Below are 57,671 nucleotides of genomic sequence, written 5' to 3'. Positions count from 1 at the left end.
TTTTTTTCTTGCACTAAAGCCTCTTTTATAACTTCTTTTACATTTTTTACTGCTATTATCTTTGCTTCTGTTATATCGGAAAAATTTTCCTGCCAATTATCATAAGGTATTAGTACTTTTTTAGCACCAGCTTTTATAGCTGCTTGTATCTTGCTATTTATTCCTCCTACTGGCTTTACTTCTCCATATAAAGATATTTCGCCAGTCATAGCTACTTCATTATCTACAAAAACTTCTTTTACTGCACTATATATAGCAGTAGCTATACTAATTCCAGCTGATGGTCCATCTACTGGAACTCCACCTGGAAAATTTACATGTATATGATATTCGTCTAAATTTAGATTAAATACATTTTGAAGAGCAGTTGTTACATTTTCTACAGAACATTTAGCAGTACTCTTTCTCCTTACTTTCCTATCATAAGAGCTTATTTGCTCTTCCTCTACAATTCCTGTTACATTTATGCTTCCTTTTCTTGAGCTACTTTTTATTGCTGTAACTTCTATTTCCATAACTGTTCCCATATTAGCTCCATAAACTGCTAAACCATTAACATATCCAATTCTAGGCGTATTATAAATTTTTATCTCTGGTCTTGGTGAATAATGACCATTTTCAATTATCCATTCCACATCACACACATTTATTTCGTCTCTTTTATCATTTAGTGCAATTCCTGATGCTAACTGGACAAGATTAACAGCATCTCTACCATTGTTAGAATATTTACCTATAGTTTTACATGCTTTTTCTTCTAATTTAAATCCAATTTTATTAGCAGCATTTTTAGCTATACTTTCTATTTCCTCTGGTAAAAGAGACCTAAAAAATACTTCTACACACCTAGAACGTAATGCTGGAGCAATTTCTTCTGGATTCCTTGTAGTTGCTCCTACTAATCTAAAATCTGCTGGTAATCCATTTTCAAATATGTCTCTTATATAAGTTGGCATATTAGGATCTGATGAATTATAGTACGCACTATCTAAAAATACTTTTCTATCTTCTAAAACCTTTAATAGCTTATTCATTTCAATGGGATGTAATTCTCCTATTTCATCAATAAACAAAACACCTCCATGAGCTTTAGTTACAGCTCCAGGTTTAGGTTGTGGAATGCCAGCTATTCCTAAAGGTCCTGCTCCTTGATAAATAGGATCATGTACTGATCCTATTAGTGGATCTGCTATGCCCCTATCATCAAATCTTATAGTAGTTGCATCTATTTCTACAAATTTAGCAGCTTTTTTAAAAGGAGAGTATTCTTTAATTTTAGCATCCTGTAATACTAATCTAGCTGCAGCTGTTTTCCCAACCCCTGGTGGCCCATAGATTATTACATGCTGTGGATTAGGACCACACAAGGCTGCCTGTAATGCCTTAATTCCTTTTTCTTGCCCTATTACCTCATCAAAAGAAGTTGGTCTACTTCTTTCAGTTAATGGTTCAGAAAGCTTTATATTTCTTAACTTTTTTAAATTATCCATTTCTTTTCTACTTTCTTTATCAATTACTATTTTATTTGTCTGTTGCCCTTTTAATGCATTGAAAAAATATAATCCCATAATTATGGTAAAAATAAACTGGACTAAAACAAGCATATTGGTCATATAACCTATCCTCCCATTTTTATAATTAAACTCATTTTCTATTATGTACAATTTTCCTTTTCTATATTCTTTAATAAAAAAAAGAATAGAAACTATTAGTTTCTATTCCATTAAATAATTATATTTTACTTTTTATGCTGTTTCAGGTCCTTTTTTTGCTCTTGATTTTTTTACTTTCAAAGGTGATCTTACACCTTCTTCTAATTTAATCATTTCAGGTTCTTTATTTACCAAAGTATCCTTATTTATTATAACTTTAGTTATACTTTCTTCTGATGGTATGTCAAACATTATGTCTTTCATTATATCTTCAATTATAGCTCTTAATCCCCTTGCTCCAGTATTTCTCTTAATAGCTTCCTCGGCAATAGCTTCTAAAGCCTCATACTTAAATTCAAGCTCTACATTATCCATTTCAAACAGTTTTTTATACTGTTTTACAAGAGCATTTTTAGGCTGACTTAAAATATTAACTAATGCACTTCTATCTAATGCTGATAAAGTAACTATTATAGGAAGTCTTCCAATAAACTCTGGAATTAATCCAAATTTTAAAAGATCTCCTGGCATTATGTCCTTTAATAATTTTCCTAAGTCCTGTTCTTTTTTAGATTTAACATCTGCTCCAAAGCCTAGGGAACTATTAGTTGTTCTTCTTTCTATAATTTTATCAATTCCATCAAAAGCTCCACCACAAATAAACAATATGTTACTAGTATTTATCTGTATAAATTCTTGATGAGGATGCTTTCTTCCACCCTGTGGCGGTACTGATGCTATAGTACCTTCTAATATTTTAAGAAGTGCTTGCTGAACTCCTTCACCAGATACATCTCTTGTTATAGAAGGATTCTCTGATTTTCTAGCTATTTTATCTATTTCATCTATATAAATAATGCCTTTTTCTGCTTTCTCTATATCATAATCTGCATTTTGTATAAGCTTTAAAAGAATATTTTCAACATCTTCTCCTACATATCCTGCCTCTGTTAAAGTAGTTGCATCTGCAATAGCAAAAGGAACATTTAAGAACTTTGCTAAGGTCTGAGCAAGTAAAGTTTTTCCTGAACCTGTAGGACCTAATAAAAGTATATTACTTTTTTGAAGTTCTACATCATCATTCAAATTATTAGAATTTATTCTTTTATAATGGTTATAAACTGCTACTGATAAAGACTTTTTAGCATCATCTTGACCTATTACATATTGATCTAAATAACTTTTAATTTCAACTGGCTTAGGTAGTGAGCCCATTTCTACATGAACATCTTCTTCAAACTCGTCACTTATTATTTCAGAACAAAGTTCGATACATTCATCACAAATATATACTCCTGGACCTGCTATAAGTCTTCTTACCTGATCTTGAGTTTTACCACAAAACGAACATTTTAACTGTTTTTTATCATCAATTTTGGCCATATCTTCACCTCACAACAATAAGGGTTATTTTTTCCTAATCATCACTTCATCAATTAATCCATACTCTTTAGCTTCTTCAGCATCCATAAAATTATCTCTTTCAGTATCTCTTTCAATTACTTCTAGCGGTTGACCTGTTCTTTCACTTAAAATACTATTTAATTTTTTCTTAATTTTAAGTATTCTATTGGCGTGGATACCAATATCTGTAGCCTGACCCTGGAATCCTCCTAAAGGTTGATGTATCATAATCTCACTATTAGGAAGTGAATACCTTTTACCCTTTGCACCTGCAGCTAATAAAAAAGCTCCCATTGAAGCTGCCATTCCGATACATATGGTTGATACATCTGGCTTTATATGTTGCATAGTATCATATATTGCCATGCCTGCTGTTATAGAACCACCTGGACTATTTATATATAAATTTATGTCTTTATCTGGATCCTCAGCTTCAAGAAACAATAACTGTGCTACTACTAAGCTTGCTGTTACATCATTTACTTCTTCACTTAATAATATTATTCTATCTTTTAAAAGTCTAGAATAAATATCATAAGACCTCTCTCCTCTATTTGTCTGCTCAACAACAACTGGAACTAAACTCATAAAAACTCTCCTCCTTTTACAACAATAACTCAAGTATAGGTTATATAATTATATTTAACCCAATACTATGACTTATAATTCATATCTTAAAAATATTAAATTAATTGAATATAATTAAAATTAATTGCCAGAAATATTCCTGGCAATTAATCTTTAAATTATATTATGCTATATCTTTAGAACTGTCAACTAATAATTTAATTACTTTTTCATTTACAACATCTGCTTTTAAGAATGATTTCTGAGAATCCATTATTAACTTAGCTGTTTTTTCTATTTCTTTATCACCATATTGTTTTGCCATTTCTTTAGCTCTTTCCATAAGTTCTTCTTCTGTTGCATCTATATTTTCAGCTTTAGCTATTTCTGCAAGAACTAATTCTGTTTTTACTCTCTTAGCTCCTGTATCCTTCATATATTCTCTAACCTTTTCTTCACTACTATTTGTATATTGGTAATAAGTGTTAAGATCTAATCCTTGATATTTTAATCTCATTTCTAAATCTCTTAACATATTGTTAACTTCTTTATCTATCATTACTTCTGGAATATCAACCTTGGCATTTTCACAAGCTGCATCTATAACCGCTTCTTCATACTCTCTTTTAATTCTTAATTCATTTTCTTCTTCCATCTTTTTGTTCATATCAGCCTTTAATTCATCAATAGTATCAAATTCTGACACTTCTTTTGCAAATTCATCATCTATTGCAGGTAACTCTTTAACCTTAATCTCTTTAACTTTTACTTTAAAAGTTGCAGCTTTTCCATTTAAATCTTCTCTACCGTATTCTTCTGGGAATTTTACATTTACATCCTTTTCTTCATCTTTCTTAAGACCTATTAATTGATCTTCAAAGTTATCAATGAAAGTACCAGAACCTATTTCTAAAGAATAATCATAGCCTTCTCCACCTTCAAAAGCTTTATCATCTACAAAACCTTTAAAATCAACAACAGCTATATCTCCTTTTTCTACTACTCCGTTTTCATCTTTAGTTTCTACTCTAGCATTTCTTTCCTGCATTGATTTTAATTTATTTTCTATTTCTTCTTCTTTTATTTCATATGTATTTTTCTTAACTTCTAATCCCTTATATTCTCCTAGTTCTACTTCTGGAACTACTGTTACATTTGCTGTATATATAAATTCTTTTCCTTCTCCAATTTGTACTATATCAATTGAAGGATAATCTACAGGTTTTATGTCATATTCTTTTAATGCTTCTGGATATGTATCATCACAACAGAAGTTTATAGCATCTTCATAAAATACTCCTTCACCATAATGTCTCTTTATTATGTTCATTGGCGCTTTACCTTTTCTAAATCCTGGTACATTAAATCTCTTAGCATTTTTTGCATATGCTTTTTTCATAGCTTCATTAAATTTTTCAGCTTCAACAGTTATCTCTAACTTTACAACATTCTTTTCTATTTTCTCCATACTAGCCTTCATTATATTATTCCTCCTAATCACCTGATATGCTTGTATTAACCACAATATTATAACATATATTTTTTATTATTAATACATGCTTAAAAACATATTTTCATATTTTATACTTAAAATATAAAGTTACCCTTAATAATTATATACAAATACCATAGAATTTACAAATAAATTTTCTTTAAACAAATATTTTTTTTAGAAATTCCTTACTATTTACTATTTCTATGACATTATTGTAATTTTCACTATATATTTCTATTATACCTGGTCCCTTATACTGGATTTCACATAGGTTTTTATATATTTGTTTGTAATCAACTTTTCCCCTGCCTGGAATCAAACACTGATTATTTTCATCTTTATCATTAATATGAAAATTAATCATTCTTTCTCTCATTATATTTAGATACTCTTTCGGTTTTTTATTAGCTCTATATCCTTGTTTAATATCAAAAGTAAAATATATATGACTACTGCATTTTTCTAGAAGAAACTCTAAAAAGTTTAAATTAGACGACATACACCAAGACACATTTTCCTGAGCTAATTTTATTCCTTCTTCTAATGCTGTATAACACAGTTTATTATATATGTCAACAACTAAATTTTTATCTATATCTTTAAAACTAGTAAGTCTCATACCATGAAAAGTATAACAATTTGCCCCAACTATTCTAGCTAACTTACATACCTTCTTAAAATAAGAAAACATATCATCTCTTCTTCGTTTATAATTATCAAAAAGATAAGGTTCAAAAGAAGATGAAAAACTATGCACAGAATTTATATGAAAATCATACTTATTTGTTTCTTCCTTCAAAATGTATGCAAAATCTTCACTATATTCACTAGGGCTATTTAAAAAAATTTCTCCTATATCAAATCCTAATTTATTCATAAGTGAAATACTTTCTTCAGTTTTGATATTAGGATAAAAGCTTGCAGAAGAAAGTCCTATTCTCATACACTTTCTATTACTAACATCTCTCATCTATTGAACTACATCTCCATTACTCTTTAAAAATAGTTCATTACCATCAACTAATATCTTTAATCCCTTATCACTAATCTTATCCATGATTAATTCTTCTCCTGAAATATTTTGAACATATGTATGAGTTTTATTGGTGACATTTACCATCCATATATATTTTGTACTTTTATTTAACCATGGCAATTGACTAACATAAGCTATATTATCTTCATCTATAAATTTAGGATCATTACACCAAATATAGTCTGGTGTAGCCTGTATTTTTTCATCATGGCTTATAGCCACACTTCCATTTGTAGATATATATTTTAAATTAGTTAAATCAGATACGTTACCATTTATATCTACAAGAATAATTTTCTGAGCTTTTTCATCATAGATAATAGCTCTTTTATTGGTAGAAGGACTTATATCATATTTTACCTTACTTTCTACAGGATATATGTATTTAAATTTTTTATCTCCATTTTCCTCTTCATACATTAATTTTATTTTTTTCCCATCACTTAGTTTTATTTCATATCCATTGCTATTCTTAGTTTCTTTTTCTTTATTTTCTTCTTTATTTTCATCTTTATCTTCGTCTTTTTTATTTTCTATAACACTTTTCTTATTATCCATATCATTATGACTTTTTTCCTGTTTTTTATTATCAAAAAAACTACTTATTTTGTCAAATTGAATAGATTTTCCTTTCCCAAATAACCAAGCAACTGAGAATAAAAGAATAACTACACCTATTGCTAAAAATATCATTCTTCTTCTTTTTTTCATTTTTCTCTCATAATCTCTGCTAAAAATACTTGGCTTACCCACAATAATTCCTCCTATTTTGAATTTTTGTACATTACTAATATTGGGTATAATTATGGTGCCAATCCAATATCAATAATTGGTCATTATCTATTATAACTCAAATGCGAAATAATTAATAATAAATTTTTGTAAATAATGCATTATATAATTCACAACGGAGAATTTGTAGTTAAACTTTTGCTATTTATTTCATAAAACTTTATAATTCTTCCTTATGAAACAAAACACCTCAAAGCTTTCATTCTTTGAGGTATGAAGTTCTTATATTATTTTATATTTCTACTGCCTGGTTTTATATATTCTATACCTTTTTTACATAATGGGCATTCTTCCTTATCGAAAGATTTAATTTCTAATTTTATTGCACTATATATAGGATAAGGTATATCTACGCCTTCCCCTCTTCTATCTACAATACAGCATAATCCAACAACTTCTGCTCCCATTTCTTCTAGTAGTTTTGCAACTTCTAGAGAAGATTTCCCTGTAGTTATTACATCTTCTGAGATTATTACTTTTTCACCTTTTTTTACTTCAAATCCTCTTCTTAAAGTCATAACTCCATCTTGTCTCTCAGCAAATATTCCTGGTTTTCCAAGCTGCCTAGCTAGTTCATATGAAACTACTATTCCTCCCATAGCAGGTCCAACTACTGTATCAAACTCTATACCTTTTAATTTTTCTACTACAAACTTTAAAACTTTTTCAGCTTTATCTGGATATTGTAAAAGCTTTGCACATTGACAATATCTATCACTATGTCTACCTGATGATAATAAGAAATGTCCTTCTAAAAGAGCATTACATTCCTTTAATGTATCTATAATAATTTTATTTGTATTTTCCATATTTTCTCCTCCAAACTAATATTTAATTTAAATTTTGTCACTTTATATAATACCTGTAATTTCGCTTAAATTTTTTATTCCTTCCTTTTTCATATATTCTTCAATTCCATTTGTAATTTCTACCGCTGCATATGGATTTATAAAATTAGCTGTACCAACCTGTATAGCCTTTGCTCCTGCCATAATAAACTCTATAGCATCTTCCCAGGTAAATATTCCTCCAAGCCCTATTACTGGAACATTTACTACTCTACATACTTCATACACCATTCTTAAAGCTATTGGCTTTATTGCAGGTCCAGATAGTCCTGCTGTTACATTATTAAATATTATTTTTTTACTTTTTATATCCACTGCCATAGCCTTAAAAGTATTTACTAGAGATAATCCATCTGCTCCTGCATCACAACATTTATAAGCCATGTCTACAATATCTTCTGCATTTGGTGATAGTTTTACAATTAAAGGTTTTTTACATATACTTTTAACTTCTTTTACAACTTCATAAGCTACTTTCGATTTTATACCAAAAGCCATTCCGCCATGTTTTACATTAGGGCAAGATATATTAAGCTCTATCATTTCAACATCTGTATCATTTATTTTCTCAACTGCTGCAAGATAGCTATCTATATCTCCACCCCCAACATTAGCTAAAATAACAGTATTAAATTTTTTCATTTGTGGTAGCTCATTTTCTATAAAATAATCTATTCCTGGATTTTGAAGTCCTACACTATTTAACATTCCTGCTCTTGTTTCAAAAACCCTTATTCCATCATTTCCCTCTTTAGGATTTATAGTTAACCCTTTAGTACAAATTCCTCCTAATTTTGACACATCATAAAACTCATTGTATTCTTGTCCAAATCCAAAAGTTCCTGAGGCAGTTATAACTGGATTTTTGAATTCTATACCGCAAATATTTACTTTCATATTTATTCCTCCAATTCTTCTCCTAGAAATACTGGCCCATCTTTACAAGTTCTTTTATTTCCACTTTTTGTTTTACATGTGCATACAAGGCAGGCACCTACTCCACAAGCCATATGTTTCTCCATAGATACATAACTTGGTACATTTTTTTCTTTACACATATTTATAACCTTCTTCATCATAACTTCTGGTCCACAACATAAAACAATATCATAATTTTCCGGTTTTAATATATCTGTTACATATCCCTTATAACCTTTTGCTCCACTTTCCGTACTTGTGTTAATTTTATTTACAAAAGGCTCAAATTCATTTACACTATAAACCTCATCTCTAAATCCACAATAAAAATCTATCTGACAGTTTTTTAGATTTTTTGCTACTTCATACATTGGTGCTATACCTATACCTCCTGATATTAGAGCAACTTTTCCTTTTATATTATTTACCGGGAAATAATTTCCTAATGGTCCTGTTAATTTTATACTATCCCCTTTTTTAAGACTGCTTAATATTTTTGTTCCTTCTCCAACTACCGCATATAAAAACTCTATGGTATTTCCTTCAATAGAGTGTATACTTATAGGTCTACTTAAAAGTGGTTCTTTATCCCAAGCTCTTAACATATAAAATTGACCAGGCTTTCCTTCAAACTTACCTTCTATAGATAATTTATATATACCTTGGCATACTTTTTTGTTATCCTTAACATATTCAATTCTATATTCCATACCAACTCTCCATTCTATATACTTTTTACAACCGCTAATATATCTTGTCGCATTCGTATAGCTTCTTTCCTTGCATGTTCTGCAAAATTTATTTCATCTTCTGCCTTTTTGTATGCTAATAAAATTCCTCTAGAAGAATTTACAACTCCACCATTTCCATTTTTTAAATACAATGCTACATCTTCTGCTTTTCCACCTTGTGCTCCATATCCAGGTATTAAGAAAAACATTGTATTTAACTTGTTTCTTAATTCTATAGCTTCATTTACATGAGTACAGCCTACTACTCCACCTATGGAACTATATCCGCAATTTCCTATAAAATCTTTTCCTAAATCATGTATTTTTTCTCCAACTACTTCATATACTTTTTTATTGTCTTTAGTATCTATAAATTCTATATCTTTAGCTCCCTGATTTGAAGTTCTTATTAATACAAACAATCCCTTATCATTACTTTTTAGATATGGTAGATATGGTTCTACGCTATCTAATCCCATATAAGGACTTAAAGTTATAAAATCTGTTTCTAAATCTCCTTCAAAGTGAGCTTTTGCATACATTTCTGCTGTTTTTGCAATATCTCCTCTTTTTATATCTGATATAATTATTCCACTTTTTTCTTTTATATAATCTAGAGTTCTCTTATAAGCTCTAAGTCCTGCTAATCCTAACGCTTCATAATATGCAATCTGTACTTTATAACATGCTGCTATATCTACTGTAGCATCTACTATTTCTTTATTAAAATTAACTAACGAATCTTCCTCTGATACAAATTTATTTTTAAACCCTTCTGGTATATAATCAATACTAGTATCTAACCCTACACACACATGCCCTTTATTTTTTACACTTTCATACAAACTATCTATTATCATCTATTAACCCTCACTTTCCAAATTATATACTATTTCTCCTTTTTTTATTGTCTTTTCTATTCGCCCATAAACTTTCATTCCTTGAAAAGGAGTGTTTTTTCCCTTTGATAAAAAACAATCGCTATCTATTTCATAGCATGTATCTAAATCTATTATGACTAAGTCTCCATCGAATCCTATCTTTACTTGTCCTTTATTTAATTTCATTATTTCTGCTGGTTTTTTAGACATTATTTCTGAAAGCCTATTTAAACCAACTTTCTCCTCTTTTACAAGTTTGGTATAGCATATTGAAAAAGCCGTCTCTATTCCTGATATTCCTGGAGCCCCATTTATTTTATCCTCTATAGTATGAGGTGCATGATCTGTTGCTATTGCATCCACCCATCCTTCCTTTATGGCTTTTATAATAAATTCCATGTCTTCTTTTTTTCTAATAGGTGGATTAACTCTATAATCTGTATCATCCGTTAAAGCTACATGATGAGGTGCTACTTCACAAGTTACATTGTAGCCTTCTTTTTTTGCATCAATTATATATTTCATGGATTCCCCTGTACTTACATGAGCTATGTGAATACTGCAACCTGTATATTTAGCAAGAGTTATATTTCTCCAGGTCATTGTATCTTCTGCAAGCCTCATATCTGTTGATGAAAGCTCCCCATTCTCTGAGTGACACATAACAATTAACTTTTTATCTTTTGCCTTTACCATGGCATTTAACATAACATTACTATTCATTACATCTTTTCCATCTTCAGATATTATCTTTACAGTTGAATCTAAATTGTCTAAGTGAGATATAGTTTTTCCATCAAAATTTTTAGTTATAGATACTACTTGGTGAACATCTACCAGACCAATTTCCGCTGCTTTCTCCAACACATATTTTACAGTTTCCATACTACTACATATAGGATTTGTATTTGCCATAAGATTTACTGCGGTGTACCCACCTTTAACTGCTGCTTTACTTCCAGTTAATATATCTTCTTTATAAGTAAATCCTGGATCTCTAAAATGAACATGTAAATCTATAAATGAAGGCATTACTACTTTTCCTTGTGCATTTATAGTTTCACAATCTTTTTGTAAATTTTCACCTATCTCTGTTATTATTCCATTATTTATATAAATATCTCCTAAAAAATCTCCAGACCAATCTACTATTCTAGCTCCTTTAATCAAAACATCCATAGCTTATTCCTCCATAACCCTATATATTTCATCACAATACCTGCACTTATATTCACCCTTTTCTTTATCTATAGCATAAAATATGTGCGATACATAGGTTTCTACTGAAGTTATACATCTAGGATTTTTACACTTTATTATATTTTCTAATTTATCTGGTAAATCTTTTTTTAGATCTTTTTTTTCAAATTTTTCATCAACAACATTTATCATTAACATTAAATCACCCCCAACAGCTTAGAAATTAAAGCCATTCTTACATACATTCCATACTGAGCTTGTTTAAAATAACATGCTCTTTTATCTTCATCTACTTCATAAGCAATTTCATTAACTCTTGGTAGTGGATGTAAAACTATCATGTCTTGTGATGCTATATTCATCTTTTCTTTGTCTAAAATATATCTATCCTTAAGTCTTATATATTCTTCTTCATCTGAAAATCGTTCTTTTTGAACTCTTGTCATATAAAGTATATCTACCTTACTTAAAGCCTCTTCCATGTTTTCTGTTTCTAAAAATTCTATATTATTCTTTTGTAAAATTTCATTTTTTATATATTGGGAAACCTTTAATTCCTTTGGTGAGATAAGAATAAATTTATTATCTTTATATCGTGATAATGCTTTTATAAGTGAATGTACTGTTCTTCCGAACTTCAAATCTCCACAAAAGCCTATAGTAAGATCAGACAATTTTCCTTTTATAGATCGTATAGTTAATAAATCTGTTAAAGTCTGGGTAGGATGTTGATGTCCTCCATCACCAGCATTTATAATTGGTATACTTGAATAATCTGCAGCAACTATTGGAGCGCCTTCTTTAGGATGTCTCATTGCTATTATATCTGCATAACATCCAACAACTCTCACAGTATCAGCTATAGTTTCTCCCTTTGCTACAGAGGTTGAATTTGGTTCTGAAAAGCCTAAAACTTTTCCTCCTAGTCTTAACATTGCAGCTTCAAAACTAAGTCTAGTTCTTGTACTTGGCTCATAGAATAGAGTAGCTAAGATTTTACCTTCACAAAGATGTGTAAAATCCTCTCTTTTTTTAGATATGTTTTCTGCTAGATTAAGTATTTCTTCAATTTCTTCTACAGTAAAATCCATTGGGTCAATTAAATTTCTTCCTTTTAACATAATCTCTCCTCCTTTTTAGTATCTCCGTACTAAATTAAAAGGTAATAAAAAAGCCTTCCTTTTTAAAGGAAGGCATAGATATCACTATGACAAGCAATAAACAAATCATATAATATCATATAATTTTTAATAGATTGCTCTATACTTTCCTTTTAGGTCTCACAGGACCTTCATTAAAGGTAACTATTAACTTTCTTGATTAGAATATCACTTTTTATTGAATAAGTCAATATTAAATTATTATCTTTCTTCTCTAAAATATGGTACACTTAAGCTTTTTGGCGGTGCATTTTTGGGGGATTTTTTCATTGATACTATTACCATAACTATTATTGTTATTATATAAGGAAGCATATCTATTAAATACTGCGATATGTGTATACTTCCTCCCTGAAGCCTAAATCCTATAATATCAAGTCCTCCAAACAAATATGAACCTATCAATGCTTTATATGGATTCCATGATACAAATATAACTAATGCAACTGCTATCCATCCTCTACCTGCTGTAACATTTTCCTGCCATGCTGGTACATATACAAGAGAAAGATACGCTCCTCCTAATCCACATAAGGCTCCTCCTAACAATACATGAATATACTTATATAAAGTTATATTAATTCCTGCTGCATCTGCACACTTAGGATTCTCTCCTATTGCTTTTAAGTTTATTCCTTTAGAAGTTTTATACATATAAATTCCTAATAAGACAGCAGTTAAATATCCTATATATACAAATATATCCTGTCTAAAAAATATTTGTCCTAGCACTGGTATATGACCTAATACTGGTAGAAATATGGGCTTAAAAAAATCTTTTATAGTGTCTGGTGCAACTTGTCCTACTAGATTTTTACCAATAAAACTTGAAAATCCAGTACCAAATATAGTTAAGGTTAATCCTGATACTACTTGATTAGCTCTTAAACTTACAGTTAAAAAAGCATATATTAGACCTCCAAAAGCACCTGCAATCATAGCTGCAATCATAGCTAATATAGGACTATGTGTACTTAAACCAACCATAAATCCTATTACTGCTCCCATAAGCATCATGCCTTCCACACCTAAGTTTAAATTTCCAACCTTTTCACATATTAATTCTCCAAGAGTGGCAAATAAAAGAGGTGTTCCTGCTACTATAGCTGCCTCAAAAAATGAAATCATTGTTTCCATTTATGCTACCTCCTTTGATGGCAAACTACTTCTTTTAGTGAATTTGTATCTTATAAAAAATTCACTTCCTAATATAAAAAACAATATTGTAGATTGAAGTATTAGTGCTGCAGACTCTGGAATACCAAAGGCTGTTTGTATAAATGAGCCTCCTTCTAAAAGAGCTGCAAATAATATAGATACCATTAAAATTAAAGGAGCGCTTAAATTAGAAAGCCATGCTACTATTATTGCAGTATATCCTATACCACCTGATACTTGTACTGATAATGTATTACTTACCGCTGAAGCTTGAATCATACCTGCAAGTCCGCATAATCCCCCACTTAAAATCATAGCAACAACTATTGTACTTTTAATATTTATTCCAGCATAAAGAGCTGTTTTTTCACTTTCTCCTAATACAGTTATTTCATATCCTTTTTTTGTATAGTTCATAAATATATATATAAATATGACTAATATAAATGCTATAATCCATCCAATGTGCACTCCAAATATATCTGGCAAAATAGCATTTTCAGAAAAGTTGGGTATCTTAGGAAAACCTTGTGCATTAGGATCTTTCCATGGTCCATATTGAAGATAGGTTATAAATTTTAAGGCTATATAGTTCATCATCAATGTTACTATGGTCTCATTTGTTCCCCATTTACATTTAAAAAATGCAGGAATATATGCCCATATAGCCCCCCCAATTATTCCAGCTAGAACCATAATTATTAATAATAAAAATGAATTAAGTTCTGGAAACTTTAATGCGAAATAAGAAGATAAAAATGCTCCCATTATTATCTGTCCTTCTCCACCTATATTCCAAAACTGCATTTTAAACGCTACAGAAATTCCTAATGCAGTTATAATAAGCGGTATAGCTTTAACTATGGTTTCTTTTACACTATATATTGAACCAAATGCACCTTTTATCATGGAAAAATATACATCTATGGGATTTAATCCTAACAAAGCTATAAAAATTGCTACTAATACAAGAGCAAAAACTATAGAAGAGGTTCTAATCATTATACTCTTTTTTGTAGTTACTTCACTTCTTTTTATTATTTTATACAACTTTTGATTCCTCTCTTTCTAAACTCTTTCCTCCCATAAGTAACCCTATTTTCTCTTTAGTAGCCTCAGAAGAATTTAATTCTCCAGTTATTTTACCATCACAAATTACTAATATTCTATCACTAAGTTGCATTAAAACATCCAAGTCTTCTCCTATATATAAAACTGCTACTCCTTTTTGCTTTTGCTCATCTATCAAGTTATATATGGTATAGCAAGTATTTATATCTAATCCTCTTACAGGATAGGCCATTATAAGTAAATTAGGATTAGAATCAAGCTCTCTTCCCAATAATATTTTTTGAATATTACCTCCTGATAGATTCTTAATTGGATAATTTATATCTGGAGTTACTATAGATAAATCTTCTTTAATCTCTTTAGCTCTTTTTGCAATAGGTTTTTTATTTAATATAATACCTTTCATATTATGGTAAGATTTTAACAATAAATTATCTACCATATCCATAGCACCTACTAATCCCATGCCTAATCTATCTTCTGGTACAAAGCTCATACTAACTCCTTTTTTTATTATTTCTCTTGGAGTTTTGCCTACAATATTTTCTCCTTGAAGAATTATTTCTCCTTCTTCAACAGCTTGTATACCGGTAATAGCTTCACATATTTCTTTTTGTCCACTACCAGCTATTCCTGCAATTCCTAGAACTTCTCCTCTGTGTATATTAAAATTTATTTTCTTTAGTACTTCTACTGATTCCTCATTTTTTACAGTTAGATCATTTACTCTTAATATTTCTTCACCTTTTTTTACTGTGCTTTTTCTTATAGATAAATCTACTTGCTGACCCACCATAAGTTCTGCTAATTTTTCTGGATTTGTTTCATCTTTATTTAGAGTTTTTATAGTTTCACCTTTTCTTAAAATTGTTATTTTATCAGATACTTTCATAACTTCATCCATTTTATGAGATATAAATATTATAGCGCAACCATTTTCTCTCATTTTAAACATTATATTAAATAATTTTTCAGCTTCTTGTGGTGTAAACACTGTTGTAGGTTCATCTAATATTAATATATCTGCTCCCCTATAGAGAACCTTAATCATCTCCACTATTTGTTTTTCACCTACAGACATATTAAATACTTTCTTCTTTAAATCTACGTCTATTTCATACCTATTACATATGTCATAAATTTTATCTCTTATCTTTTTCTTATTTATAAACAATGTATTTTTTTGTCCTATAGTTATATTTTCTTCTCCTGTCATATTATCTACTAATTTAAAATGTTGATATATCATTCCTATTCCTGAATTTATAGCATCTTTTGGAGAAGAAAAATTAACTTTTTCTCCATGTATATAAATAGAACCGCTATCTGGAGTATATACTCCAGATAGCATATTCATTAAAGTACTTTTTCCCGCTCCATTTTCCCCTAAAAGTGAATGTATCTCTCCACCATATACAGTTAAATTAACTTTTTTATTAGCTATTACTTTTCCAAAAGTTTTCACAATATTTTCTACTTGAATATAAGGTACAATTTCTTTCATCTTATCACCTATTTAAATTATTTATTTTGAATTTGTCCTTCTACTCCTTGAACAAACCAGTCAAATTTAAGTAATTCTTCATCGCTCATAACTTTTCCAGCTTCAACTTTAACATTACCTTTTTGATCTTTTATTGGTCCTTCAAATATTTTATTCTTTCCTGATATTATATCCTGCTTAGCTTTTTCTACTGCTTCTTTTGCACCAGCTGGAGCATTTTTTGTTAAGTCTGCAAGAGCTACTATACCGTCTTCTAGACCCTTCCAATAGCTTTCTGATTTCCATGTTCCATTTTGAATTGCCTTTATTTGATTAACATAGTATGGTCCCCAGTTCCATACAGGTGCTGTCATATATGCTTTAGGTGCTTTATCTTTCATATCTGTATTATATCCTATAGAAAAAGCTCCTTTTTCTTCTGCAGCTTGTTGTGGACCAGCTGTATCTTGATGCTGAGTAATTACATCTACTCCTTCTGAAAGTAAAGCCTTTCCAGCTTCCTTTTCTTTAGCTGGATCATACCAAGTATTGGTCCATTTTACAATTACTTTAGACTTAGGATTTACAGACTGAACCCCTAAAGTAAAAGCATTAATTCCTCTTATTACTTCTGGGATTGGGAAAGCTGCTACATACCCTATTTCATTAGCTTTGGTCTTCATTCCGGCAACAATACCTGAAAGATATCTTGCTTGATATATTCTTCCAAAATAATTGGACATATTTTCTGCTGTTTTATAACCTGAACAATGTAAGAACTTAACTTCCGGATGTTTTTTAGCCTCTTTTTCTAATCCATCCATAAATCCAAAACTTGTACCTACAATTACATTACATCCTTGGTTTATCATATCTTCAGTTACCTTTTGAACTTCTGCAGTATCTTCCTTTACAGATTCTTTATAAATAGTTGAAACTTTTAATTCCTTTTCTAAGTGTAGTCTTCCCTGATCATGTGAATAGCTCCAACCACCATCTCCTATTGGTCCAACATATAAAAAGCCCACTTTTATTTCACTTTTATCTCCTGCTTTTTTCTGTGAAGCATCCTTTTTATCTCCACAACCTACAAATAATGCTGAAATTAAAAAAGTAAAAATAAGTACAATACTAAATAATTTTGTTTTTTTCATTACTCTTACCCCTTTCTTAAATATATATTTTAAATTTTTTATTCTCTAAATATTACTTGCCCATCTCTCATGTCTTCAACTATTGCAAGAGATTCTAATTGAATTCCTTTATTTTCTATTAACTCTCTTCCTCCTTGAAAACCCTTCTCTATTACAACTCCTACACCTTGAATGTTTGCCCCTGATTGTTCACATATACTCATAAGACCAATCATAGCACTTCCACTAGCTAAAAAGTCGTCAATTATTAGTATATTATCATTTTTATTTATAAATTTTTTTGAAACTTTTATAATATATTCCTTTTCCTTAGTAAAAGAATATACCTTAGCTTCATAGTTATTTGTATCCATATTTATACCTGAATGTTTTTTTGCAAAAACTACTGGAACATTTCCAAGATGTTGAGCCACTATACAAGCTATTCCTATACCAGAAGTTTCTACAGTGAGTATTTTAGATATTTTTTTATTTTTAAATCTATTTTTAAATTCTTTACCTATTTCATTAAAAAGTTCTACATCTAATTGATGGTTTAAAAAACTATCTACTTTTAAAATTCTATCTTCAATCACTTTTCCATCTTTACATATTCTGTTCTTTAAAATTTCCATGTTATTCTTCCCTTTCTTTTAATTCCTTATGAAAAAAATAAACTCCCTTTTTAAATTAAAAAGGGAGTTTAAATAGACTAATCATATTAAATGTAATAAATCTACCTAAAAACCCATAGCCTGACAATTTACGGTTGTCTGGTAGAAACGCCTAATCCCTATCATTAGGCTTATATGAGTGCGAATATTTGTTTATTTTATCTTTTTATTATTCGTTATTTTGTATGTTATTAATATAATATATTACTTTTATATAAAAAGCAACACCTATTTGCAAAAATCCTGATTCTTATTATTAAATTTATTGAAATTGCATGTTATAAAGATTCATATACATTCCTTTTTTGTTTATTAAATCATTATGGCTTCCTCTTTCTTTTATCCCCTCATCAGTAAGCAGTATTATTTCGTCTGCATTTTTAATAGTACTTAATCTATGTGCAATAACGATAGTTGTGCGATTCTTTGAAAGAATTTCCAAGGATTTTTGAATTAATTTTTCACTTTCATTATCTAATGCTGATGTAGCCTCGTCTAATATAAGTATAGGAGGATTTTTCAAAAATACTCTAGCTATACATATTCTTTGTTTCTGTCCTCCTGAAAGCCTAACTCCTCTTTCCCCTACATAAGTATTATATTCATCATCTAGATTCATTATAAATTCATGGGCATTTGCTCTCTTAGCTGCTTCAATTATTTCTTCTTCTGTAGCTTCTGGATTTCCATAAGCTATATTTTCCTTTATTGTTCCTGAGAACATGTAAACATCTTGTTGTACAATACCTATATTATTTCTTAACGATTTTAGTTTTATATTTCTAATATCAATTCCATCTAATAAAATAGAACCTTCATCTACTTCATAAAATCTTGGTATAACATTGCAAAAAGTAGTTTTTCCACTACCAGATGGTCCTACTATAGCCACAGTCTTTCCAGCTTCAATATCTACATTTATATTATTAAGAACACTATTTTTATTATCATAACTAAATGATACATTATTAAATTGGATGTTCCCTTTAGGATTTTTAAATTCTACCGCATCCTTATTCTCAGTAATATCTGGATTAGTGCTTATAATCTCTAAAAATCTCTCAAAGCCTGTTATTCCCTTTTGATATTGCTCAGTAAAATTTATTAATTTTTCTATTGGATTTAGAAAAATATTTATATATAAAATGTAAACCACTAAGTCATAAGTCTGTAACTTTCCATTACCTATAAATATTCCTCCCAAAAGAATAGCTGATAAATATAAAATCCCTTGAAAAAATCCATTCATACTGAAGAATCTTCCCATAATTCCATATCCTATTTCTTTAGTTTCTAAGAATTCATTATTTCCCATTTGAAATTTTCTCTTTTCTATATGCTCATTTGAAAAAGATTTTACAACTCTTATTCCTGAAAGACTATCCTGAATCTGAGCATTTACATCAGCTATTTTTTCTCTATTTCTTTTAAATATTAATTTCATTTTTTTATTATAGAAATATGAGAAATATATAATAAATAGAGTTATAAATATTAAAACAACTGTTATATTAACATTAATGTTCATTAGTATTATAAATGAACCTATTATTTTGAGCAGTGATATAAAAACATCCTCAGGACCGTGATGAGCAAGCTCAGAAATATCAAAAAGATCTGTAACTATTCTAGACATCAATTTTCCTGTATTGGTATTATCATAATATGAAAAAGATAATTTCTGTAAATGGTTGAATATATCCCTTCTCATATCAGCTTCCATTCTTGCACCCATAATATGCCCCCAAGCAGTTATATAATACTGACATAAATATCTAATCACATACATTAAAAGAAGCGCTGAACCAATTAAAATTATATATTTTATTATTTGCTCTCTACTTTTATTATACACATCATATAAAAGGTATCTTACTATTATAGGAAAGATTAAATCTATAGCAGATAAGACAAGCGCACATAGCATGTCTATAAAGAACATTCTTTTATACGGCTTATAATAACTAATAAATTTTTTTATAGTTTTCATAAACTACATAATCACCATCCTTTATAAATAAATTTGTATACAAATTAAAATAACATTCTATTTAATATTAATCAATATATTATTTATAGTAAAGAATAAAAACTACAAATTATAGAACATTGACAACATAAAAAAACTACTATAAAAAACATCTTTTTCTTAACAAAACAAAAACCCTCATATGAGGGTTTTTTATGCTACCTTTGCATTTACTGTTTCATTATTATATAAATCTAAGTTTAATTCACCTTCAGAATTAGCTACTATCAGCGTTCCTATTGCATCACCTGTAATATTTACAGTAGTTCTCGCCATATCAACTAATCTATCTATACTTAATACTAAAGCCACACCTTCAAGTGGTAATCCAACTTGTTGTAACACCATTGATAGCATTACAACTCCTGCACTTGGAACTCCTGCTGTTCCTATAGAAGCTAAAGTTGAAATTAAAATAATCATTATTTGCTGCTGTAAAGAAAGATTAACTCCATATATCTGAGAAATAAATATAGCTGCTACCCCCTGCATAATTGCAGTACCATCCATATTTATTGTAGCTCCTAATGGAATAGTAAAACTTGATACAGTCTTTGATACTCCAAGTTTACTTTCACAAGTTTCTAAATTAACAGGAATTGTAGCATTACTGCTTGATGTACTTAACGCTACAACCATTACTGGCCAGAATTTTTTAAAGAAAGTTATAGGATTTAATTTTCCTATTACTTTTAGTGCTCCTCCATATACAAATAATACATGTAATACCATTACAAATAAACATACAAAGAAATATTTTAATAAAGGTATAAGAACCTTTAACCCCTGACTCATAACTACATTAGAAATAAGAGCAAATACACCATAAGGAGCTATAACCATTATTATTCCAATCATTCTTAAGAGCACTGAATTTGCTTGATTCATAATATTCAATAATGGTTTTACTGGATCTCCAATTAAAGTCATAGCTACTCCAAATAAAATAGCAAAAACTATAATTTGAAGCATGTCCCCTTTTACCATAGCTTCAATAGGATTTGTAGGTACCATGTTTACAAATATGTCCATTATAAAAGGCGCTTTAGCAGCCTTAACTGCAGTTGCAGCTGGAAGTTGAATCCCTACACCAGGTTTAAGCAAGTTGGCCAAAAATAAAGCTATTGTAATGGCAAATGCTGTAGTAAACATATAATATGTAAATATTTTTCCTCCGACTCTGCCAAGTTTTTTAATATCTCCTACACTAGCAGCTCCACAAATTAAAGAGAATAATACTAATGGTACTACCAGCATCTTTATTCCTCTTAGGAAAATATTGCCCACAGGTTCTAATACAAACTTACTTAAATTAGAATTAACCTCTTGTGGAAAAGTTATATTAGCTACTAATCCAAATATAATACCTATTATTAGCGCAAAAAGAATTTTTGTAGTTATAGAAGTTTTTTTCTTTTGCAATTAAACTCACACTCCTGAATTTATTTTTTGTTAAAGTTTCATTTACCAATGTATATAATAACAAACTAATATCGGAATTGCAAATATTAATTATATCCAAATTACTGTTTATAATTTTCTGATTATTCAATGAAATTTTAAATTCCCCATCATTCATAAAACTAATATTGTTCATACCTTATATCAATTATTGCTTTTAATAAATAAGAGCCGTCAATTAAGACGACTCAACAAAATTATCTAACCTATAGGATCTTCAATTAGTGTAGTAAAAATAAATTCATGCACATGACCTCTGTTAAGAGTAGTTGTACCATAAACAAAGTGTACATGTCTACCATCGCCAACTGGTATAGCTGGTCCAGTTACAGCCCCAACCTCATGAAGATGGGCTTCGGAAAAATCCGAATTTCCTAATAACTGATGAACATGGCTATTGCCTCTTGGTATAGCCTGGCTAGTAACTCCAGCAAAACGATGGTTGTGTGGTATTGCTTCAAAAATTGTAGTACTACCTAAATATTCGTGTACATGAGTTTGAGAACTTTCAAAATCTTCTCTTTCGCAACCAAAATTTTCATCAAGCATAGCAATTCCTCCTCATGGAATGGATAAGTTAGCTTGTCCTATTATATAGTATGATCAAGCACTTAAAAAGTTACTATCTTTTAAAAACTTTTACTTTATCAGATTAACATATTATAGAGACATGTTTTATTTTCTATCTCCTATATTACTTGGAATTCCTTATAATAGAGTAACTATACCTGGTAAAGCAGAAAACAAAAAAGCTTTGTAAGAAACTATTAAATCCTTACAAAGCCTTGGTATATCAACCCTTTTGCGTAATGCCTATATAATTTTTGGTGCGCCCAACAGGAGTCGAACCTGCGACCTCCGGATTCGAAGTCCGTCACTCTATCCAGCTGAGCTATGGGCGCTTAAAGCCCGCCTAAATAACTTATATGTAAATTTGGAGCGGGTGAAGGGAATCGAACCCTCGTAACTAGCTTGGAAGGCTAGCACTCTACCATTGAGTTACACCCGCACATTGGAGCGGAAGACGAGATTCGAACTCGCGACGTTCACCTTGGCAAGGTGACGCTCTACCACTGAGCCACTCCCGCATATATAAATTAATAAATTTAATCTAACTTATCATAATAAATTAATATGGTGCAGGCGAAGGGACTTGAACCCCCATGCCATTGGCGCTAGATCCTAAGTCTAGTGCGTCTGCCAATTCCGCCACGCCTGCATTTTTATTATGTGCACACTTATAAATAAGTGTTGGTGGCTCACCGGGGAATCGAACCCCGGACACCATGATTAAAAGTCATGTGCTCTACCGACTGAGCTAGTGAACCATAATATGTATGGGGTGGATGAAGGGACTCGAACCCTCGACAACCAGAACCACAATCTGGCGCTCTACCAACTGAACTACATCCACCATATATGGTGCGCCATCAGGGACTCGAACCCTGGGCACCCTGATTAAGAGTCAGGTGCTCTACCAACTGAGCTAATGGCACAAACTGGTGCGTCTTAAGAGATTCGAACTCCTGGCCCACGGCTTAGAAGGCCGTTGCTCTATCCAACTGAGCTAAAGACGCATAATGGAGCGGGTGAAGGGAATCGAACCCTCGTAACTAGCTTGGAAGGCTAGCACTCTACCATTGAGTTACACCCGCATATAAATATATTTTTTGTGGTCGGGGTGACAGGGATTGAACCTGCGACCTCATGGTCCCAAACCACGCGCGCTCCCATCTGCGCCACACCCCGATATTTAAACATTTCATGGTGCGCCATCAGGGACTCGAACCCTGGGCACCCTGATTAAGAGTCAGGTGCTCTACCAACTGAGCTAATGGCACAAACTGGTGCGTCTTAAGAGATTCGAACTCCTGGCCCACGGCTTAGAAGGCCGTTGCTCTATCCAACTGAGCTAAAGACGCATATATTGGAGCGGGTGAAGGGAATCGAACCCTCGTAACTAGCTTGGAAGGCTAGCACTCTACCATTGAGTTACACCCGCACATTGGAGCGGAAGACGAGATTCGAACTCGCGACGTTCACCTTGGCAAGGTGACGCTCTACCACTGAGCCACTCCCGCATATATAAATTAATAAATTAGTTTTGTCCCATTTAATTATCATAAGACAATAATGGTGCAGGCGAAGGGACTTGAACCCCCATGCCATTGGCGCTAGATCCTAAGTCTAGTGCGTCTGCCAATTCCGCCACGCCTGCATTTTTATTATGTGCACACTTATAAATAAGTGTTGGTGGCTCACCGGGGAATCGAACCCCGGACACCATGATTAAAAGTCATGTGCTCTACCGACTGAGCTAGTGAACCATAATGGCTGGGATGGCAGGATTCGAACCTACGAATGCGGGAGTCAAAGTCCCGTGCCTTACCACTTGGCGACATCCCAATACATGGGGTGGATGAAGGGACTCGAACCCTCGACAACCAGAACCACAATCTGGCGCTCTACCAACTGAACTACATCCACCACACTTTTTGGTGCGTCTTAAGAGATTCGAACTCCTGGCCCACGGCTTAGAAGGCCGTTGCTCTATCCAACTGAGCTAAAGACGCATGTACTGGAGCGGGTGAAGGGAATCGAACCCTCGTAACTAGCTTGGAAGGCTAGCACTCTACCATTGAGTTACACCCGCATATAAATATATTTTTTTGTGGTCGGGGTGACAGGGATTGAACCTGCGACCTCATGGTCCCAAACCACGCGCGCTCCCATCTGCGCCACACCCCGATTCTTTTCGTCAGGAATTTGTTGTTAACTCCCGACGACATAGATTATTCTACACGATATTTTTAAATCCGTCAATAGTTAATTTAAATTTTTTTTATTTTTTTATGTTAATACAATAATTAGCCTCTATTTTATAGCTTTTATACTAGCATTTACCTTACCTTCAGATAAATTTATAATAGCAACACTATTAAAACCATCTCTTGATACTACAGGACTTCCTGGGTTTATAAACCATATTCCTTCTTCATAAATTATTTGTGACACATGAGTATGTCCAAATAAAACCACATTGGCTCCTATTTCTAATGCCTTATATTTTAATCTTGAAAGACTATGCTTTACATCATAATGATGTCCGTGGGTTATAAAAAACTTTTCTCCTTCTATCTCTTCTAATATATCATAAGGTACGCTACTAGAGTAATCACAATTCCCCTTAACGCTAATAATTCTACCTTTATACAATTTACTAAAATCTTTTACATCCTGTATGTTATCTCCTAAATGTATTAATAAATCCACATTTTCTAGCTTATCCATGACCCTTTCTATTATCCATGTATGCCTATGTGTGTCACTTACAACTCCTATTAACACTTTCTATTCCCCCTGTAAATATGCCACAAGTTTTTCTTCTAAATTTATTAATGCTTTCTTTCTATGACTTATAGAATTTTTCAATTTCGAATCCATTTCTGCAAAAGTCATATTATATTTAGGAACATAAAATAAAGGGTCATATCCAAATCCATTAGTTCCTCTTTCTTCTTCTATAATTGTTCCTTCTAATTCTCCTTCAGCTTCTATAACATTTTTAGTATCAATAATTAAAACCATGGTACATATAAATTTAGCATTTCTATTTTCTACATTTTGCATTTCTTTTAATAATTTGCAATTATTTTTTTTAGTATCCCCATGTTCACCTGCAAATCTGGCTGAATAAACACCTGGTGCTCCTGATAAAGCTTCTACAGAAAGTCCTGAATCATCTGCTAGTACCATATATTCTTTATCTTTTACTAAATCAAATATACCTGTTGCTTTCTTATATGCATTTTCCATGAAGGTCTTTCCATCTTCCTCTATATCAATATTTATACCAGCTTCCTTAAGTGAAATCACTTGAATATTTAACTCCTTTAATATTTCTTTAATTTCTCTAACCTTATTTTCATTATTACTAGCTAAAATTAATTTCTTCATATTTTCTACCATCCCATTTCTACAATATTATATTCCAACACAATTATACAATAAAAAATAACTTTAAATTTATATTATAAGTTAATTATACAATAATTTATTATTATTTCAAAATTTCAAATTAACTTATTATTCTGTTATCAATTTACAATTATAATTGTATTTAAAAAAATTAGCACTATTTCAATATATCCATCATATTATTTATATAAGGATTAATTTTATAGTAGGTGTTATTATTGAAATATATAGGTCCATTTTTAAGACTAAATAGCTTAAATAAAGAAAACATAAAAAATCAATTATTTCATTTATCTAAAGAATCAATGAAGAACATAATATTTAACTCTAAATGTGGAATAGAAATCAATACTAAAGAATTAAAAAACAAAAGATTTACAGATTTAAATACAAATATACTAAAATCTTCTTATCCTATATTATGTGTATATAAAAAATCTAATCCAAAATTAAAAAATATAAATGATAAATTTTATTGGAATGGAGAAAAAATAAAAAAAGAAATTAACATACCTACAAATGCTTTTATGACCTTGGCTTTATTAGAACTTGCTGATTACTACAATATTTTTAAGGATAAAGATGATTCAAAATATGCACTAAGTATAATTTATAAAGAATTAGCCAAAAAACAGCTGCAATTTTATGCTTCTTATCTAAGAAATGAGGAAGGAGTATTTATAGATAAAATAGATACTACCGATTCTTCATTGAATGAATTTAAATTAGAAATAAAAAATAATAAGTTTAAATTTTCCGATCAAGCTCTATTAATGGCAGCCTTTTATAAATGTTACTTATTAGATGACTCAAAAGATGGTATAAATTATAGAAATTTTTCTTTTGACATAATGAATATGTTTATAGAATTCAAACAGGATCTCTATTCTCTTTCTTTTGAAGAGTTATTAAAGCTTTCATTAGGTCTAAATATTTTTTATAAATTTTCTAATAAGGAAGATACTAATTTATTACTAATAGATTTATTTGAACTAATAGGAGAAAATTATTTCAGTAATATAGAAATTTCAACTGGAATAAAATTAGAGAATTTATGTCTATATTATATAAACTGTTTTCTTTTATATAAAAACACAGGCTTTATTATATATAAAGAGACAGCAGATAAATTGCATGTAGAATTATTGAAATTTTATAATGACGAATTAGGGATATTTGTAAAAGTTGGTGAGAAAGATCCTTATAAATTTTCTTCCTCTGAAATATGCTTATATGTACTAAGCCTTATGCTTCATAATGATGACAGCTCTTTGCCTATGTTAACAAGCATATTTAAAAAGCAATTAGTCAATTCAGGTATAATATTAAGTTGGCCTGATGCTCCTACTTTAGATGACATAGAGAGATATAAAAATTTCTCATTAAGTTCTGAAGATTTATTAGAAGAAAAAAATTTTAAATTACCATCAATTCCTTCTCCTGAAAACATAGAATTAGCCCCTATTTTTATAAAAAATATTAACTTTAATGAAAAAAAACATGTATTTAAACAAGGTAAAACATCTTTTTATAGTAATAGAAATATACCTATTTTTTTCTTCACAATATATCTTTACAATAATTGTTACCTATAAAGTAAATAATTTAGTAAAATATTTAAATAATATATGCATATAATATTAATGTAGTAAGTACAAGCATTTTATAATTCATCAAATATATTCCTATCATAAGGAGGTAAAAATTATGATGAACATAACTTGCTCCGAAAACTGTATATATTGTACGAATGGCATATGTACTTTAGACAATATTTCAAACTTTGTAAATAATGCTAATTTGAAACATGAATGTGCTTACTTTGTAAAAAAAGAACCAAATACTAAAAAAGTTTCCCAATTTTTTTAATTGGGAAACTTTTTATGTTCTATTGAAAATTATCTTGTTCAATAATATGTTTCCATTATAATTTACTTGTATATCATATATATATTCTTTCTTACATATTACGTTTTTGCAATTATATAATGGAACTATAGGCAAATCGGTAATTAAAATTTTTTCCGCTTTATTTAATAACTCTTTTTGCTTACTCTCATTTATCTCTACCTTTGCTTTATAGACTAGACTATCATAATTATAGTTGTTATATTGAAAAAAATTATAATTACTATCTTTTAGAAACTTTTCAAAATATGATATAGGATTCTTATATTCTTTTGTAAAAGTTACAAGGGCTATATCGTATTCCTTTCCTCTAAGCTTATTTATGAAGACCTCTTCGTCATAAGATGTAGATTCTATATCTAAATTCAGCTTTTCTTTTAAGTTCTTTTCTATTTCTTCCACAACTTTTTTGTTCTCTATAGTATTCTCATATATAAGATTTAAACTTTCAAATTTTGTTTCTTTGTTGCTATGTTTAGTATTTATATTTTTATTATCTACTAAATTAAACTTCCATACTTCGCCAGTACTCTTTAATATATTATTACATATCTTTTCTCTTTCTATAGAATTATTTATTTTTCTTCTAAATTCTTTATCCTTAATTTTTTCACTTTTAAAATTAAAAGCTAATACCTTACTTCTATTAGACTTAAACTCAATAATTTCATCTTTACTCTTTAATGTATCTATTTCACTTAAAGGTGGGTCTGTAAAAAAATCTGCTTTAAATGCTTGAAAAGCTGCTAATTTACCTTCATTGCTTTCATCATCAATTATATTCATTGTTTTGTTAGTAACATTTTCTTTATCCCAATAATACATATTTTTCTCAATCTTTACTTCATTATATTCAATATTTTTAATAATGTATGGTCCTGAAAAAACTAATTTATTATAATTATCTTTCCAGTACTTCAAATTATCATCTATTTTTCTCAAGCTATATATAGGATTAGACAATATATCTAACAAATAATTACAAGGAGTATTTAACCTTATCTCTAACAAATCATCATCAATACTTTTTATAGCAGTTTTATCAAATTCTATTTTACCTTTTCTATAATCTTTTGCTCCGAAAATAGAAAATAATTGATAATCATATATATTATTAGTATTAACATTTAATATAGAAGAGAAAAAGTCTACAAAATCTTTAGAAGTTATCTTACTCCCATCACTCCAAATTGCATTTTTTCTTATTTTAAAAGTATATATAGTTTTTTCTTTATTTATTTTCCAACTTTCAGCTAATGCCGGTAATATATTTCCTTCTGAATCCTTTTTTACTAATCCTTCAAACAATGATATTAGTATGTCGCTATTTCTCATGTTTAATTTATTTAATAAAATCAAGTCTTCTGGAAATTTTGTTATACTATATACAGCATATTCTTTATTTTTAAGATCAACACTTACTTTTCTTTCTATACATCCGCTAAATAAAAACACTGGAACAAGTAAAAGACTTATCAATTTTTTCATGCAATTACTCCCATACTAATATTTTTAACACTATTAATTATTTCCTTATATTCCAAATATAATCATATTAGTCTGGTAAATATCTATATAGTTTCAGTTTATTCTCTTTTAATTCCTCTAAAGCTTTGCCTCCAATTCCTAATTGCTCTTTAATAAAGCTGTATTTATCTACCAACCTTATCTTTTTATACATAGGTATATAATTGCATTTATATCTAATTTTTTCTTCAAATACTCCAGTAGTTATATAAATGCCTCTATTAGCATCATATTTATAAAAAAAGTCTAAAAAGCTATCAAATTCCTCTGCAAATGTCATATCTTTCTTTGTAAACTTCAATACTACTAACTCTTTACTACCTTTTAATGATAATAATAATATATCTGATTTTTTTAATATAATACTATATTCTATTCCATTATTCCAACATATTTTAGATATTCTCTTATTAACATCTTCTAAATCAATTCTTTTTAATATAATTTTGCCTCTTTCCACTTCCTTCTTTCTTAATTTAAAATATATCTTATTATATATACCCTTCATACACTCCTCCAAACTACTAAGTATATTACATTATATGTATTAGAATTTTTTTATTGCTATAGCATTTACTTATAAATCACTGTGTTATATACTAAAGTTATGGTGTAATTATTAGAAATCTTGACAATGTGGAGGGAATTTTATATGATCCTAACTATAGAAATAATTGCCATAATAGCTATGTGTACTTTAACTGCAGTAGCAATATGGAGCTTCATAACTTTAAAACAAATTTTTAATCAATTAAAGTACAAAAATTATTTATTAGAAAAACTAAACTTACATATTTATAATTTATCAAAAAATATAAAATTAAGAAAAGAAGACGTGGTTGTGGAAAACAGCTCTGAAATATCTTATCATGAAAACATATCTAAATCTGATGATAATTAATGATTATTGTAATTATTAAAAATAATTTTAAGTAATAAAAAAATGGCTACTTCAAAATAAAAACATATTTTAATACATTTTGAAATAGCCATTTTCTATACATTTTTTTATTTAATATAAAACTTATTTAATTAAAAATGTTTTCCATTATCTCTATACTAAAGTTTATTAACTTCTTCTCCCACAAGTTTATTTACTATCTGTGGGTTTGCTTTTCCTTTTGTTTCTTTCATTACAAGTCCTACTAAGAAACCAATAGCTCTCTTTTTCCCATTTTTATAATCTTCAATTGACTTTGGATTTTCCGCTATGACTTTCTTTACAACTTCTAATATAGCACCTTCATCATTATTCTGAACTAATCCCTTTTCTTCTACTATAGTTTTTGGGTCTTTTCCTGTTTTAAACATTTCTTCAACAACTTTTTTACCTATATTGTTTGAAATAGTTCCAGAAGAAATTAATTTAATTAAATCTGATAACTGTTTAGGAATAAATTTTAACTCTTCTACATTCATAGCATTTTCGTTAAGTAATCTAGATATATCTCCCATCAACCAATTTGATGCAGCCTTAAAATCTCCACTTAATTTAGCAGTTTCTTCAAAGAAATTAGCCATCGCCATTGTTAATGTTAATACAGATGCATCATATTTTGGGATACCATATTCCTTTACAAATCTTTCTGCTTTTTCATGTGGAAGCTCTGGTATAGTTTTTCTAACTTCCTCAATCCATTCATCGGATATGTTTATTGTAACTAAATCACCTTCTGGGAAATATCTATAATCATTTGCTTTTTCTTTACTTCTCATAAGCACTGTAACATTGTTAGATTCATCCCATCTTCTAGTTTCTTGTTCTAACTTTTCACCTTTATTAATAGATTCTACATGCCTATCATATTCATAAGAAAGGGCTTTTTCTAATGCCTTAAAAGAATTCATATTTTTTATTTCTGATCTAACTCCAAATTCCTTACTGCCACTAGGCCTTACGGAAATATTACCATCACATCTTAAAGAGCCTTCTTCCATTTTGCAGTCTGAAACCTCTATAGAAGATAAAATACTTCTAAGCTTCTGTAAATACAGTGTAGCTTCTTCTGGTGTTCTAATATCAGGTCTTGAAACTATTTCTATAAGCGGAACTCCTGCTCTATTATAATCTACTAAAGCTCCTGCCTTAGTATGTAATAGTTTTCCCGCATCTTCCTCCATATGTATTCTTTCTATTCCTATTTTTTTCTTTTCTCCATTTGATAACTCTATTTCTATATATCCATCAGAACAAATTGGAATTTCATCCTGAGTAATCTGATAATTTTTAGGACAATCTGGATAAAAATAATTTTTTCTATCCATCCTACTTACCTTGTTTATATTACAATTTAAAGCCAATCCAGCTTTCATTGCATATTCTACTACCTTTTTATTCAACTGTGGCAGAGAGCCTGGAAGTCCTAAACATATAGGACATACATGTGTATTAGGCTTACCTCCAAACTCTGTAGTACATCCGCAATATATTTTAGTCTTTGTAGAAAGTTCAGCATGAACTTCAAGACCTATTACCGCTTCAAATTCCATCTATCTTTTCCACTCCTTTTCTCACCAAGTAAAAATTATAACTGTGGCTTCATATTATGCCAATCTGTAGACTGCTCAAAACTATAAGCTAAATTAAAGAGAGTATCTTCCTTATAGTAATTTCCTATTATTTGTAATCCAACAGGAAGTCCGTTTACCATTCCACAAGGTACTGATATAGCTGGTAATCCTGCAACACTAACTGGCACAGTATATACATCAGACAAATACATTGACAATACATCATCTACTTTTTCTCCAATTTTAAAAGCTGTTGTTGGAGAAGTTGGTGATATTATTGCGTCAAACTCTTTAAATATACGTCCATAATCCTCTTTTATTAAATTTCTAACTTTCAATGCTTTTTTATAATATGCATCATAATATCCTGCAGATAATACATAAGTTCCAAGCATTATTCTTCTCTTAACTTCTTTTCCAAAACCCTCATCTCTTGATTTAAAATATATGTCAATAGCATCACTGTAATTTTCTGTTCTGTGTCCATATCTTATTCCATCAAATCTAGCTAAATTGGATGAAGCTTCAGCACTAGATATAATATAATAAGCCGCTAATGCATAATCAGTTAATGGTAAAGAACAAAACTTAACTTCCGCGCCATTGTCTTCCAAAACTTTTATAGCTTCTTCTATAGCTTTACGAACATCTTTGTCCAAACCTTCTCCAAAGAATTCTTTTGGAATTCCTATCTTCTTCCCTTTTATATCTTTAGTTAAGAACTTGCTGTAATCTGGTACTGGTATATTTGCTGTAGTAAAATCCTTATTATCTATACCAGCTATATTTTGTGTAAGAAGAGAACAGTCTTCTACATCTCTTCCTAATATACCTATCTGATCCAGAGTAGAACCAAAAGCCACCGCTCCATATCTGGATATTCTTCCATAAGTTGGTTTAAGTCCTACAACTCCACAAAGTGCTGCTGGTTGTCTTACAGATCCTCCTGTATCTGTTCCAAGAGATAATGGCGTTTCCATAGCTGCTACCGCTACAGCAGATCCACCAGAAGATCCTCCCGGAACTCTTTCTATATCCCAAGGATTTCTTGTTGACTTGTATGCACTATTTTCAGTTGAAGACCCCATAGCAAATTCATCCATATTCAACTTACCCAAAATAACTCCATCTTCTTCTTTTATTCTTTCTATTACATGAGCATCATAAGTTGCTACATATCCTTCCAACATCTTGGAAGCACAAGTATTTTGCATACCTTTTACACTAATGTTATCTTTTATTGATACAGGTATGCCACTTAGCCCTTTTAATTTTTCACCTTTAGCTATTTTATTATCTATGTTCTTAGCCATATCTAAAGCTTCTTCTTTTCCATCATATAGGAATGCTCCTAATTTTGAATCTAAAGCTTCTATTCTATTCAAATGACTATTTACAACCTCTTCAACCTTTACTTCTTTTTTACTTATCATATCTTTTAGCTCATGGGCTTTAAGGTTATATAATTCCATTATGTATAAATACCTCCTTTTTTATTGCTTTATCTTAATCTTCTATAATTTTTGGTACCAATATGTAATCTTCAAGACTTTCTGGGGCATTTCCCTTTACATCCTTCAAATCCATTGATTCCTCAACTTCATCTTCTCTAAACTTATTTTCAATATAAAATGGATTAACTATTATATCTACATCATCTGTATTAAGTTCATTAAGTTTTTCCATATATGCTAAAACCTTATTTAAATCGTTAATCATTAACTCTTTTTCATCTTCCTTTAGCTCTATTCTAGCTAACTCTGCTACATACTCCACATCTTTCTTTGAAACTGACATTGTTTCACCCTCACTTTCTTTATAAAATAAATAATATATTAGTAAATATTAACTAATACGATAATTTTAAACTTCAATTATTAATAAAATTATACTATTTTGTGAATAACAATTATATTGTATCATAAAAAATATGTTTTATATACTTAAAATCATGTATGCAATTATTAAAATTTGCTAATTAAAAAGATATCAACGTTCCCTTAGAATCATTGATATCTTCTACTTTTAATATACTTTCATAAATATAAAAAACATAGTACCTACTGCAAAAATTAAACATAATGCTGGATATAATATTTTACCTTTTATATTACCTTTTAAATCTATTAGCTTTATAGACCATACAACCATAGTAAAGAAAATACACCACTGCAATGTAAAATAACTATTAAAATATTTAACATAAATAAATTGACAAGTAGTTAATATAGTTAATATTAATGATATAGTAGTAAAAAAGACTGTACACCATCCTAATACACCTATGGCTTTTCGCATTGTAAACTCCTCCAATTCTACCTTTTCATTGGAATTTATTTCTTAATAAACTCTTCAAATTCCTCTTCATTTATAGTTTTTACACCTAGCTCCTTAGCTTTATCAAATTTTGAGCCCGGTTCTTTTCCTACCAATACAAAATCTGTCTTTTTACTTATGCTACTAGAAACTTTCGCTCCTAAGGATTCTAACTTTTCTTTTATTTCTGTTCTACTATAATTATTTAATGATCCAGTTACTACAACAGTTTTATCTTTAAAAATACTTTCTTCTTTTATTTCCAAGTCATCTGTAATAGGTCTAATTCCAAGTTCTAACAGTTCATTTAAACTCTTTATTATTTTTTCCTGTTTAAAAAATTCTATTATACTTTTTGCTACTATTTCTCCAACATCTTTTATAGATACCAATTCTTCAAAAGTTGCATTTTGAATTTTATCTAAAGTTTTAAAATTTTTAACTAAGTCTTTAGCTGTTTTCTTACCCACATTAGGTATTCCTAATGAATAGATAAAAGAAGATAATTCTGGGGTTTTACTATTTTCTATAGCATTAATTATATTGCTTGCTTTCTTTTCTCCAAACTTTTCCAAAGTAAGAAGTTCTTCTTTTTTAATTCTATACAAATCTGCTATAGACTTTATACCCAATTTTTCAAAAAACTGTTCTGCGGTTTTTTCGCTAAAGCCTTCTATATTCATTCCTTCTCTATTGGCAAAATGCACTATACTTTTTACCATTTGAGGTTTACAAGATAAAGTATTTTCACAAAAATAATGAACTCCTTCTTGTATTAGCTTACTGTTACAATATGGACAATATTTAGGCGAATCTATATCCTTTACATCTTCTAATTTCTCTTCTACAACTCCTGTTATTTCAGGTATTACATCATTTGAACGCCTTATAAAAACTTTACATCCTAGTTTTACACCTTTTCTTCTTATATCATCTATATTATTCAAAGTAGCTCTTTTTACTGTAACTCCAGCTAATTCTACAGGTTCCAAAATAGCCGTTGGAGTCACTCTTCCACTTCTACCTACATTCCATTCTACATCTAAAAGTTTAGTAGTCGTTTCTTCTGCTTCAAATTTGAATGCTATTGCCCACTTAGGAAATTTAATAGTATATCCTAACATTTCTCTAGTTTTCACATTATCTATAGCTATAACTATACCATCTATATCATAGTCTAAATCATTTCTTATACTTCTAATATATTCAATTTCTCTTTCTATTTCCTCAATATTACTACAACATTTTATATAATTATCTACAGGTAACCCCATTTCTTTTATAAAATTAAGCATATCTATGTAACTTTCAAAAGGTTTCCCTTCATTATATCCTACATCATAAAAAAAAGCTGAAAGATTTCTTCTAGCAGTTTCTTTTATATTAAGATTTCTTAAAGCGCCAGCTGCACCATTTCTTAAATTTTTCAAAGGTATTTCTGCAGTATTATTATAAACTTCAAAAGCCTTTTTTGTCATTATAGCTTCCCCATGAATTTCTATTAAACTATAATTATTTATTTTAAGTGGCAAGGTTTTTATAGTTTTAGCTTGCTCAGTTATATCTTCCCCTATTATTCCAGTACCTCTGGTAGCACTCTTTGTTAATATGCCATTATTATCATAAGTACAATTTATTGTAAGTCCATCAAATTTTTTTGTTATAACATAGTTTAATTTAGGAAGTTTGTCTTCATGAGTTTGATTATATTGCTCTACAGCCTTTTCATTTCTTTGATGCCATTCCTTTAATTCCTGGATATTTTGTGCCTTATCTAAACTCCAAAGTCTTCCCTTATGTGTATATTTTTTAAATTCGGACAAGACCTTATCTCCTACTCTTTGAGTAGGAGAATAAGGTAATATATATTCTGTTTCCCTTTCTAAATTTACCAATTCATCATATTTTTTATCATACTCTTTATCGGAAATAGAGGGATTATCTAAAAAATAATATTCATATGCAAACTTATTTAATTCTTCTATTAATGTATTTATTCTATCTTTCTTATCCTGTTGAATAGACAAATTTATACCTCCCTAAACCGCTTCTAAAGGGGCAACACTAAGCATAAGTATTTTAACACCCATTCTATCAAACGCTACTGTTAATTTTATATCATCACCATTTTTTACAGCACTTACTATAGTTCCTATTCCAAATTTACTATGTTTCACTTTTTTCCCTGGCCTAGCTTGTTCTAAAGATAACTTACCATCTTCATTATCTTTCTTTAATTTAGCACTATCTACAGATATTTCCTTAACCATTCTATTATTGTTTGAATATATACTTTCTCTTTTATAAAAATTATTCCCACTTAAATTATTTCTTCCTTCTTTTATAAAATCCTTTAAATCTAAAGATATTTCTTCTATAAAATCTGATTGTGAATAAGCTACAGTTCTTCCAAACATCATTCTTCTTTCCGCAGAAGTCATATATAATTTTTCTTTTGCTCTAGTAATACCAACGTAACAAAGTCTCCTTGACTCTTCCATTTCATCTGGATCATCTAAAGATTTAGCTCCAGGAAAAATTCCATTTTCCATTCCAGCCATGAACACTACTGGAAACTCTAATCCTTTAGCACTATGTACAGTCATAAGCACAACAGCTTCTACTTCTTCATCAAAATTATCTATATCTGAAACTAATGCTACTTGCTCTAAGAAAGCAGATAAACTTTTATCTTCGGAATAGTTTTCAAAATCTACTGCTGCTGAAACTAATTCCTTTAAATTCTCTATTCTACTTAAATCTTCTATATTACTTGATTTTTGTAATTCAGCCATATATCCTGTAGATTCCAAAATCTCTTGTATAAGCTTAGATACATGCACTTCATCCTTTTTTCTAATAAAACTATTCATTAAACTTATAAACTTATTAATAGAAGAAGTTGCTCTTGTAGACAATCCTATACTATCTGCATCCAACAATACGCTATATGCACATTCTTCCATAGAAGAAGCAAATTCCTGTATTTTCTCTATGGTAGCATCCCCTATACCTCTCTTAGGTACATTTATTATTCTTTTTAAACTTATGTCATCAAGTGGATTATTAATAAGTTTTAAATAGCTCATTACATCCTTTATTTCTTTTCTATCATAGAATTTTAACCCTCCAACTATCTTATACGGAATATTATTTCTCATAAATGCTTCTTCAAAAATACGTGATTGAGCATTAGTTCTATAAAGTATTGCAAAATCTTTATAGCTCTTATTTTCATCTTCCATAATCTTCTTTATTTCAGATGCTATAAACTGAGATTCTTCTATGTCAGAACATGCCCTGTATATTTTTATTTTTTCTCCATTACCATTACTAGTCCTAAGTACTTTATTTTTTCTATTATAATTATTTTTAATAACTGCATTAGCTGCATTTAATATATTGGCCTTTGATCTATAGTTTTCTTCTAATTTTATAATCTTCACTTCTGGATAGTCTTTTTCAAAGTCCAATATATTTCTTATATCTGCACCTCTCCACTCATATATACACTGGTCGTCATCACCAACTACACAAATATTTCTATGAGATGCTGATAGTAATCTAGTAAGCTCATATTGTGATTTGTTTGTGTCTTGATATTCATCTACCATTATATACTTAAACTTTCTTTGATAAAACTCTAAAACTTCTGGATTCTTTTTAAATAATTCTACAGTTTTGTATATTAAATCATCAAAATCCAAAGCATTACTACTTTTTAATTTTTTTTGATATAGCATATATAAATCTGCTATTTTATTTAATTTATAGTCTTTTTCATTATTCCTTTTAAATCCTTCTGGTGAAATAAGATTATCTTTTAATTGTCCTATTTTATTAAGCACAACTCTATCATCAAAATCCTTATCATTAATATTAAGCTCCTTTAAACACTCTTTCATTAAAATTTTTTGATCGTAACTATCATATATAGCAAAGTTCTTATTATATCCAAGTTTTTCTCCTTCTCTTCTTAGTATTCTAACACAACTTGAATGAAAAGTAGTTATCCACATATTATCTGCTTCATTTCCCACTATATTTCTTACTCTTTCCTTCATCTCACTGGCTGCCTTATTGGTAAAAGTAATTGCTAATATTTGAGAAGGATAAATATTTAAGTTATTTATTAAATTTGCTATTCTATAAGTGAGAACTCTAGTCTTTCCAGAGCCTGCACCTGCTAGTATGAGTAAAGGGCCTTCAACAGTAGTAACAGCTTCATACTGTTCTTTATTTAATAATTTCTTTAAATCCATATACTTTCACTCCCTGTTTTTTCTAATGGCCTTTTTAATATTAGTTAATCTGTTTAATATTATAACATTTTCCCTACCCTTTAATCATCTTTAAATTTTATTTTTATAACAGTTAAAAAGATTGATTTATATTAAATCAATCCCTTTATATAATTTTAAATTAATTATTAATATTCTGTTAATTATCTTTGTAATATGAATATCATTTTAAAAATTGAAAAACAACATCACATAAAGCTTTAATTCCAATAGGAATGGCTCCTTCATCACATATAAAGTTAGGATTATGAAGTATGCAACGATTTTCATTTATTTTTGACCTACAACCTAACCACATAAAAGTACACGGGACATGCTTATTGAAAAATGAAAAATCTTCAGCTCCTGTAGCCGGTTTATTTGTAATAATTACATTTTCATCTCCTATAGATTGTTTTAATGCTTTTATAACAATTTCAGTCAATTTATCATCATTTTCTGTAAGAGGATATCCATTTACATATTTAAATTCATAATCACACCCTAATGCATAACAAGTATTTTTTATTACTTCCTCAATTCTTTTTGGCACGTACTCTGCTACATTAGAATTAAAAGTTCTTACAGTTCCTTCTAAATTAACTTCATCTGCTACAACATTATATCTATATCCTCCATTTATGATTCCTAAAGTTATTACTGCACTCTCTAAAGGATTTATGTTTCTACTTACTATTGTTTGCAATGCAGTAATTACATATGCAGCTCCTAAAATAGCATCTATTCCTTGATGTGGTGCTGAGCCATGAGCACTCTTCCCTTTTATTTTGATAAATATTCTATCAGACTGTGCCATCATAACTCCTTTTTTTAATGCTATTTTCCCTAAAGGTAAGTCCCATACATGTAATGCCACAGCTCCATCTACTCTAGGACTTTCTAGTACTCCATCTTCAATCATGTAATTCGCTCCCCCTGTAGGATTACATTCCTCTGCTGGCTGAAATACAAACTTAACATTTCCATTTATATATCCTTTCATTTGAGATAATACTCTTGCTGTTCCTAATAGTATAGAAGTATGCATATCATGTCCACAAGCATGCATAATTCCCTTATTTTGTGACTTAAATGGTAAATCTGTTAATTCGTCTATAGGTAAGGCATCCATATCAGCTCTTAATAATAGAGTTTTTCCTGTTTCCTTACCTTTTAATAAAGCTACTACTCCTGTTTTCCCAACTTCTCCTTCTATTTCAAGTCCCATGTTCTTTAAATTATCATAAATAACTTTTGCAGTTCTATGCTCTTTCATTCCTAGTTCTGGATGAGTATGTATATCTCTTCTTACCCTAATTATTAAATCTAATTCTTTTTTTATAAGTTCTTCAACTTTTTCGTTAACCATATAAAATCCCCCTCTTTGAAATTTTGGGGCTGTCGTACTAAGAATAAATCTCTCAACATATTGTGTTTGATATTGATTTGCAAAGCAATATATTGTATGTAAATTTCTTAATGCGACAGCCTCATTTTTATTTCTTATGCTGGACCTAATGGTAATCCAACGGCAAACCAAGTCATACCCAATACAATCCAAACTGCTAACATTATTAAACTATAAGGTATCATCAAAGACAAAATAGTTCCTACACCTGCTTCCTCCTCATATTCATTTGCCAATCCTATTATTATGGGGAAATAAGGAAATAATGGAGAGATTATATTAGTAGTTGAGTCTCCTATTCTATATAGCATTTGAGTTATTGCTGGACTATAGTCTAACATATAAAACATAGGTACAAATATTGGAGCAAGTAATGCCCATTTCGCCGAACCACTTCCTATAAATAAATTTATAAAAGCAGTTAATAATATAAACATTACAAATAATGGTATTCCTTTAAAATTAGCAGCTTTTAATGCGTTGGCTCCATTTACTGCAATTATATATCCTAAATTACTCCAATTAAAATACGCTATAAATTGTCCAATTACAAATACTAATACTATATAAGATGACATATCTTTCATAGCTATAGTCATATATTTAGGTAAATCAATCATACTTGTTATTTTCCCTACCTCTTTACCATATATATAAGATACAATTATAAATAATATTAATAAAAGAGGAATTATTGAATTTAAAAAAGGAGATGGTACTAAAGAATAAGTTTTAGGATGCCTGCCCATAGATGCGAATATTACCGCAGCAATAGCTGGCACTACAACAATTGCTGCATCTGAAGCTATATTTCCACAGATACCTATGAGCATTACTGTAAAAGTAACTACTTTTGGAGATGCCCCTAGTATAGTATCTCTCATAAATGCAGATATAAATCCAACATGTTCAGCAAGTCCTATTCCTAATGTCATAGTAAGAACCAAACCTAATGGTGCAAATCCAGTAAAGTTTTTAATCATGCTTTCTAGCATATATCTTATTCCTGAAGCAGATAATAAATTTTTTACCACTATTATCTTTTCATCTACTGGATTTTTAACACTAACTCCTATAAAGGAACACACTAATGAAGCAATCCACACTATAACTATTAACCACAAGAATAATATAAATGGATGAGGAATTTTATTTCCTATCCTTTCTACCCAGCCTAAAAATCCCCCAACTTTTTTATTTTGGATAACCCTTTTTTCAGTATTCATTTTAACCCCCCAATTAAAAATAAATTTATACCATAGCAATGATTAAAAACAATATCTAGCTCTATGAGTAAATTATTTTATAAATAAAGGTTCAGCAAAAGTATTTACATTTCACTCCTTCCATTTATATTTATGGCAGAGAAAGCGTATACCTTTTCAGCAATTTTTAAAACTCTTTCATCAAAATCAAAAGAACTATTATGATGATCTGCAGTTCGTTTTGTTCCAAAGATAAGATACACTGCTTTTCCTCCATTCTCTTGAACCTTATTCATCATATAAGTAACATCCTCCGAACCACTAAGTTTTCCATACTGGATTATATCAGTAATTTCTTCTATTTTATTAGCTTCATTCTCAACTATTTTTGACAGCTCTATATCACTTTTACCTTTCTGTGCTTTTCCTACTACCTTTACTTCATAATCAAGGTCATACATAATTGCAGCCCCTTTTATAATTTGCATAGCTCTATTTGTTATATATTCATTAATGTTATTACTCTCTCCCCTAGTTTCTAATTTTATTTCAGCATTCTCTGGTATTACATTTCTTCCTGTACCAGCTTTTAATACTCCTACATTAATTCTTGCAATTCCGTCCTCATGTTGACATAAATTATGCAAATTTAAAGTAGCTACTGTTGCACCTAATAAAGCATTTTTCCCATTTTGAGGAGAAGCACCAGCATGTGAACTCTTTCCTTTAAAAATCACATCAAATTTTGTTGTAGCCATAAAACCACTAGTATTACATACTATTTCCCCTAATTTCTTTGATGCAAAACCTATATGACCACTAAAAAAATAATCCACTCCTTCTAGTATTCCTCTATTTACCATGGAATAAGCTCCCCTTACCCCTTCTTCTGCTGGCTGAAAAATAAATATTATCTTTCCCTTTAATTTACTTTGTAATCTCTTTAATACTTTTGCTAATATAAGCCCTATAGATGCATGTCCATCATGCCCACAAGTATGCATAGCTCCTTTATTTATAGATACAAACCCCTCCTGTACTGGTCTATGATTTACAAAATTATTTTCTATACCTTCATTAGCATCTATATCAAATCTAAACGCTGTAGTTGGCCCTGGAACATTTGTATTTAATATTCCAATTACTCCAGTATATCCTCCATGCATTTTTTCAATATATTTCTTAATTCCACCTTGTTTCAAAGCTCTATTCATATGTTCTTTTAATTCTTCTTCAGAGGGCAATCCCATCATAGATTCTTTATGAAATATTTCATCTCCTAATTTTATTTCTACTCCAATGTTCTCTAGATATTCCGCAATTTTTGAAGCTGTACGAAATTCTGTCCATGCAAATTCAGCATATTTATGAAAATCCCTCCTTAAACATATAAGCTCACTTTCTAATAAATTAATAAATTCACTAATATTTTCATAGATAGACTCCATATTATATCACATCCTTAACCTTATATAACGTTTTTAATATACTTCTTCAAATATGGTTAAACCCCTTCTTTATTTACAAAATTTATATAAATATTAATAAAATTTAAATAATTGAAACTTTATGTAATTTTTTATTCATTATTTTAAACAATATTATTACAGTAAAATTTTCTATAAGTCTAAATAAACACTATAAAAAAGAGTTGATATTTACTATCAACTCTTGAAATTATTAAACGTTTACTTATTAAATTATATATTATTGCAACATTACTTATATTTTTTCTTCCTCATTGCTATCTTCTAATCTTCTAAGAACTATATTATAACCATCACTACCATAATTTAAGCATCTATTTACTCTACTTATAGTGGCTGTGCTTGCTCCAGTACTACTAGATATATCTTGATATGTTTTCTTTTTCTTAAGCATATTTGCTACTTGCATTCTTTGTGCCAATGCCTGAATCTCATTTATAGTACAAATATCATCAAAAAATCTATAGCACTCTTCTATTGTTTCTAATGATAAAATAGCTTTACATAAAAAATCCATATCTTCACTTTCAACTTTAGATCTGTAATCCCCCATGTACCTCATCTCCTTTTTCAAATAATTCTTAATAAACAATTACTATATAAATTCTAACATTATTAAGGAGATTAATCTATATGAAAAGTATAATTTTTTATGAAAATTTCCTCAAAAAAGTAAAACAACCCATTGGGGCGTGGGTTGTTCAATAAATAAAAGGGGGCTATTCATTCTTTTATTTATTCTTGCAATATAATTATATAAGATATAATTAGAAAATTCAAGGGTTATATGCAAAATAAATTGTAAAGTTTTTATTAAAATGCTTGAAATCATTCATCTTTTGTTCATATTGTCCTTCAAGTTCATTCATTATATACTTTTTAATTTATTTAATTCATCTTCAGTTAGCTCTCTGTATTTTCCCTCTTCTAAATTCTCATCTAAGTCTAAACTACCAAATTTAATTCTTTTAAGATATATTACTTTCTTATTTAAAGCTTCAAACATTCTTTTAACTTGGTGATACTTTCCTTCCTGTATTGTTACATATACCTCTGAACCATTTTCATCAGCTTTTTTTATTTCAAGCTTTCCTGGCAAACACTTATATCCATCATCTAAAATTATACCTTTTTCAAAAGCATTTATATCTTTTTCATCTACCTGCTTATTAATTTCAGCATAATATACCTTGTCTACATGCCATTTTGGTGATATAAGTCTGTGATTAAGTTCTCCATCATTAGTTATAAGTAATAATCCTACTGTATCTTTATCCAATCTTCCTACAGGAAATGGTTTAAATACTTGATATTCTGGTTCTAATAAATCTATAACAGTTTCATCATAATTATCAAAAGTAGCTGATACCACTCCTGATGGTTTATTCATTATTAAATATATAAATTTTCTATAATTAATTTCTTCTCCATCAACTTTTATTTTGCACTTTTCTGGATCTATATTCATACCAGAATCTTTTACAACAATTTCATCAACTTCTACAGCACCACTTTTTACAAGTGCCTTAACTTCTTTTCTTGTGCCATATCCTAAATTGGCCAATACTTTATCTAATCTTTCCACAAATTATTACCTCCATATACTTTTGTTTATATTCATAATATATCATTTATATACTTCCCAAATCTACTATAAAAAATAAAAAACAGTCCTCTGACTGTTTTTTATTTTTCTTCTATTTTCCATAATACTTCATTACTTTTTTCACATAATCTCTTGTTTCATATGGTAATTTATTAATATCAGATACATTTTTCACGCCTCTTCTTTGCAATGTTCCTGGGCCTGCATTATATGCTGCTAAAGCTAATTCTTTACAGTTCCCATACATATCTAACAATCCTTTTAGATATTTTGTTCCACCATTAACATTATCCTCTATATTATATGGATTCTTAACTCCTAAATAACTTGCAGTTTCAGGCATAAGCTGCATAAGTCCCATAGCTCCAGCTGTGGATGTACTATTAGAATCAAAATCTGATTCTTGTTTTATAACTGCCATAACTAAATCTTTATCTATACAAAATTTCTTTGATACTTGTTCTATTAATTTATTTAATTCTTTACTATCACTTTTTACATTATTAAATGTGGATTTTAATTCAGATACTAACTTCTGTCCTCCACCATACCCTAAATTTTTTAGATCTATTTCTCCAAAACTACCATTGTTTATACCATTTTTATCTATAATAGAATTACTTAGACTTTCTAATATGGCTGAAAAAGCTATGGAATCCTCCCCTAAAGTACTTTTAAGTGCTTGAGTAAACAACTGCATTTGAAGAAAACTCTCTACTTTTTTATTATCATCTATTTTCATTACTTCACCACCAAAATTCTAAAACATATTTTATATCTTTATCGTCGTTAATTTATTTTACTTTAATACATTTATGCAAATATATTCTATTCTACATAGAATTCACTGATATCATAATCTTCATAAGCACACTTTTTATAACTACTTTTGCACAAACACAGCAATTTATATTTTCCTTTGGAAAATGGAATAAAACTATAATAATTTTTTTTACTATACGCTTGAACCTTTATCCATTCATCCTTTTCCATTAGATAAAACTCATATAAATTATCCTTTCCTCCATTACTTTCTACAGAAAATATAGCTGGTTCATTCTCCTTAATTTTTGATTTATCACTTTTAATTTTAGTGTTTACTATAGGTAATGTATCATTAACAACTACTCTTATATCCTTTTTGCAATCGAATAATTCCTGACTTTTCTTATTTTTCCCATAAATTTGAATCCCATATATACCGCTACATTTTGGCGTAAATACATATTCCTTGCTGGAAGCAAAATCGCTTTCTTCTACTTTATGTCCATTAATTTTTAATGCATATTTTATTAATACATCTTTTGTATTGCTTGTTATAACTTGAACTAAAATATCGTCTCCACATAAGAAATGCTCTTTTACAGGATATAATACATAATCAATTGTTGCAGGAAAAAAATCATATACATCTATATATAATATTGAATGGCTATCATATTGTCTTCTTGAAAATTTATCTTTGACTCTAACCTCTAATTCATATTTACCAACTTCTTTGGGAATAAATTTTGTCCAATTAGAAATTCCATAATCTATAACTTGTTTTTTTCCATCTTTTTTTATTATAAAACTATATCTTAAATTTAACCCTCCTGATGCTTGAACCATTATAGTTAATTCTTCATCCTTTAATATTTTATTTCCTTTATCAAAAGTAACCTTGTCAATATTTACAGGTTCCTTACTTTTTTCATCTATTATAAAATTTAATTCTTTTTTCCTCTCAAAACTTCCTTCAAAGGAAGAATCCTTTACAAACAAAGTTATCTTATACTCTCCTGGCATCTTTGTTTTCCACAAATAATTATCGTTTTTTATATATCCAGAATCCTCACCATAATTTCCATCTATTATATATCTATATAATAAATTCTTACCTCCATACACCACTGCCTTAAGTAATATATCAGTTTCACATATTTGTGGTGACATTTTATCTGTGGTAAAGCTTTTTATTTCTATTTCTTTATATCTTTTTACATTATAATTAATTATTGCTCTATCATCGTACTCTTTTTGCGAATACATATCTCTTATATAACATAAAAGTTTATAATTTCCGCTAATCTCTTCTATATAACTAACTATTTTCTTTGTGGAATAATCCTGTACACATGAAGATGTGCCATCTTCATGTATTTTTATAAATTTATAGAGCACCGTTCTATTGTCCTTATTATTAACATTTACTTCAAAAATAAGTTCTACACCACATAATAATTGTGAAGATAAACATTTAAAATCTGTTATCTCTATCTTTTCTAAAGGTAAAACTTCAAATTCAATTCTATTAAAATCATCATAATTATTTTTTGAATATATATCTTTACATTCTACTAATATTTCATTTTTTCCAGGGTTTTTTGCAGTTAGAGTTAAGATATTTTCTGAAGAATAATCTTTTATCATATTCCAATTAAAATCTTCTCTAATCCAATATCTATACATAAGAGGAATTTTTTCTGAACTAACTGTTATATTGATTTTTTCTCCAACCTTTACTATGCTTTTATCTATATTTATTGATGAGATAAATTTTTCTTCTATCTTTCCAATTATAAAATCTCTTCTGGAAACATATTCAAACATTTTATTACTATTTTGTGGTTTGGCTTGTACCATTATAGTATACTTACCATCATCTTTTGGTATCCACTTAAAAGTGTTATTTTCATTGAAGTCCTGTAATGTGTCCCAAACTCCATTACATCCTAAGAAAAATTTATATAAAAATCTTTCCTCTAAAGTATTGCTAGCTAATATATTTATTTCTTTTCCTTTCTCCTGTGGGCTATCTAAATTAAAATCAATGACAAGTTCATTCATATACCTCATCTCCTGTACACCATATTCCTATCATATATTATACTATGATTCCATATTTTGTAATAGGTTTTTATTTACTTTTTTCTATTTATCTAATATTATGATATTAGTCGTATCTAAGGAGGAATATATTTATGAATATATATAACCTTATTATAACAAGTTTTACGAAAATAAAATTCAATGTAGATAATATTGTAAATTTTAATGTAAAAGATCTTATATTTAAAAATGATGAAGATGTAATAGCAGTTGATAATTACAAAATAGAAAATAATACATTTATATTTAATTTAAAATCTGAAATAAATATAAAGAAAGAATGTTTTCTTATATATGAAAATTTAAAAATTAGAGGAAGTTATCACAGATTATTTATTACAAAAGAATTTAATGATAAATATTATTGCAACTCAGAACTTGGATATAAATATACTAAAGATTATACTTCATTTAGAATCTGGTCTCCTGCTGCGTCAAACATTTTTCTTCTAATTTATAAAAATGGAGATGATTCAATTGAAGAAACTCCTAAAAAAATTCAGATGAAATCATTAAAACATGGTTTATGGTATTATAAGCTTAATGGCGACTTTAATGGTTGCTATTACACCTATGAAATAAATGTTTACAATAACATTTATGAAGCTGTAGATCCTTATGCTATAGCTATAGGAATAAATGGACTAAGGGGTGCTATTATAGACTTAAGTAAATCAAATCCTGAACACTGGCATAATGACATATCTCCAAGACCTAATCATTTTACAGATGCTATAATCTATGAAACAAATGTAAGAGATATATCTATACATCCTATTAGTGGAATTTTTAATAAGGGTAAATATTTAGGTCTTTGTGAAGAAAACACATACTCTAATGAAAATATGTCTACTGGATTATCTCACTTAAAAGAATTAGGAATAACCCATATTCAACTTATGCCCGTATTTGATTTTTCTTACAAAAGTGTAGATGAAAAAAATATAGCTACCTACAATTGGGGATATGACCCTCAAAACTATAATGTTCCTGAAGGAATATATTCTACTAATCCTTTTGATCCATATTGTAGAATACAGGAGCTAAAAAAAATGATTATGATTCTGCATAAAAATGGTTTTTGTGTAAATTTAGACGTAGTTTTTAATCATTTGTGGCATACCATTGACAATAACTTTCAAAAAATATTTCCCGGGTATTATTTTAGATATTATAATGACGGATCTATATCAAACGGAAGTGGTTGCGATAATGATACAGCTTCTGAAAATCCAATGATGAGAAAATTTATGTTAGATTCCATTAAATTCTGGGTAAAAGAATATCATATTGATGGTTTTAGGTTTGATTTAATGGGATTACATGATATAAATACTATGAATTTTATAAGAAAAGAATTGGATAAGATAGACTCTTCAATAATGCTATATGGTGAGGGATGGAGCCTAAAAACTGCCCTACCTAATCATAAAAAAGCATGTAAAGAAAATAGTATCAAAATGCCTGGCATAGGCCATTTTAATGATATATTTAGAGATTGTCTAAAAGGAAGTATTTTTATACATAAAGACATTGGATATGTTACTGGAAAAAATGAATTAGAAGAAATTATAAAAAATTGTATTTCAGCTTCTCTTAAACTAGAAAAAAACTCCACTGGTATTTTCAATATGCCCTATGAAACTATAAATTATGCTTCTTGTCATGATAATCATACTTTATGGGATAAAATAAATTTAAGTTGTGAAAATGAGAGCTTCGATAATAAAAAATATATGCATAAGCTTTGTAATGCTATTATATTAACAAGTCAAGGTATACCCTTTTTACACTGTGGAGTGGAATTTTGTAGAACAAAACATTTTATAGAGAATAGCTTTAAATCTGGTGACGATATAAATTGGATAGATTGGAGCCGAAAATTTATGTTTCTAGATGTATTTAAATACTATAAAGAGTTAATAAATTTAAGAAAATCCCATGCTTCTTTTAGAATGTATAAAAAAGAAGATATAGAAAAACATCTTTTATTTTTAGATAATTTACCCAAAAATGTAGTAGCTTTTATTTTAAAAAATTATCCTAAAGATATTTGGAAAAACATTTTAGTAGTTTATAATCCAAACAAAAATAGTGAATTTTTAAAAATACCTAATAAAACTTGGAACTTGATAGCTACAAGAAACTATATAAGTTCTACTCCTATACAAACATTTATTTCTTCTAGAATACAAGTAGAACCAATTAGCATGACTATATTATATTCTAATGATTAACAAAAAAGTAAGGATAATTTTTCTATACTGTTGCTACGGAAAATTTTAAATTATAAGATTATAAATGTTTTTCATAATTATCAACAGATGAAAATTATCCTTATTCACTATTCATAAATTATCATTTATTATTTAGATCTTTTTGTAACATAGTGAAAAAATACTAGTTATCTTTATTGCGTTATTTATTATCTTCTTGGCCTTTTTTTATTAATAATAGTATATTTTTATATAGTCTTTCATCATCTTCTTTACTTCTTTTTTTAGGATTAGAAGTTTTTCCACCACTTCTTCTTACTTTAGAACTTATATGCCTTTCAAACAATAATCTATCTATATTTTTATCATCATAAATATACCCTTTAGGATTTATAGCATAAGCCTTTTTACCAAGAACCATAGCTGCAACTCCATAATCCTGAGTTACCACTATATCATCTTTTTTTGTTGCATTAGTTAGTACTATATCTACACTTTGGAATCCACTTTCCACGTACTTTACTTCACTATAATGACTTTTTATAATATGATTCATATCACAATACATTATTACTTCTATTTCACATTCCATAGCTGCCTTTTCTATTAAATCTCTTCCTGGACATGCATCTGCATCTACCAATATACGCATACTTTCTCCTAACGTTAAACTATTATTTTAATCTTTCCTCTAAATCCTTCTTCATTTCTTCATAACCTGGTTTTCCTAAAAGAGCAAACATATTCTTTTTATAATCTTCAACTCCAGGTTGATTAAATGGATTAACTCCTAAAAGATATCCACTCATACCACAAGCCTTTTCAAAGAAGTAAACTGCATATCCAAAATTATAAGGATTAAGTTCTGGTATATTTACAACTACCCCTGGAACATTTCCGTCATTGTGAGCCAATATTGTCCCTCTGAAAGCCTGTTTATTTACAAAATCCATAGTCTTTCCAGATAAAAAATTAAGTCCATCTACATTTTCTTTATCTTCTTTTATAACTATTTCCTTTCTTGGCTTCTCCACGTTTATAAAAGTTTCAAATATTATTCTTAATCCATCCTGTATATATTGTCCCATAGAATGAAGGTCTGTTGAAAAATCCACTGCTGCTGGGAATATTCCTTTATTATCCTTTCCTTCACTTTCCCCATAAAGTTGCTTCCACCACTCTCCAAAGTAATGTAAGCAAGGCTCAAAATTAGCTACAATTTCTATATATTTTCCTTTTCTATATAAAGCATTTCTTACAGCTGCATATCTATAACAAGGATTTTTATCTAAATCTATTTCCATAAAATCCTCTCTAGCATTCGCTGCACCTTTCATCATTTCTTCTATGTCTATTCCTGCTACAGCTATAGGTAAAAGTCCTACTGGAGTTAAAACAGAATATCTTCCTCCTACATCATCAGGAATTACAAAAGTTTCAAACCCTTCTTGATCTGCTAAAGATTTTAAAGCTCCCTTCTCTTTATCTGTAGTTACAAATATTCTATTTTTAGCTTCTTCTTTTCCATATTTATTTTCTACTAATTCCTTAAATATTCTAAAAGCAATAGCTGGTTCAGTAGTAGTTCCAGATTTAGATATTACATTAATTGAAAAATCCTTTTCCTCTAGTAACTCTAATAAATCTGCCATATAAGTAGAACTTATATTATTTCCTACATAAAAAATAGCTGGAGTTTTTCTTTTATCTTTATTTATATTATTATAAAAAGTATGGCTTAACATTTCTATAGCTGCTCTAGCTCCAAGATAAGAGCCACCTATTCCTATGACAATTAAAATATCTGAATTTGATTGAATTTTTTTTGAGGCTAATTGTATTCTCTCAAATTCTTGTTTATCATAATCACAAGGTAAATCTACCCAACCCAAAAAATCCTTTCCTGCCCCAGTAGCATTATGAAGCATATTATGTGCCTCTTTAATAAATGGTTGAAAATAAAATATTTCCTCATCTTTTAAATAAGGTTTTGTATTACTTAAATCCAAAGTCAATTTTTCCATATGTTTCCCCTCCTTGAAAATCTATATAATAGTTTTAACTAAAGTTTGCCTAAATATAATTTAAATTCAATTAATGTGACTATATAAAATTTTAGTATATTAGGAAATCTAAATCAAGGTAATCTTGAAATTTATACCTTATTTTCCACCACTTTATATAGCATATTTATTAAAGATTTAGAAATTATTTTATAATTTAATGGAGTGCAATAAAAAAAATGATAGCTAATAAGCTATCATAAGCTTAATGAAATTATTTTATTTAAATATATGTTCTATCTCATCATCAATCTGCTTTTTCAAATAACTGTACTATTTTTTCATTGAAAAAGCCTAATATAATTGATAAAGAGGTGAATAAAAATCTTACTAAAACAGAATTAACAGTTATTAAATTAAAGTGATTATTTTTAGCAATCTCCCACACCTACAAATACTGAACTAACTACAGAAATAACAATAATGAACTACATCTTCTTTAAAAATTTTATAATTTTATATATTCACCCCTTATTCGTTCCTACCCTTTCAATATATATTTATTAATTTCATCTTTATTGCTATCATATTTATTTTTCATTTTATTGTAAAATAAATATTTTGCTCTATACTACAATTATAATATTTTCTTTCTGCAAATTGCATGACTGAGCAATATGCCAAATACAATAAACATCAGAATCATATTTATCATAACTGCGTATGGTCTCCAAATCCACATACCAAAACGAAATCCAGGTATCTCATATATTATTTGTGATGATGCCATTGGAAGGGCATTTAAGATAAATCGGAAGAATTTCCATGGTATTTTGATAAAGAAAGCCATAATAATGTAGAAAATATTCATTGCAATTCCTATTGATGTAGCCAAGGTTGTCTTCTCCGCCTTGTAGGATATCCACCCCATAATGGTTGTTAGGGCCAACACTCCTAAAATTTCACTTACAAACATTAGAATTATTCCATCTCTTAATGTAAAATTTCCTATAGAAAATAATGCAATTACTTTCAAACTGCTCTTTAAAGCCTGAAATCCCGTAGCTGAACCTAGTATTAGCATTGTGCCAAGTGTTGCTACTAAAGTCAGTAATAAACTATATATTATAACTGGTAGAAGGCGAACGCCCATCATCTTTTTTCCCAGCTTTGTTGCATAAATAATTTCCATGCTGCCATCTTCCATGCTATCAGAATAGGTAGCTGCGGCAAAAAATGTAACCATAAAGAGAATTACTACATAAATAACCTGCAGATTATCAAGTGCTATGCTCCAATAATAACTTCCTGGATATTTAATAAAAGGTGTTTTTACTTTATTCAGTTCTGTCAATGCTTTTGCCTGATACTTTTGAGGAATTTTTTCTATAAGGGCCATAGATTTTTTTCTCCAACATTGATAAAAATCTTTAGCATAGGCATCAGGAAAATCTTTAATTCTGATTTCAGTATAAAGTACTCCGGGATAACTAGCGACTAAACCATATATAAAAGATACAAGTGATGTGTATCTTATTTGGTCTGATTTTTCATCTCTTACCTTGCTAAGCGCTAGCCATAACTTATCTTCGGTCATTTCACCGGAATATATGGCTTCTTCTTTTAGCACTTCAGGTAGATTTTTCTCCCCTCCTATCAGTATTGTATTTAATCCAGCTGTCAAGAAAAGTATCCCTATTATTGATAAGATCACAAATCTTGTAAAAAGCCGACGCTTTAATTCTTGATATATCATTAGTTGTGTTCACCTTCTTCCATAGTTTAAGGCCGTAAATACTGTACTAAGTAAAAATATAATTCCGCTTGCTACAAGTAAAATCGATGGTATCCAGAAAGCTTTTCCCAAAAATGTTGTTATTGGAAACTGTGGAAGTGCTATAGATTGAGGATATAAAAACACTATTCCCCCCGGTGATAATATCCTAATTATATTGAGAATAGAAGAATCCATATCTATAAAAAAAGCCAACATAAAAGCTCCTAGTATTGTTAATATGGAAAGGCCCATTGCTTTTGAGGATTTTTTAACTATAGACGAAATCCAAGTAGAAAAACTTGCTATGGTTAAAATTCCTACCGCTCCAAAAACAAATACTTTTCTAAGTAATTCCCCTTGGGTGTAGGGAAGAAAACTTTTGCTAAAAACCTGTATTGATGTATTTAAAGCATCAGCAGGTAATAACTGCTTCAGCAGCACAACATAAACACCGGCTCCACAAAGATAGGTAATAAATGCCATAATCCAAGGTATAACAATTTTTGCTATGGCGAGGCTTCTCCTACCTTTCACTGTAGCGGTGATAATTTCATCAACTCCACTTTCTTTGTCCTTAGCTATCATAGAACCTGCAAAAATCCCTACCATAACTTGAAGCACAAATGAGAAAAATATTATATGTGCAATTCCATCATCCCAGATGGAGAATCCGCTGTAATAAGTATAAGGTTTTTTAACCTTATCCCACATTGATAGAGCTAATGTCTTTTCACTTTCATTATGTGATTTTTTATCAATATAATTGTGATAATATAAGTCTTCATTTTCATAAAAATGCCTTCCTGAATCCTTAGGAATATGCAAAAGATTTTCTGTAGATTCTCCCCTCATCTTTCTTAATCCAAACTCCTGCATAACTAATGTGTCAGCATAGACAGCATATTTCAATAAGTCTTTGTTCATAACAATATCTTTATCATCGTTACCCTTTAATGAGTTGAGAAACACATCACAACCTTTTTGAAATTTATCTTCAGTCATTTCTCCTGCAGTAACATTTCTATCCTTAGCTGCTGCTTCTATTGCTGCTTTACCTTTATAATCTTTGTAACATCCTATCTGCATAAAGTCTTCAGTAGCTCCCCCTACGATAAAACATGTCCATAGTACTGCCAACGTAATTGCAATTAAAACATATGTGGTTAGCCTTTTAAAGCTAAGCTGTCTTTTTAACTCTTGAAAAAATACATCCATTTTTATACCTCCTTCACTTTCGAAAGGTAAAAGTCATTAAGAGAAGGTGAAACTAATTTACTATTTGCTAATGGAGTATCTGCAACATAACGAATTGTGACCTGTCCCCTACCTTCATTACGAAAATTCATGATTTTATATTCCTTTTCCACCCTTGCCATCTCATTTTCAGAAACAACTGTTTCAAATACATTACCTTCAAGTGTTTGAATTAAAGAATTACTTTCTCCTGCTGCAATTAATTTACCTTTTTCCATAAGTACAAGATAATTAGCAATGAACTCAATATCTGAAACAATATGTGTAGACAAAATAACTATTTTTTCTTTGCTTATTGTAGTTAAATATTGACGGAATTTTCTCCTCTCTTCAATATCTAAACCGGCCGTAGGTTCATCTACAATTAAAATCTCAGGATTATTTAACATAGCTTGACATATTCCAACTCTACGTTTCATTCCCCCTGAAAGTTTATCAACCTTTTTCTTTCTAACTTCCAATAAATTAAATTGACTTAATAATTCACTGATTCGTTCACTTCTCAATTCTTTATTAATTCCTTTTAATGCTCCAATATAATGAAGAAAATCCTCAACTGATTGATTTTTATCATATCCAAATTGCTGAGGTAAGTACCCTACCTTATCCAAATACGTCTCCCTCAATTCAACAATATTTACACCGTCCAACATTATTTTTCCCTTGCTTGGCTTTATATTCCTAACCATCATTCTCATTAACGTGGTTTTTCCTGCGCCATTTGGTCCTAAAAGACCCCAAATTCCTGGTATAAATTCAAGATTCACATCATCAACAGCATTTAAATCTTTAAACTTCTTAGAAATATTATCAACAAATAATTTCATATGTTTTTCCTCCTTAATTAAAGTAATAAAAAAACCTTTCTTTTACTCTCAGTATAACTAAGATAAAAAAAAGGTTTATTCATAAATTATTTAATGTTTATAAAGATTTTATTAAGAATTAGGTAAAGTAATAATAAATACAGTATGTCCATCCTTACTTTCTGCTTTCAAAGAACCCTGATGTTTTTGTACAATTTCTCTTGCAATGGCCAAACCAAGCCCTGACCCGGCTGATTGACTTCTTGACTGATCTCTTCGATAAAACTTTTGAAATATAAGTTTTAATTCCTGCTGGCTTATTACGTCACCATCATTTTCAACGAACAATTTTATCACATGTTCTTCAACTTTTCCGTTTATTTTTATTATAGAATCCTTATGACTATATGCTATAGCATTCTTTAATAGATTATTTAACACTCTAGCAAATAGTAATCCGTCGGCGTAAATCTTAATATTATGAGGCAGATTTATATCAAATTTTAAGTTTTTCTTCTTAAGTAAAGGATATAGTTCTTCAGTTAACTGTTCTAAGAAAAACTTTGCATCTAATGAGCTTTTATTTAAAGGAATTTCCTGAAGACTAAAGCGGGTAATATCAAAAAACTGATTGGTTAAGTCCTCCAATCGATAGGATTTTTCCAAAAGTTTTTTAATATAGTCCTGACGCATATTCTGTGGTACTTCAGATTCCTGCAAAATTGTAAGATAGCCAATGATACTTGTTAGCGGGGTCTTTAAATCATGTGCTAAATAGGTTACAAGATCATTTTTCTTGCTCATCTCCATTAATACGTCCTGTTTCACGAGTTCATTTTCATGTATAATCTCATTTATCTGAGAATCAATTAATTTTAAATCCTGAACTTTTTCAGGTATCTCTCCTTTGGCTAATAAAGATATTCTTTGCTCTAACTGATTTATTATCCTTTCTCGTGCCTTAGTTTGTGAATATCTTGATGTAAAGTAAACAACAATTTCTAAAAGAACGAAAACTCCAACAGCTATATGAGTTAATATATCCCTAAGTCGTAGCCAATAAAATGTGCCCCTAGTAAATTCTACATTTCCATAAGGTGTCACCTTTTCTCTATCAAATAATATTGTTCTTTCAAAGTATTCTGCCACAACTCCTTCCAATTTGAAATCAATAAATAACATTAATACTACAAATATTAAAAATGATAAAATATAATAGTTCCATTTAAATTTTTTACGCTTCAATTATATAACCCACCCCCCAGACAGTTTTAATATATTCGGGATGTTCAAAAGAATCCTCCATTTTTTCTCTTAAGTTTCGAATATGTACTGTTATTGTATTTGTAGATTTTGAATAATACTCATCCTCCCACAATAAATGAAGCAATTTTTCTCCACTTAAGACCTGTCCCTTGTTTAATAATAATACTTCTAGAAGATTAAATTCTGTAGGTGTTAGTTTAAGCTCCTTGTTATTTAAATTAACATGTCTACTCTTTCTATCTAAGATTAAGCCTTTATAATAAATAGTATTATCTTCCTTTATTCCTTCCCCATATTCCTTATACCTCCTAAGCTGAGCTTTAACCCTTGCTGAAACTTCTAATGGATTAAATGGTTTAGTAATATAATCATCTGCACCATAAGCAAGACCTATTATTTTATCTTGATCCGCCGTTTTTGCAGTTAGCATTATTATAGGATAATTGTGCTTAGTACGTATATTTTTGCAAATATTTAGCCCACCTATATCTGGCAACATTAAGTCTAAAATAATTAAATCTGGCTCTTTATTTTCAAGAATTTCAAAAGCATTCTTCCCATTTTCGGCTTCCCATATTTGGAAAGATTCAGCTTCTAAATAGATTTTTAATATATCTCTAATGTCTTTGTCATCTTCTACAATCAAAATTTTCTCCATTTAATCCCTCCATATATTTACATTAAGAAACTTATAATATTGTATATTCCAATTAAGTATAATTATATCAAATATAACTTGTATCTCCATAATTATTTCTATCTTTTATTGAATTAAATATTTATTACAATGATTATGTATAAAAAATAAAATCCCCGAGCCTGAGCTCCGGGTAAAATAATTTATTTCATACCATTATTTATATTGGTTGATTCTATTTTCTCTGGTTCATCCACTATTACTTTCTTGATACTAAAATCATATCCGCCAGTTGCAGTAAATGTAACTAACATAGCATTTATAAGCATTAAGTACACCTTAGCTATAGTAAATGTATTATTTAATATACTGCAAACTACTATATTAAAAAAAGCCACCAAAAAAGTATAATACCTTGTTGGCATTTTTTTTACTACTGGAAGCTCCTTAGTAAACTGTACTGTTAACATAGTAACTACTACAGTGCCCATGTAAGTGCCTAAATACTCTAATGTAACAAAATCATTAAACTCCATGATTTCATCATCTCCTTTATATCAATTCTCTACTGCCATCTGTTCCAGTATCTTGTCCTGTTAATGTATATCTACAATCAATTGCTATACCCATAATAAATCCCTCTATATTAAATATATTATGTTGAATTGCATAAAAAAAGAAGCCTATAAAACCTCCAACTATTGCACATTACATTTGCTAAGTTTTTAGCATGGATAAGATAATCCACACTTTTGGGCAAATTATTAAGGTGTTAACATATATTTCATCTCCTTTAAATTATAAAATAGAAAAACCCTGGTTAATTCCGAGGCCACTGAAAAACTAAGAATATTGAATCGTCATCACGAAAGTGATGGCGGTTTTACTTTTTTGAATCAATAAATTATATTTCTTTAAGGTT

The 57,671-nt window shown here is 29.3% G+C and carries 49 protein-coding genes, 21 tRNA genes, 1 pseudogene and 1 riboswitch (1 of these 72 running past the window's edge); of the genes and pseudogenes, 4 read left to right on the top strand and 67 right to left on the bottom strand.

Annotated features, from left to right (window positions below; translation table 11 throughout):
- From lonB to J2Z24_RS17860, 44 genes and pseudogenes are all read right to left on the bottom strand, one after another.
- Positions 1-1,613: the 5' portion of an ATP-dependent protease LonB gene (lonB, locus tag J2Z24_RS18075; protein WP_035148812.1), read on the bottom strand. 88 nt of this gene lie to the left of the window's left edge; only the first 1,613 of its 1,701 coding nucleotides appear in the window; it begins with the start codon at positions 1,611-1,613; its stop codon lies off the left edge, out of view.
- Between the two features lie 132 nt (positions 1,614-1,745).
- On the bottom strand, positions 1,746-3,035 hold the full coding sequence (gene clpX, locus J2Z24_RS18070; protein WP_035148811.1) for an ATP-dependent Clp protease ATP-binding subunit ClpX: 1,290 nt from the start codon (positions 3,033-3,035) through the stop codon (positions 1,746-1,748).
- Between the two features lie 24 nt (positions 3,036-3,059).
- Entirely contained in the window at positions 3,060-3,644 is a 585-nt protein-coding gene (gene clpP / locus J2Z24_RS18065) for an ATP-dependent Clp endopeptidase proteolytic subunit ClpP (protein ID WP_035148810.1), read from the bottom strand.
- Between the two features lie 163 nt (positions 3,645-3,807).
- Complete coding sequence (gene tig, locus J2Z24_RS18060; protein ID WP_035148809.1) at positions 3,808-5,103, bottom strand: trigger factor; 1,296 nt, start codon at positions 5,101-5,103, stop codon at positions 3,808-3,810.
- A 172-nt stretch (positions 5,104-5,275) separates the two neighbouring features.
- Positions 5,276-6,061, bottom strand: a complete 786-nt coding sequence (locus tag J2Z24_RS18055; protein ID WP_035148831.1) for a sugar phosphate isomerase/epimerase family protein — start codon at positions 6,059-6,061, stop codon at positions 5,276-5,278.
- 27 nt (positions 6,062-6,088) lie between these two features.
- Positions 6,089-6,907 (bottom strand): hypothetical protein, encoded by an 819-nt coding sequence (locus J2Z24_RS18050; RefSeq protein WP_035148808.1) that lies wholly within the window; start codon positions 6,905-6,907, stop codon positions 6,089-6,091.
- A 266-nt stretch (positions 6,908-7,173) separates the two neighbouring features.
- Positions 7,174-7,755 carry an orotate phosphoribosyltransferase gene (pyrE, locus tag J2Z24_RS18045; RefSeq protein WP_035148806.1) on the bottom strand — a complete coding sequence of 194 codons (582 nt, stop codon included), beginning with the start codon at positions 7,753-7,755 and terminating at the stop codon, positions 7,174-7,176.
- A gap of 42 nt (positions 7,756-7,797) precedes the next feature.
- Entirely contained in the window at positions 7,798-8,691 is an 894-nt protein-coding gene (locus J2Z24_RS18040; protein ID WP_035148805.1) for a dihydroorotate dehydrogenase, read from the bottom strand.
- A gap of 2 nt (positions 8,692-8,693) precedes the next feature.
- Positions 8,694-9,422, bottom strand: coding sequence for a dihydroorotate dehydrogenase electron transfer subunit (locus J2Z24_RS18035; RefSeq protein WP_035148803.1), 729 nt, complete (start codon positions 9,420-9,422; stop codon positions 8,694-8,696).
- A 14-nt stretch (positions 9,423-9,436) separates the two neighbouring features.
- A complete protein-coding gene (pyrF, locus tag J2Z24_RS18030) occupies positions 9,437-10,303 on the bottom strand; it encodes an orotidine-5'-phosphate decarboxylase (protein WP_035148801.1) in 867 nt (288 codons plus the stop codon).
- A gap of 3 nt (positions 10,304-10,306) precedes the next feature.
- Positions 10,307-11,503: a dihydroorotase gene (locus J2Z24_RS18025; RefSeq protein ID WP_035148800.1), complete on the bottom strand. Its 1,197-nt coding sequence runs from the start codon at positions 11,501-11,503 to the stop codon at positions 10,307-10,309.
- Positions 11,504-11,506: 3 nt separating this feature from the next.
- Positions 11,507-11,656, bottom strand: a pseudogene (locus J2Z24_RS18020) (aspartate carbamoyltransferase regulatory subunit); the annotation flags it as partial.
- Between the two features lie 65 nt (positions 11,657-11,721).
- Complete coding sequence (pyrB, locus tag J2Z24_RS18015; protein ID WP_035148799.1) at positions 11,722-12,645, bottom strand: aspartate carbamoyltransferase; 924 nt, start codon at positions 12,643-12,645, stop codon at positions 11,722-11,724.
- Positions 12,646-12,885: 240 nt separating this feature from the next.
- Entirely contained in the window at positions 12,886-13,821 is a 936-nt protein-coding gene (locus J2Z24_RS18010) for an ABC transporter permease (RefSeq protein ID WP_035148798.1), read from the bottom strand.
- Positions 13,822-14,892 (bottom strand): ABC transporter permease, encoded by a 1,071-nt coding sequence (locus J2Z24_RS18005; protein WP_035148797.1) that lies wholly within the window; start codon positions 14,890-14,892, stop codon positions 13,822-13,824.
- Positions 14,885-16,417 carry an ABC transporter ATP-binding protein gene (locus J2Z24_RS18000; protein ID WP_035148796.1) on the bottom strand — a complete coding sequence of 511 codons (1,533 nt, stop codon included), beginning with the start codon at positions 16,415-16,417 and terminating at the stop codon, positions 14,885-14,887. The genes J2Z24_RS18005 and J2Z24_RS18000 overlap by 8 nt, the downstream gene beginning before the upstream one ends.
- Before the next feature lie 17 nt (positions 16,418-16,434).
- A complete protein-coding gene (locus J2Z24_RS17995; protein ID WP_035148795.1) occupies positions 16,435-17,550 on the bottom strand; it encodes a BMP family ABC transporter substrate-binding protein in 1,116 nt (371 codons plus the stop codon).
- A gap of 38 nt (positions 17,551-17,588) precedes the next feature.
- Positions 17,589-18,164, bottom strand: coding sequence for a xanthine phosphoribosyltransferase (locus tag J2Z24_RS17990; RefSeq protein ID WP_035148793.1), 576 nt, complete (start codon positions 18,162-18,164; stop codon positions 17,589-17,591).
- Between the two features lie 96 nt (positions 18,165-18,260).
- A riboswitch (purine riboswitch) is annotated at positions 18,261-18,362 on the bottom strand.
- Between the two features lie 103 nt (positions 18,363-18,465).
- Entirely contained in the window at positions 18,466-20,193 is a 1,728-nt protein-coding gene (locus J2Z24_RS17985; RefSeq protein ID WP_035148792.1) for an ABC transporter ATP-binding protein, read from the bottom strand.
- 192 nt (positions 20,194-20,385) lie between these two features.
- A complete protein-coding gene (locus J2Z24_RS17980; protein WP_035148791.1) occupies positions 20,386-21,654 on the bottom strand; it encodes a dicarboxylate/amino acid:cation symporter in 1,269 nt (422 codons plus the stop codon).
- A gap of 240 nt (positions 21,655-21,894) precedes the next feature.
- Complete coding sequence (locus J2Z24_RS17975; RefSeq protein WP_035153327.1) at positions 21,895-22,242, bottom strand: YmaF family protein; 348 nt, start codon at positions 22,240-22,242, stop codon at positions 21,895-21,897.
- 276 nt (positions 22,243-22,518) lie between these two features.
- Positions 22,519-22,595 (bottom strand) — tRNA-Arg (locus J2Z24_RS17970).
- 33 nt (positions 22,596-22,628) lie between these two features.
- Positions 22,629-22,702: transfer RNA gene (locus J2Z24_RS17965), tRNA-Gly, on the bottom strand.
- Positions 22,703-22,706: 4 nt separating this feature from the next.
- Positions 22,707-22,781: transfer RNA gene (locus tag J2Z24_RS17960), tRNA-Gly, on the bottom strand.
- A 47-nt stretch (positions 22,782-22,828) separates the two neighbouring features.
- Positions 22,829-22,912: transfer RNA gene (locus J2Z24_RS17955), tRNA-Leu, on the bottom strand.
- 33 nt (positions 22,913-22,945) lie between these two features.
- Positions 22,946-23,021: transfer RNA gene (locus tag J2Z24_RS17950), tRNA-Lys, on the bottom strand.
- Positions 23,022-23,031: 10 nt separating this feature from the next.
- Positions 23,032-23,107: transfer RNA gene (locus J2Z24_RS17945), tRNA-His, on the bottom strand.
- Between the two features lie 6 nt (positions 23,108-23,113).
- A tRNA-Lys gene (locus tag J2Z24_RS17940) sits at positions 23,114-23,189 on the bottom strand.
- Positions 23,190-23,193: 4 nt separating this feature from the next.
- Positions 23,194-23,270 (bottom strand) — tRNA-Arg (locus tag J2Z24_RS17935).
- 4 nt (positions 23,271-23,274) lie between these two features.
- Positions 23,275-23,348: transfer RNA gene (locus J2Z24_RS17930), tRNA-Gly, on the bottom strand.
- Between the two features lie 18 nt (positions 23,349-23,366).
- Positions 23,367-23,442: transfer RNA gene (locus J2Z24_RS17925), tRNA-Pro, on the bottom strand.
- A gap of 16 nt (positions 23,443-23,458) precedes the next feature.
- Positions 23,459-23,534: transfer RNA gene (locus tag J2Z24_RS17920), tRNA-Lys, on the bottom strand.
- 4 nt (positions 23,535-23,538) lie between these two features.
- Positions 23,539-23,615: transfer RNA gene (locus J2Z24_RS17915), tRNA-Arg, on the bottom strand.
- Between the two features lie 6 nt (positions 23,616-23,621).
- Positions 23,622-23,695: transfer RNA gene (locus J2Z24_RS17910), tRNA-Gly, on the bottom strand.
- 4 nt (positions 23,696-23,699) lie between these two features.
- Positions 23,700-23,774, bottom strand: a tRNA-Gly gene (locus J2Z24_RS17905).
- A 53-nt stretch (positions 23,775-23,827) separates the two neighbouring features.
- Positions 23,828-23,911, bottom strand: a tRNA-Leu gene (locus J2Z24_RS17900).
- 33 nt (positions 23,912-23,944) lie between these two features.
- Positions 23,945-24,020 (bottom strand) — tRNA-Lys (locus J2Z24_RS17895).
- A gap of 4 nt (positions 24,021-24,024) precedes the next feature.
- Positions 24,025-24,099, bottom strand: a tRNA-Gln gene (locus tag J2Z24_RS17890).
- A gap of 5 nt (positions 24,100-24,104) precedes the next feature.
- Positions 24,105-24,180 (bottom strand) — tRNA-His (locus tag J2Z24_RS17885).
- Positions 24,181-24,189: 9 nt separating this feature from the next.
- Positions 24,190-24,266: transfer RNA gene (locus J2Z24_RS17880), tRNA-Arg, on the bottom strand.
- A 6-nt stretch (positions 24,267-24,272) separates the two neighbouring features.
- Positions 24,273-24,346 (bottom strand) — tRNA-Gly (locus J2Z24_RS17875).
- A gap of 19 nt (positions 24,347-24,365) precedes the next feature.
- Positions 24,366-24,441 (bottom strand) — tRNA-Pro (locus tag J2Z24_RS17870).
- A 126-nt stretch (positions 24,442-24,567) separates the two neighbouring features.
- Complete coding sequence (locus J2Z24_RS17865) at positions 24,568-25,041, bottom strand: metallophosphoesterase (RefSeq protein ID WP_111947458.1); 474 nt, start codon at positions 25,039-25,041, stop codon at positions 24,568-24,570.
- Between the two features lie 3 nt (positions 25,042-25,044).
- Positions 25,045-25,650, bottom strand: coding sequence for an XTP/dITP diphosphatase (locus J2Z24_RS17860; protein WP_035145794.1), 606 nt, complete (start codon positions 25,648-25,650; stop codon positions 25,045-25,047).
- Between the two features lie 230 nt (positions 25,651-25,880).
- Here J2Z24_RS17860 and J2Z24_RS17855 point away from each other — a divergent pair, with 230 nt between their 5' ends.
- Both J2Z24_RS17855 and J2Z24_RS17850 read left to right on the top strand, forming a co-directional pair.
- Entirely contained in the window at positions 25,881-27,266 is a 1,386-nt protein-coding gene (locus J2Z24_RS17855) for a hypothetical protein (protein WP_242990609.1), read from the top strand.
- A gap of 112 nt (positions 27,267-27,378) precedes the next feature.
- Positions 27,379-27,540: a hydroxymyristoyl-ACP dehydratase gene (locus J2Z24_RS17850; protein WP_111947457.1), complete on the top strand. Its 162-nt coding sequence runs from the start codon at positions 27,379-27,381 to the stop codon at positions 27,538-27,540.
- Between the two features lie 12 nt (positions 27,541-27,552).
- On the opposite strand, the gene J2Z24_RS17845 is transcribed toward J2Z24_RS17850, so the two are convergent.
- Positions 27,553-29,067: a peptide ABC transporter substrate-binding protein gene (locus J2Z24_RS17845; RefSeq protein WP_035145798.1), complete on the bottom strand. Its 1,515-nt coding sequence runs from the start codon at positions 29,065-29,067 to the stop codon at positions 27,553-27,555.
- A 67-nt stretch (positions 29,068-29,134) separates the two neighbouring features.
- Positions 29,135-29,614, bottom strand: coding sequence for a hypothetical protein (locus J2Z24_RS17840; protein ID WP_035145800.1), 480 nt, complete (start codon positions 29,612-29,614; stop codon positions 29,135-29,137).
- A 144-nt stretch (positions 29,615-29,758) separates the two neighbouring features.
- On the opposite strand from J2Z24_RS17840, the gene J2Z24_RS17835 reads away from it, so the two are divergent.
- Positions 29,759-30,007 (top strand): hypothetical protein, encoded by a 249-nt coding sequence (locus J2Z24_RS17835; protein ID WP_035145803.1) that lies wholly within the window; start codon positions 29,759-29,761, stop codon positions 30,005-30,007.
- Positions 30,008-30,165: 158 nt separating this feature from the next.
- On the opposite strand, the gene gatB is transcribed toward J2Z24_RS17835, so the two are convergent.
- From gatB to J2Z24_RS17770, 13 genes are all read right to left on the bottom strand, one after another.
- Complete coding sequence (gene gatB, locus J2Z24_RS17830; protein WP_035145805.1) at positions 30,166-31,596, bottom strand: Asp-tRNA(Asn)/Glu-tRNA(Gln) amidotransferase subunit GatB; 1,431 nt, start codon at positions 31,594-31,596, stop codon at positions 30,166-30,168.
- A 35-nt stretch (positions 31,597-31,631) separates the two neighbouring features.
- Entirely contained in the window at positions 31,632-33,089 is a 1,458-nt protein-coding gene (gene gatA / locus J2Z24_RS17825; RefSeq protein WP_035145807.1) for an Asp-tRNA(Asn)/Glu-tRNA(Gln) amidotransferase subunit GatA, read from the bottom strand.
- A 34-nt stretch (positions 33,090-33,123) separates the two neighbouring features.
- Entirely contained in the window at positions 33,124-33,414 is a 291-nt protein-coding gene (gene gatC, locus J2Z24_RS17820; RefSeq protein ID WP_035145809.1) for an Asp-tRNA(Asn)/Glu-tRNA(Gln) amidotransferase subunit GatC, read from the bottom strand.
- A 228-nt stretch (positions 33,415-33,642) separates the two neighbouring features.
- Positions 33,643-33,915, bottom strand: a complete 273-nt coding sequence (locus J2Z24_RS17815; RefSeq protein ID WP_035145811.1) for a hypothetical protein — start codon at positions 33,913-33,915, stop codon at positions 33,643-33,645.
- A gap of 35 nt (positions 33,916-33,950) precedes the next feature.
- Positions 33,951-35,954, bottom strand: coding sequence for an NAD-dependent DNA ligase LigA (ligA, locus tag J2Z24_RS17810; RefSeq protein WP_372440095.1), 2,004 nt, complete (start codon positions 35,952-35,954; stop codon positions 33,951-33,953).
- Between the two features lie 18 nt (positions 35,955-35,972).
- A complete protein-coding gene (gene pcrA / locus J2Z24_RS17805) occupies positions 35,973-38,195 on the bottom strand; it encodes a DNA helicase PcrA (protein WP_035145814.1) in 2,223 nt (740 codons plus the stop codon).
- Between the two features lie 202 nt (positions 38,196-38,397).
- Positions 38,398-39,582: a M20 family metallopeptidase gene (locus tag J2Z24_RS17800; RefSeq protein ID WP_035145816.1), complete on the bottom strand. Its 1,185-nt coding sequence runs from the start codon at positions 39,580-39,582 to the stop codon at positions 38,398-38,400.
- A 134-nt stretch (positions 39,583-39,716) separates the two neighbouring features.
- A complete protein-coding gene (locus J2Z24_RS17795; protein ID WP_035145818.1) occupies positions 39,717-40,847 on the bottom strand; it encodes an AbgT family transporter in 1,131 nt (376 codons plus the stop codon).
- Positions 40,848-40,951: 104 nt separating this feature from the next.
- Complete coding sequence (locus J2Z24_RS17790) at positions 40,952-42,274, bottom strand: amidohydrolase (protein ID WP_051593153.1); 1,323 nt, start codon at positions 42,272-42,274, stop codon at positions 40,952-40,954.
- A gap of 274 nt (positions 42,275-42,548) precedes the next feature.
- Positions 42,549-42,866 carry a YerC/YecD family TrpR-related protein gene (locus J2Z24_RS17785; RefSeq protein ID WP_035145819.1) on the bottom strand — a complete coding sequence of 106 codons (318 nt, stop codon included), beginning with the start codon at positions 42,864-42,866 and terminating at the stop codon, positions 42,549-42,551.
- Positions 42,867-43,181: 315 nt separating this feature from the next.
- The gene (locus J2Z24_RS17780; RefSeq protein WP_035145822.1) at positions 43,182-43,898 is read right to left on the bottom strand and encodes a pseudouridine synthase; all 717 of its coding nucleotides are present in this window, start codon (positions 43,896-43,898) and stop codon (positions 43,182-43,184) included.
- A 112-nt stretch (positions 43,899-44,010) separates the two neighbouring features.
- The gene (locus J2Z24_RS17775) at positions 44,011-44,661 is read right to left on the bottom strand and encodes a lytic transglycosylase domain-containing protein (protein WP_035145824.1); all 651 of its coding nucleotides are present in this window, start codon (positions 44,659-44,661) and stop codon (positions 44,011-44,013) included.
- A gap of 86 nt (positions 44,662-44,747) precedes the next feature.
- Complete coding sequence (locus J2Z24_RS17770) at positions 44,748-46,748, bottom strand: triple tyrosine motif-containing protein (protein ID WP_035145826.1); 2,001 nt, start codon at positions 46,746-46,748, stop codon at positions 44,748-44,750.
- A gap of 134 nt (positions 46,749-46,882) precedes the next feature.
- Here J2Z24_RS17770 and pulA point away from each other — a divergent pair, with 134 nt between their 5' ends.
- The gene (pulA, locus tag J2Z24_RS17765) at positions 46,883-49,027 is read left to right on the top strand and encodes a type I pullulanase (RefSeq protein WP_035145828.1); all 2,145 of its coding nucleotides are present in this window, start codon (positions 46,883-46,885) and stop codon (positions 49,025-49,027) included.
- A gap of 181 nt (positions 49,028-49,208) precedes the next feature.
- On the opposite strand, the gene J2Z24_RS17760 is transcribed toward pulA, so the two are convergent.
- The 8 genes from J2Z24_RS17760 to J2Z24_RS17725 all read right to left on the bottom strand — a co-directional run bounded on the left by J2Z24_RS17760 (position 49,209) and on the right by J2Z24_RS17725 (position 57,285).
- Positions 49,209-49,658, bottom strand: a complete 450-nt coding sequence (locus J2Z24_RS17760; RefSeq protein WP_035145830.1) for a YaiI/YqxD family protein — start codon at positions 49,656-49,658, stop codon at positions 49,209-49,211.
- Between the two features lie 22 nt (positions 49,659-49,680).
- The gene (locus tag J2Z24_RS17755; RefSeq protein ID WP_035145832.1) at positions 49,681-51,030 is read right to left on the bottom strand and encodes a glucose-6-phosphate isomerase; all 1,350 of its coding nucleotides are present in this window, start codon (positions 51,028-51,030) and stop codon (positions 49,681-49,683) included.
- 616 nt (positions 51,031-51,646) lie between these two features.
- Positions 51,647-52,693 (bottom strand): hypothetical protein, encoded by a 1,047-nt coding sequence (locus J2Z24_RS17750; protein WP_244983374.1) that lies wholly within the window; start codon positions 52,691-52,693, stop codon positions 51,647-51,649.
- A gap of 81 nt (positions 52,694-52,774) precedes the next feature.
- Positions 52,775-54,001 carry an ABC transporter permease gene (locus J2Z24_RS17745; RefSeq protein ID WP_035145835.1) on the bottom strand — a complete coding sequence of 409 codons (1,227 nt, stop codon included), beginning with the start codon at positions 53,999-54,001 and terminating at the stop codon, positions 52,775-52,777.
- Positions 54,002-54,003: 2 nt separating this feature from the next.
- Positions 54,004-54,867, bottom strand: coding sequence for an ABC transporter ATP-binding protein (locus J2Z24_RS17740; protein ID WP_035145837.1), 864 nt, complete (start codon positions 54,865-54,867; stop codon positions 54,004-54,006).
- A 111-nt stretch (positions 54,868-54,978) separates the two neighbouring features.
- Positions 54,979-56,091: a sensor histidine kinase gene (locus tag J2Z24_RS17735; protein ID WP_035145838.1), complete on the bottom strand. Its 1,113-nt coding sequence runs from the start codon at positions 56,089-56,091 to the stop codon at positions 54,979-54,981.
- A complete protein-coding gene (locus J2Z24_RS17730) occupies positions 56,081-56,770 on the bottom strand; it encodes a response regulator transcription factor (RefSeq protein WP_035145840.1) in 690 nt (229 codons plus the stop codon). The genes J2Z24_RS17735 and J2Z24_RS17730 overlap by 11 nt, the downstream gene beginning before the upstream one ends.
- A 182-nt stretch (positions 56,771-56,952) precedes the next feature.
- Positions 56,953-57,285 (bottom strand): hypothetical protein, encoded by a 333-nt coding sequence (locus tag J2Z24_RS17725; RefSeq protein ID WP_035145842.1) that lies wholly within the window; start codon positions 57,283-57,285, stop codon positions 56,953-56,955.
- Positions 57,286-57,671: the final 386 nt, after the last annotated feature.

It is taken from the genome of Clostridium tetanomorphum, assembly GCF_017873215.1.
GTDB lineage: Bacteria > Bacillota > Clostridia > Clostridiales > Clostridiaceae > Clostridium_AO > Clostridium_AO tetanomorphum.
Note: the sequence above shows the minus strand (reverse complement) of the source record. Positions and strands in the feature narration are given on the sequence as shown.

What these genes read in the sequence shown, in the direction of transcription:
- J2Z24_RS17745 (WP_035145835.1), bottom strand. Translation starts at nt 54,001, where the DNA reads ATGGATGTATTTTTTCAAGAGTTAAAAAGACAGCTTAGCTTTAAAAGG.
- J2Z24_RS17995 (WP_035148795.1), bottom strand. Translation starts at nt 17,550, where the DNA reads ATGAAAAAAACAAAATTATTTAGTATTGTACTTATTTTTACTTTTTTA.
- clpX (WP_035148811.1), bottom strand. Translation starts at nt 3,035, where the DNA reads ATGGCCAAAATTGATGATAAAAAACAGTTAAAATGTTCGTTTTGTGGT.
- pyrE (WP_035148806.1), bottom strand. Translation starts at nt 7,755, where the DNA reads ATGGAAAATACAAATAAAATTATTATAGATACATTAAAGGAATGTAAT.
- tig (WP_035148809.1), bottom strand. Translation starts at nt 5,103, where the DNA reads ATGAAGGCTAGTATGGAGAAAATAGAAAAGAATGTTGTAAAGTTAGAG.
- J2Z24_RS17730 (WP_035145840.1), bottom strand. Translation starts at nt 56,770, where the DNA reads ATGGAGAAAATTTTGATTGTAGAAGATGACAAAGACATTAGAGATATA.
- gatC (WP_035145809.1), bottom strand. Translation starts at nt 33,414, where the DNA reads ATGTCAGTTTCAAAGAAAGATGTGGAGTATGTAGCAGAGTTAGCTAGA.
- J2Z24_RS18055 (WP_035148831.1), bottom strand. Translation starts at nt 6,061, where the DNA reads ATGAGAATAGGACTTTCTTCTGCAAGCTTTTATCCTAATATCAAAACT.
- J2Z24_RS17990 (WP_035148793.1), bottom strand. Translation starts at nt 18,164, where the DNA reads ATGGAAATTTTAAAGAACAGAATATGTAAAGATGGAAAAGTGATTGAA.
- J2Z24_RS18040 (WP_035148805.1), bottom strand. Translation starts at nt 8,691, where the DNA reads ATGAAAGTAAATATTTGCGGTATAGAATTCAAAAATCCAGTTATAACT.
- J2Z24_RS17835 (WP_035145803.1), top strand. Translation starts at nt 29,759, where the DNA reads ATGATCCTAACTATAGAAATAATTGCCATAATAGCTATGTGTACTTTA.
- J2Z24_RS18035 (WP_035148803.1), bottom strand. Translation starts at nt 9,422, where the DNA reads ATGGAATATAGAATTGAATATGTTAAGGATAACAAAAAAGTATGCCAA.
- J2Z24_RS17840 (WP_035145800.1), bottom strand. Translation starts at nt 29,614, where the DNA reads ATGAAGGGTATATATAATAAGATATATTTTAAATTAAGAAAGAAGGAA.
- J2Z24_RS17775 (WP_035145824.1), bottom strand. Translation starts at nt 44,661, where the DNA reads ATGAAAATAGATGATAATAAAAAAGTAGAGAGTTTTCTTCAAATGCAG.
- J2Z24_RS18000 (WP_035148796.1), bottom strand. Translation starts at nt 16,417, where the DNA reads ATGAAAGAAATTGTACCTTATATTCAAGTAGAAAATATTGTGAAAACT.
- J2Z24_RS17785 (WP_035145819.1), bottom strand. Translation starts at nt 42,866, where the DNA reads ATGGGGGATTACAGATCTAAAGTTGAAAGTGAAGATATGGATTTTTTA.
- J2Z24_RS17845 (WP_035145798.1), bottom strand. Translation starts at nt 29,067, where the DNA reads ATGAAAAAATTGATAAGTCTTTTACTTGTTCCAGTGTTTTTATTTAGC.
- J2Z24_RS17800 (WP_035145816.1), bottom strand. Translation starts at nt 39,582, where the DNA reads ATGGTTAACGAAAAAGTTGAAGAACTTATAAAAAAAGAATTAGATTTA.
- pyrF (WP_035148801.1), bottom strand. Translation starts at nt 10,303, where the DNA reads ATGATAATAGATAGTTTGTATGAAAGTGTAAAAAATAAAGGGCATGTG.
- J2Z24_RS17860 (WP_035145794.1), bottom strand. Translation starts at nt 25,650, where the DNA reads ATGAAGAAATTAATTTTAGCTAGTAATAATGAAAATAAGGTTAGAGAA.
- clpP (WP_035148810.1), bottom strand. Translation starts at nt 3,644, where the DNA reads ATGAGTTTAGTTCCAGTTGTTGTTGAGCAGACAAATAGAGGAGAGAGG.
- pulA (WP_035145828.1), top strand. Translation starts at nt 46,883, where the DNA reads ATGAATATATATAACCTTATTATAACAAGTTTTACGAAAATAAAATTC.
- gatB (WP_035145805.1), bottom strand. Translation starts at nt 31,596, where the DNA reads ATGGAATTTGAAGCGGTAATAGGTCTTGAAGTTCATGCTGAACTTTCT.
- J2Z24_RS17975 (WP_035153327.1), bottom strand. Translation starts at nt 22,242, where the DNA reads ATGCTTGATGAAAATTTTGGTTGCGAAAGAGAAGATTTTGAAAGTTCT.
- J2Z24_RS17770 (WP_035145826.1), bottom strand. Translation starts at nt 46,748, where the DNA reads ATGAATGAACTTGTCATTGATTTTAATTTAGATAGCCCACAGGAGAAA.
- J2Z24_RS17755 (WP_035145832.1), bottom strand. Translation starts at nt 51,030, where the DNA reads ATGGAAAAATTGACTTTGGATTTAAGTAATACAAAACCTTATTTAAAA.
- J2Z24_RS18010 (WP_035148798.1), bottom strand. Translation starts at nt 13,821, where the DNA reads ATGGAAACAATGATTTCATTTTTTGAGGCAGCTATAGTAGCAGGAACA.
- J2Z24_RS17795 (WP_035145818.1), bottom strand. Translation starts at nt 40,847, where the DNA reads ATGAATACTGAAAAAAGGGTTATCCAAAATAAAAAAGTTGGGGGATTT.
- J2Z24_RS18025 (WP_035148800.1), bottom strand. Translation starts at nt 11,503, where the DNA reads ATGGATGTTTTGATTAAAGGAGCTAGAATAGTAGATTGGTCTGGAGAT.
- gatA (WP_035145807.1), bottom strand. Translation starts at nt 33,089, where the DNA reads ATGGAATTATATAACCTTAAAGCCCATGAGCTAAAAGATATGATAAGT.
- J2Z24_RS17760 (WP_035145830.1), bottom strand. Translation starts at nt 49,658, where the DNA reads ATGCGTATATTGGTAGATGCAGATGCATGTCCAGGAAGAGATTTAATA.
- J2Z24_RS17740 (WP_035145837.1), bottom strand. Translation starts at nt 54,867, where the DNA reads ATGAAATTATTTGTTGATAATATTTCTAAGAAGTTTAAAGATTTAAAT.
- J2Z24_RS17815 (WP_035145811.1), bottom strand. Translation starts at nt 33,915, where the DNA reads ATGCGAAAAGCCATAGGTGTATTAGGATGGTGTACAGTCTTTTTTACT.
- pyrB (WP_035148799.1), bottom strand. Translation starts at nt 12,645, where the DNA reads ATGTTAAAAGGAAGAAATTTAATTGACCCAATGGATTTTACTGTAGAA.
- J2Z24_RS17725 (WP_035145842.1), bottom strand. Translation starts at nt 57,285, where the DNA reads ATGGAGTTTAATGATTTTGTTACATTAGAGTATTTAGGCACTTACATG.
- J2Z24_RS17790 (WP_051593153.1), bottom strand. Translation starts at nt 42,274, where the DNA reads ATGGAGTCTATCTATGAAAATATTAGTGAATTTATTAATTTATTAGAA.
- J2Z24_RS17985 (WP_035148792.1), bottom strand. Translation starts at nt 20,193, where the DNA reads ATGAAAACTATAAAAAAATTTATTAGTTATTATAAGCCGTATAAAAGA.
- J2Z24_RS17850 (WP_111947457.1), top strand. Translation starts at nt 27,379, where the DNA reads ATGATGAACATAACTTGCTCCGAAAACTGTATATATTGTACGAATGGC.
- pcrA (WP_035145814.1), bottom strand. Translation starts at nt 38,195, where the DNA reads ATGGATTTAAAGAAATTATTAAATAAAGAACAGTATGAAGCTGTTACT.